Raw genomic sequence first — 57,671 nt, 5'->3', positions numbered from 1 at the left:
CCGTTGGGCACAGGACGTGCCAAACTCCGGCGTGGACAAGAACACCCGCGTCATGCAGCTCATCGAGTCCTACCGCTCCCGCGGCCACCTGCTTGCCGATACCAACCCGCTGGGTTGGGTACAGCCGGGACTGCCTAACCCGGATCACCGCGACCTCGATATCGCGACCCACGGCCTGACCATTTGGGATCTGGACCGCACCTTCAACGTCGGTGGCTTTGGCGGCAAGGAGCAGATGACTCTGCGCGAGGTGCTGTCTCGCCTGCGCGCCGCCTATACCTTGAAGGTCGGCTCCGAGTACACCCACATCTTGGACCGCGATGAGCGCAGCTGGCTGCAGGACCGCCTCGAGGCTGGCATGCCGAAGCCCACCAACGCGGAGCAGAAGTACATCCTGCAGAAGGTTAATGCCGCCGAGGCATTCGAGAACTTCTTGCAGACCAAGTACGTGGGCCAGAAGCGCTTCTCCCTCGAGGGCGCTGAGACCCTCATTCCGTTGCTGGATTCCATCATCGATACTGCCGCTGGCCAGGATTTGGACGAGGTCGTCATCGGTATGCCGCACCGCGGCCGCCTGAACGTTCTCTTCAATATCGTGGGCAAGCCGCTGGCCGATATCTTCGGCGAGTTCGACGGCAACTACAAGGGCGGCCAGCTCGGCGGCTCCGGTGACGTTAAGTACCACTTGGGTTCTGAGGGCCACCACCTCCAGATGTTCGGCGATGGCGAAATCAAGGTCACCCTTGCTGCCAACCCGTCCCACCTCGAGGCCGTGGACCCAGTCATGGAAGGCACCGCGCGCGCTAAGCAGGACATTTTGGACAAGGGCCCAGAGGGCCACACCGTTGTTCCGGTCATGCTCCACGGCGATGCATCCTTCACCGGCCTGGGCATTGTCCAGGAGACCATCAACCTGTCCCAGCTGCGCGGTTATACCAACGGCGGCACCGTCCACATCGTGGTCAATAACCAGGTGGGCTTCACCACTACCCCGGATTCCGGCCGTTCCACCCACTACGCCACCGACTTGGCCAAGGGCTTCGACTGCCCGGTCTTCCACGTCAATGGCGACGACCCAGAAGCAGTTGTCTGGGTGGGCCAGATGGCTGCCGAGTACCGCCGCCAGTTTGGCAAGGATGTCTTCATCGACCTCATGGTCTACCGCCTGCGCGGTCACAACGAGGCCGATGACCCATCCATGACCCAGCCAGAGCTTTACTCTGTCATCGACGAGCACAAGGCAGTGCGCGAGCGCTACACCAACGACCTCATCGGCCGTGGTGACCTCTCCGCCGAAGACGCCGAAGCAGCCGCACGCGACTTCCATGATCAGATGGAGTCCGTCTTTGCTGAGCACAAGGAAGCTGGCAAGGCTCGCCCGAAGGAGCAGACTGGCATCACCTCCTCCCAGGAGCTCACCCGCGGCCTGGATACCTCCATCACCGCCGAGGAACTCGCCGAGCTGGGTGCCGCCTATGGCAACCCACCAGAGGACTTCGAGTACCACAAGCGCGTGGGCAAGGTAGCCAAGGATCGCGAGAAGTCTTCCCGCGAGGGCGGCATCGACTGGGGTTGGGGCGAACTCATCGCCTTCGGTTCCCTGGCCGGCGAGGGCAAGGTCGTCCGCCTGGCTGGTGAAGATTCCCGCCGCGGTACCTTCACCCAGCGCCACGCCGTTACATTCGACCCACGCAACGGCAATGAGTACAACCCGATGCACGCCATCGCCACCTCCAAGGGCAATGGCGGCAAGTTCATGGTCTACAACTCCGCGCTGACCGAGTACGCTGGCATGGGCTTCGAATACGGCTACACCGTGGGCAACCCAGACGCCCTCGTGGCGTGGGAGGCACAGTTCGGTGACTTCGCCAACGGCGCCCAGACCATTATCGATGAGTACATCTCCTCCGGTGAGGCCAAGTGGGGCCAGCTGTCCAGCCTGGTACTCCTGCTGCCGCACGGCTACGAGGGCCAGGGTCCGGACCACTCCTCCGCCCGCATTGAGCGCTACCTCCAGCTGTGCGCTGAGGGCTCGATGACCGTGGCTCAGCCTTCCACCCCGGCTAACCACTTCCACCTGCTGCGCCGCCAGGCACTTGGTGAGATGAAGCGTCCATTGGTCGTCTTCACCCCGAAGTCCATGCTGCGCAACAAGGCGGCCACCTCCGCTGTGGAAGACTTCACCGAGGTCAAGCGCTTCCAGTCCGTTATCAACGATCCGAACTACGTTGACGTTGACGGCAAGAAAGTCGGCGATACCGACAAGGTCAAGACCATCATGCTGGTCTCCGGCAAGCTGTACTGGGATCTGGAGAAGAAGCGCGAGGCCGACGGCCGCGATGACATCGCCATCGTCCGCGTGGAGATGCTCCACCCGATTCCGTTCAACCGCCTGCGCGAGGCATTTGAGGCTTACCCGAATGCCACCCAGATTCGCTTCGTACAGGACGAGCCGGCCAACCAGGGTCCATGGCCGTTCTACAATGAGCACCTGCGCACCCTGATCCCAGATATGCCTGAAATGGTTCGCGTTTCCCGCCGTGCCCAGTCCTCGACTGCTACCGGCAATGCCAAGGTGCACCAGATTGAGCAGAAGAACCTGCTGGAAGAAGCTTTTGACATCTAGAGCTCTTCGAATTGTTTAAACCCCAGTGAGGACTCCTCACTGGGGTTTACTCATGCGGACCAACGTTCCTCAGGAACTACGGACTCGGCTCGCTTCTCAACTAGAACTCTCTTCTGACTCGACTCTCCTTGCCTCTCACGTACTTAGCGCACACTTCACTCCTTTCGCGCTCACGGGGAGTGACCGCTGCGAGAAAGGTGCGTTACCGGTGAGCGCGAAGGGAGGGAGTGAGGGTATTGCTGTGCTATGGCCGACCGCGTTCGCAACAGCACCGTTGATCGGACCTGCTGAATTGTTCGGGAATTGGCATCTACGTCAAGCTCGAAGGCTTTGGGCGCCGTTCAGATAACCACGAGCTGTCGGGCCCGTTGGTTTTACTTGACTTGGTGGTTTCCGAGTTGTCGACGCCTGGAAACTTTCGCCTACCCGCCAAAGAAAAACTATTTGGAGCCTCCGGTGAGATCAGACCCACCGGAAGAATCTGAGTCGCCTTCCTCATCGAGCATTTTCGTGCCGGAGCCGTGCAGCCACGTGCGAACCACTTTTGCCACGTCGCCTTTTTGCTCTGCCTCTTGCGCCAATTCAGAGATGTCTTTTCGCGTGATGAACTTCGTCAATGAAGCTATAGATTGGCGTTCCTCGCGGTCCAAGAGATCATCCTGGTAGAGCGCCACAAAATTCTCGGGGAGCTTTGGCTCCGCGTCCTCACAGCCAGTGGCGCTGGATGGTTCCACCGCGCCTAGGTCGCCTGGAAGTGCAGACATTAAAGCGATGTGAGTACGCGCTAGGTAGTCCTCACCGCCTGGTTGGGAGGAGTGCTGAGCTTTTCTATAGTCCTTGGATATTTCCCGCGCCTCACCGGGATTGAGAACGCTGAGAAAAGCCCCCGTGCACCCGACATAAAAATTACCATTGGGGTTCAAATAGCGACCGGACCTAGACTCTTGGAAAATATCCTCCCTAACAAGGGAGGCCTCACGCCCCTGTCTGATCAGCTCTTGGCGAAAGATCTCCGCCAGCACTACTTGGTCGGTCTCACTAGCATCTACCATGATGCCAACGGGGGCACGCTTAGCATTATCCGCATAAGGATCTCCATCAAACTGGGAGGAGCAGCCGGTAAGCAGCATGGCAGAGAGCACCACGCCAGCAATGGCGTGGGCAGGGCGGGCACAGCTGCGCATGGCGATACTATTCTCCTTCAGATTGGCGGCGATCGAGCGTCTAGATGATTCTACACCGAGGGCGTGTTTACCTCCTGTTGCGGCCCGACTAAGATGGCAAGGGTTATGTCTAGCGTTATTACTGAATCCGCCGTACGCGAGGCACTTTCCCGCGTTGAAGATCCCGAAATCGGGCGTCCCATCACCGAGCTCAACATGGTGAAATCAGTTTCTGTCACCGGAAACGATGTAGCCGTAGAAATTTACCTCACCATCGCTGGCTGCCCCATGAAGTCCACCATCGAGTCCAATACTCGCGCAGCAGTAGAGGATATTGAGGGCGTAGGAAACGTCACCGTGACGATGGAAGCCATGAGTGATGAGCAGCGCCGCGAGCTGAAAAAGAAGCTTCGTGGCGGCCAAGCTGAGCCGGAAATCCCGTTTGCCAAGCCAGAATCCACCACGCGTGTCTTTGCGGTGGCTTCTGGCAAGGGCGGCGTCGGCAAGTCCTCGATGACGGTAAATCTCGCCGCGGCGCTGGTGCACAAGGGGCTTAAAGTCGGCATCGTCGATGCCGATATTTACGGCCACTCTGTTCCTAATTTGCTGGGCTGCACCGATGGCCCGACCGTTCTCGATGATGAGATGCTTTTGCCCCCGATTTCCCACGGCATTAAGCACATCTCCATCGGGCAATTCGTCGAAGGCAACGCCCCTGTGGTCTGGCGCGGACCTATGCTCCACCGTGCATTGCAGCAGTTCTTGGCCGACGTTTTCTGGGGTGACCTAGACGTTCTCCTGCTGGATCTTCCTCCAGGCACGGGCGATATCGCCCTGTCCGTGGCCCAGCTCATCCCTAATGCGGAGCTACTTATCGTAACCACCCCGCAGGCCGCGGCCGCCGAGGTGGCAGAGCGTGCCGGGTCCATCTCCCAGCAGACGCGCCAGCGCGTGGCCGGCGTGATTGAGAATATGGGCGCTATGGTCATGCCGGATGGCTCCACCATGGATGTCTTTGGTACCGGCGGCGGACAGATTGTGGCCGATCGCCTCGGCGTCATTCTTGGCCATGAGGTTCCACTGCTGGCTTCGGTGCCTCTGGATCCCACCCTGCGCAGCGGTGGCGATGCCGGCACTCCGATCGTTATAGATGCCCCCGAGTCCCCCGCCGCCCAACAGATCCAGGCGGTGGCCGATAAACTGGCCATCCGCTCCGATTCCCTAGTGGGCAAAAATCTGAACTTGGGCGTGAACTAGCCCCTAGGTTACATCTTCCCACATGCCGCCGCCGGTGGATTCTTCCCCACCGCGCGGCGGTTTCTTTTCGGTCGCGGGTTGCTCCGTCGATTGCGGTTGCGAAGCTGCGGCGCGCTGGTGCGGCTGTGGCTGTGGCTGCTGCGGCTGTTCGGCATAAACCTGGGAATAGTCGAAGCTTGGGCGCTGTTGCGGTTGTTGCTGCTCCGGCTCCTTGGGAGCGGTATTGCTCTTAATATCTTCTGCCATCTTCTGGGGATTGAAGTCATCCCAGGCGGATTCGTCGCCGTCGAAAAGCGCCTTGGTGATTGCGCCCTTCGGCCCCAGACGCGTCCACTGCGCGGCTTGGGTAAGCGGGCCACGGATATCATCAAATTCCGAGGTAATAGAGCCCATCTCCCCATTGAGCTCCGCCTTGGCATTATTGATGGCCTTCCGCGCCGCATAGATGGCTGCGCGCACGTCCTTAATCACCTCAGGCATGCGTTCTGGGCCGATGACGATGATGCCCAAGAGCACAATGACGAAAATCTCGGGCCAACCAATGGAAGAAAACACGCTTAAATACTAGTCCTTCGCTCTTAGCCGCGCTGATTGTGCTTGATTGCGCGAACCACCATCTCCACCTTGTCTAAGAAGTCCTGCTGGGGCCGGTGCGCCGGCGTTGCTGCATCAGGCCCGGGCGCTACCCCCTCCGTGGCAATGCCTGCGAGCTTCGCGAGCAAGGACTGCGGCGCCTTGACCGTTGCGGACTCCGCGCAGTGGCGCACCCATTCCGAGGCACGACGCTGCTGATGCACATCCGCGCGGCATTCAGCGCAGTGCACCAGGTGAATGCGCACACGGTGCATAAATTTTGGCTCCATCTCGCCGTCCACAAAGGCAACAACCGCCTCTGGGCCCAAATGCCCGATGGTATCGCTACGCCGCGCCTTGGCCTTCGCCCTATCGCGAGCCTTTGCTTGGGCGGCATCAAATCCGCCGTGCACGCTCAGCGTGGACAAGGTTCGGCGTCCTCGCAGCGAGTCCATCGATCCCTCCTCCACTAGTTGCTCGGCCTTCATTGACGCGGAAAGTCCCCGCCGGCAGCGGGGACTATGCAGTTTCTCTAAAGTTTAGCGCGTACGCAGCAGCATGCGCGTTTCCGCATTGGTTTGCGCCTCTTTTTCTAGCGCCGCACGTAGCTGGGAGCGGCCGCGGTGGATGCGTGAGCGCACCGTACCCATCTTGACACCAAGGGTCTCTGCAATCTCGTCATAGCTCATCCCAACGACATCGCACAGGACCACGGCCACGCGGAAATCGGGAGCCAGCCCGTCGAGCGCGGACTGCAAAGCTGGATCCAGGTTAGCCACGGAATAAGCCTGCTCCGGGGTCATATCCGTACCAGGAACGCGTTCATAATCCTCTGGCAGGGCCTCCATGCGGATCTTGGAACGGTGACGAACCATATCCAAAAAGAGGTTAGTGGTAATACGGTGCAACCAGCCTTCAAACGTTCCGGCTTGATACTTGTCCAAGGAGCGGAAGACGCGCATGAAGGTTTCCTGGGTGAGATCCTCGGCGTCATGCTGATTGCCAGACAGGCGATAAGCCAAGCGGTAGACCCCATCGGCGTGCTCGGCCACGAGGTCACCCCAAGCGGGCATGTCGCCCGTGCCAGCATCGAATGCTGCGGTACCGGTCAACTCTGCCTCAGAGGTTGCAGGTTGAAGGGATTCGGCATCGCGCTTCATCTTTGTCATGCATGTCATCTTTCTACACTCAGCACAGAAACTCCAGCCATAGTACTGATAATATCCTGTGAACCCGTCACATTATCCCCACCGACCACAACCTTGCTGGCTAAGCGCGTTTTTGCCACATTGGCGGACACTTTTCCCTATGGTTTATTACGTGACTAATACCGCATACGAAGCACTGCGTTCTTATATCGAGACCAACAGCGAAGCATCCCCGGCCCTAAGTGGCGCACGCGACCACGCCGCAGAGTACGGCTTGCCAGTCCCGGATGAATCCACCGGCCAGCTGCTCACCACCCTGACGGCCGCCTCCACTGGTTCCACCGAGCGTCCTCAAGCTGTGGCCATTACCCCGGCCGCCAATGTAGTGGGTCTCTATGTGCTCGCCGGCATGCCCGATAACGGCATTTTGACCTGCATCGACCCCGAGGCGGAGCACCAGCGCAGCGCCAAGACCGCATTCCGCGAGGCCGGCTACGCGCCATCCCGCGGCCGTTTTTTGCCATCGCGCCCACTCGAAGTCATGGGTCGCCTTGCCAACGATGCTTATCAGGTGATCTACGCCGACGTCGCCGCGCTCGAGTTACCAGCCATCATCAAGGCCGCCTGGCCACTGCTGCACCAGCGCGGCACCCTAGTCTTGGCTAATTCTTTGCTCGATGGCACGCTTGCCGACGCCTCCCGGACCGACCGCGACACCGCCGCCGCCCGCGAAGCAGACGAGTACCTGCGCGAGCTCGAGGGGGCGAGCGTAACCCGCTTGCCGCTGGGTTCCGGGCTCACCCTCGTGACGAAGCTCTAGACCTTTTGGTTTTTGCCGACGACGACCACGCCGCCGTCAGAAACCTTAAAGCGCTCTTCATCACGCTCGCGGTCCACTCCGATAATCGCGCCATCACTAACGACGACGTTCTTATCTAGGATCGCGCGGCGCACCACTGCACCGCGCCCGATACGCACGCCAGGCAGGATCACTGATCCTTCGACCGTAGCTCCGTCGGCCACATGGACATCGGACGCCAGCACTGAATTGCGCACAGTGCCGCCAGAGACGATGCAGCCTGGGGCCACCATCGACGACTGCGCGATGCCGTTTTGCACGAACTTGGCCGGTGGGAAATTGGAATCATCCGTCGAGTGGATCGGCCAATTCTGGTTATAAAGGTTGAAAATCGGGTGCACCGAAATCATGTCCATGTGCGCCTCGTAGAAGGAATCGATGGTGCCGACGTCGCGCCAGTAGCCGTGGTCACGCTCAGTAGCCCCTGGCACTTCATTGGCCATGAAATCGTACACATGCGCCTGTCCCCGCTCCACAAAGTACGGGATAATATCACCGCCCATATCGTGGGCGGAGTCCTCGTTCTTTTCGTCCTCCAAAAGGGCGTCGATAAGCGCCTGCGCTGTAAAGACATAATTGCCCATCGAGGCATAGCTCATATTCGGATCATCCGGAGTAGCCGGCGGGTCCGCGGGCTTTTCCACGAATTGCGTAATCGTGCCCATGCCATCGGCTTGGATGCAGCCAAAGGCCGTCGCTTCCGAGCGCGGTACGCGAATACCTGCCACCGAACAATCCAATCCGGTGGCGATATGCTCTTCTACCATCTGTGCCGGATCCATGCGGTATACGTGGTCTGCACCAAAGACGATGACATAATCCGGATTCTCGTCATAGATGAGGTTCAGCGACTGCACAATTGCATCTGCCGAGCCGTTGTACCAGCGCTTGCCGCGGCGCTGCTGGGCGGGCACCGAGGCAATATACTGCGGGGTCGGCCCCGCCAAGTTCCACGCCTGGGAAATGTGGCGGTCCAGAGAATGGGACTTGTACTGGGTCAGCACCGCAATCTTGAGATAACCGGCATTGACCAGATTGGACAAAACGAAATCAACGAGGCGGTAGGAACCACCGAAGGGTACGGCGGGCTTGGCGCGGTCTTCGGTCAGGGGGAAAAGGCGCTTTCCCTCACCGCCGGCGAGGACAATGGCTAGGACATTCGGCAGGCTTCTCACGTTTTCAAACCTATCCGCAAATCCCACATTCCGCAGCAGAACTTTGCACATTTTTACCCCCATATCGGAATTCTGCACATGACAGCAGAGATACGTATTCTGGGTGGGCATGAGAGCCGGAATCTTTTCCAAAGAATACCCGCCGGAAATATACGGCGGAGCCGGAGTTCACGTAGCTGAGCTCACCCGTTTCATGCGCGATATCATCGATGTCTCCGTGCACTGCATGGGCTCCCCGCGCGAAGAAAAAGACGTCTTTGTCCACGGCGTAGATCCCGCACTCGAGGATGCCAACGGCGCGCTGCAGACCTTGTCCACTGGGCTGCGCATGGCCGATGCCGCCTCCGATATCGACATCGCCCACTCCCACACGTGGTATACGGGCCTTGCTGGCCACCTCTCCGCCCGGCTTTATGATATTCCGCATGTGGTCACCGCCCACTCTCTCGAGCCGCACCGCCCTTGGAAGCGCGAGCAGCTTGGCGGCGGCTATGACATCTCCTCATGGTCCGAAAAGAACGCCATGGAATATGCCGATGCCGTAATCGCCGTCTCTGCCGGTATGAAGGACTCCATCCTCGATGCCTATCCGCGCATCGATGCCTCCAAGGTCCACGTCGTCCTCAACGGCATCGACACCGAGCTATGGCAGCCGCGAGAGGGCGATGTTTTGGACAAGCTGGGCGTCGATAAGCAGCGCCCCATCGCTGCCTTCGTCGGACGCATCACCCGGCAAAAGGGCGTAAAGCACCTGCTGCAGGCGGCGCAGAAATTCGATCCAGACATCCAGCTGGTCTTGTGTGCCGGCGCCCCTGATACGCCCGAAATCGCGGCCGAGACCGAGGCACTGGTCGATGAGTTGCGCGCCCAGCGCGATGGCATTTTCTGGGTCAAGGATATGCTCCCGCGCAACGAGGTCCAGCAGATTTACACCGGTGCCGATGTTTTTGTCTGCCCGTCCATCTACGAACCGCTGGGCATCGTGAACTTGGAAGCAATGGCCTGTGGCACGGCCGTTGTTGCCTCCAACGTGGGCGGCATTCCCGAGGTAGTAGTCGATGGTGAGACCGGCGTGCTAGTGCATTACGACGCCACCGATACCGCAGCCTTCGAGGCCGACCTCGCCGCTGCAGTCAATGACGTCGCCGCCGATAAAAAGCGCGCTGCCGAATTTGGGCGCGCCGGCCGCGAGCGTGCCATTCGTGATTTTTCTTGGGCTACGATTGCCGCCCAGACCGTCGATATTTACCGCAGTCTGATTTAAGGAAGGATAGCCGTGACAACCCACCGCCCCGAACTGCATTTTGTCCCTGAAGACGGCGTCCTCGACGCCCCCGCCGGAATCCTGCGCGATGGCGATACTTGGCATCTGTTCTACCAGTACCGCCCCACCGCGGACTCCCCGGCGCGCTGGGGACACACCTACTCCGAAGAGTCTCCCTTTGACTGGTTGGACTGTGACGATGCCCTCGCCCCCGTCGGCGGCGAGCTCTCCCTGCGCGCAGGTTCCGTAGCCCAAGGCCCAGACGATATCCATCTCTACTTCACCTCCGTGACCGCCGCCGGAATCGCCGTTCACCTCGCCCGCTACGCCAACGTGGACGAAATCTGCGAGGTCTCCGATGACCCACAGGCGCTCGACCCCAATGTCGTTCGTTTTGGCGAAGTCGTGGGCAATACCCGCAACTTCGATCATTTCCGCTCCCCCTCCGTGGTGCCCGACTGGGCCTCAGAGGACCGCGATGACGGCCACGACGGTTGGCTCATGTTGGCTCTCACCGGCCACTCCGACGCCCCGGTTCCCGTCATCCTCGAATCCGCCGACGGCGTGTCTTGGCGCCTGCGCGGCAGCCTCAAGTTCGACGGCGACCCTGGCTTCCTAGAGGGCGAGGTCCCCGCTACCTCGCCCATTCCGCCGGTCGTCTCCCCGCGCCTAGTCCGACTGCGCGATGAGGTTGACGGCAATGTCTACGACGTCCTCTTTGTCACCTTGGAGCGTGGCGGCCGCGACGTCTCCGGCTACCTCGTCGGCCGGCTGGAAGGCACCACCTTTACCGTGGTCTCCGGCTTCCGCCGCGTAGACTTCGGCCACGATTTCTCCCGCCCACGCAGTACCAACACCACCACCGGCACGCTCACCCCCGAGCAGCGCTATGAGCGCGCCGTTATCGTTGGCCTCCTCAACGGCAACGGCCGCGGCGATGACGCCACCAAGCACGCCTCGTGGGAAGCCGAAGGCTGGGCCAATGCCCTTTCCTTACCCCGCCGAGTTACCCTCGAGGGCGGCGTCCTCTACCAAGCCCCCGCCCGGGGCTTGCCCGATGCCGTTAAGCTTTCCGATTACGCCCGCTCATGGACCGGCGTCATGGAGGTGCCTTCCGGTTCCTGCGTCACCGTCACGCTTCTCGACGGCGCCGGTGACCCCGCCGCCACCATCCGCCACTCCGGCGATGACATCAGCCTCGATCGCTCAATGAACAAGGCTTTCAATCATTGCTTTGCCGATTCTGAGCCCGCCACCGCCACGCTTGCCGAGGGCGACTCCGACACCCTCACCATTATCCAAGACGGTTCCACCGTCGAGGTATTCGTCGATGGTGGCCTCATCGCCATGGCCTCCCGCGTCTACTTCGAAGGCGGCTGCTCTGGGCTGCGCGTCGAAACCTCCGGCGATGCCGTTATCGAGCAGGACTGGCAGCGCTCCGGCTCCAAGCTCTAAACATCACCCGACGCCCCGCTCGGTTCTCCACCCCGCCCTTCGCGCTCACCGGCACAGCCGCCCACTGCGGTTGCGCTGCTCCCGGTGAGCGGCAAGGGCGGGGTTGTGTGTTTCCGGACCCGCGGCACCCGCGCCACCCGCGGTACGGGGCGATGTCACGCCGCGCGCCCTTCGCGCTCACGGGGAGGCGATGGGGCGTCGGAAAGCGTGTGCTGGTGAGCGGCAAGGGCGAGGAACCACCCCTCGCGCTCACCGGAACAACGAAAAGAACCGCCCCACGCGCTGCTAGTGAGCGCGAAGGGCGGAGATGAGGCAGAAGGGCCGAGGCTAAACTGCGCGGAGGCGGTCCAGTCGAGCGCGGGCGGTAACCGTGAGCGTCGGGGGCAACGCTGCCATGCGCTCGGCGAGTTCTCCGGCGCTAATGTGACGCGCGGACGGGCTCATCCCAACCTGCGCGGCAACGGAGGCCTTATCGAGCTCAATGGGGAACGAAATATCCACCGGATCGGCCGCCTGCTCGAGGTATCCCTCGGCCTGCTCGTACATGCGCTCCACCTTGCCGTCTTCCACGCCGAGGATGCCCAAAGGCTCCCGCAGCTCGTCCAAGTGGCCGGCATCAGGGGTCAAGACGATGACCTGGCCGCCTGGGACGAGCACGCGCTGGAATTCGGCCGGATTGCGTGGGGCGAAGACGACGGAAATAGCGTCGACGGACTCATCACGAATGGGCAGGCGCTCCCACACATCGGCCACGACGGCACCGACGCGCGGGTGGCACTTAGCCAAGTGCTTCGCGGCGTGCGGGGAAATATCGAGCCCGACGCCGCGGGCCTCAGCGATGGAGTCGAGGGTGTGGGCCAAGTAGTAGCCCGTACCAGCGCCCACCTCAAGCAGAGAGGCGGGCGTAGATTCGGCCAACGATGCGGAATCCAGCGCACCTTGGACTGCCCCAGTCACGGCCTCCACGAAGGGCGCGAAGTGCCCCATGGCCAAATAGGTCTCGCGGGCGTTGACCATGTCCATGTCATCGCCCTTGTGCTTGAGTCCGGCGCCGGCCGCGAGGGTGACGTAGCCCTGCTTGGCCACATCAAAAGAGTGGCCGGATTCCGAGACCAAGCGAGAGAAATCACCGGCACCAGAAAGCGCGGTGCCATCATTGGGATCAGCCAGAATGTCGACGATATGAGAAAGCATGTATCTAGACTAGCTAGAAACCTCGGTCAACAGAGAACCAAGCTCGGCGGCCTCGTCCTTGCTCAGCTCGATGACGATGCGCCCGCCGCCATCGGAGGGGATGCGCATGACAATTTTGCGGGACTCCTCTACTGCTTCCATTTCTCCGCCCGTGGTGCGCGGCTTCATTGCTGCCATAGTGAGTCTCCTTTAGTTAACTTCTTTTCCTTCCAGCTTAGACCTTTTCGGCGCGGAAGATAGTTGCTCTTCTAGTTGTGCGAGGAGATCATCTACTTGGTCCTGGCGGTACCCGCGGGGCACAACCTCGAATTTCACCTGGTCAAGGCGCCCTTCGCGGGCAGCGGCGCGGTTATTTTCGCGCACCTTCTCCGGCTCATCGAGCGGGTGCATAACCTCGCCGCGGCCAAAAATCGACCCCCATACCCAGGTCCCGATGACGGTCAGGGAGAAAAGGACGAGGAGGAGCATAATCCAAGACAGCATGGCTTAAACCTTACCTTTTAGCGGCGGGCGTTGAGCAACGGGCGCAGTAACCCCGGCGCGGGAGAGCAGTGTGCGCGCGACTACCTCGGCCATCGGCGCGAGTTCATGTAGCGGCCGGTTGCGGTGCACCCGAGTTCCCAAGTCCACCTGCGCTATTGTGCCCCGCTTGCCGACGTCCACCAATAGCCCCGCTTCCACCCCGTAGCCTTCTACAAAGGGCAGAGTGAGAGCGGTGGTGCGGCGCAGGGCGTATTCGCCTCCGAGCGGTTGGTCGATATGAGCGAGCTCTGGGAAAAATTGCTTAATGAGCGGTTTGGCTGTCAGCTCGGTGACGCGGCCGCCGCCGGTGGGCTGGCCGTTGAGGCTGCGGCGGTAGCGGGCCTTGACCATTTCCACCGCGGGGTCGGCAAAGGGATCGGCCAGCGCGGTGACCATGCCGGGCGCGGCGGATTCAAGATCCGCATCGACGAAGACGACTATGTCTCCCTTCGCTGCGGCGACCCCACGCCAGAGGGATTCTCCTTTCCCGGGACGCGGCTCCACCGGGAGGATATCGCGCCAATTGTGCACGTCGGCTCCAGCTGCCGCAGCGCGAGACGCGGTGGCGTCTGAGGAGTCGGCGTCGATTACCAGCACCTCAAGCGGATTATCGGCAAGGCAGGCGCGCACGACGTCTGCGACGGTGCCCTCCTCGTTGAGCGCTGGAATGATAACGGAGACGCTCATGCAAGGCCTCGCGTGGTTGCTAGCGGGGCGACCTCGCCTTGGATGGCGGCAGTCATACGGATGACATCAGCGGTTTCTGCCACCTCGTGGACGCGGAAAGCGGCCACTCCGCGGGCAGCGGACCACGCGGTGGCGGCTAGGGTACCCGCAACGCGCTCTCCTACCCCGCGGTCTAGCGTCTCGCCCACAAAATCTTTGTTTGATAGCGCCATGAGCACCGGCCAGCCGGTGGCCACGACCTCGTCTATGCGCCGCAAAAGCTCGAGACCGTGGAAGGTGTTCTTGCCAAAGTCATGGGTCGGATCGATGAAGGTCAGGTCCTCCGGGCAACCGAGAGCGGCAGCGCGCTCGGCCAGCTGGGTGGTTTCCGCGATGACATCGGCCACCACGTCATCAAAATGGACACGGTGCGGCCGGGTGCGCGGGGTGATACCACCGGTGTGAGAGCAGACATAGCCCACGCGGTAGTGTCCGGCGACCTCGATGAGCTCGGGATCCCAACCCGCCCAGGTGTCATTTATGAGCCCGGCACCGGCTGCAATGGCTGCCTCTGCCACCTCGCTGCGCCACGTATCGACGGAAATGAGGACATCCGGGTGGCGCTGATGCACCTTCTCAATGGTCGGCACCACGCGGTCGATTTCCTCCGCCGCGTCCACAGCTTTGCCGGGGCCAGCCTTCACGCCACCAATATCGACGATCGAAGCACCGGCTGCGATCACCTCATCGCAGCGGCGCAGCGCCGGGTCGAGGTCAAAGGTTGCCCCCTTGTCATAGAAAGAATCCGGGGTGCGATTGACAATCGCCATCACACGCGCGAGGCTCAACGCGGCTCCCTGATGCGCTTATCGCTCATAACCTCGTGACGCTTAATGATGTGGGAGACGGCTTCATCGGGGTCGTCGGTAAGCAGGAAAAGCTCCCGGTCGCTTTCGTTGATAAATCCACCCGCTGCTAGCGTCTTGTCCATCCATTCCAAAAGGCCGGTCCAGTACTCGGTGCCCATGAGCACGATGGGGTAATTGGTCACCTTGCCGGTCTGCACCATGCACATGACTTCGAAGAACTCATCCATCGTGCCCATGCCGCCAGGTAGGCAAATGAAGGCCTGCGAGTACTTCAAGAACATCGTCTTGCGGGCGAAGAAGTAGCGGAAATTCAGGCCCAGGTCGACGTACTCGTTGAGGCCCTGCTCATGGGGAAGCTCGATGCCCAAGCCCACGGACAGCCCGCCGGCTTCGTGGGCGCCACGGTTGGCTGCCTCCATGATGCCGGGGCCGCCACCGGTGATGACGGCATAGGAGTGCTCGGCCAGCTTGCGGCCGACCTCGACGCCCAGCTGGTAGCTCGCGTCCTCGGGCGTGGTGCGTGCGGAGCCGAAGACGGTGACGGCCTTCGGCAACTTGGATAACGCATCGAAGCCGGCGACGAATTCGCCTTGGATGCGCAGCACGCGCCACGGATCGGCATGCTGCCACTCGTGGTCTGCACCGGACTCCAAGAGCCGCTGGTCAAAGGTGGAGGCCTGTTCGCCTTCGGTGCGCAGCAGCATCGGGCCGCGCAGAGTGCGCATCTGCTCAGGAGTCATGGTCTATCCCTTCAGGTATTTCAGGAGGGCGGTGGATACTTCACTAATCTGCGCGGTGGGGACCTGCTCGTCCTTTTTATGCGCAAACCCTGGGTCACCGGCGCCGAAGTTCACGGCCGGGGTGCCCATTTCGGAGAAGCGGGCGACGTCGGTCCAGCCAAACTTGGCGCGGACGTTGCCCCCGACGGCGTCGATAAGAGCTTTGGCTGCAGGCTGGCCCAACCCAGGCTGGGCGGCCGGGGCAATGTCGTCGATGTCGATGGTGACATCTTCTTCCTCGCCGATGATGGATTTCATGTACTCCAGCGCCTCCTCGCTCGTGCGGTCCGGGGCGAAGCGGAAGTTCACAAACATCCAAGCCTCATCCGGCAGCGTATTTGTGGCCACGCCGGACTCGAGGTGAACGATATTGAGGCCCTCGCGGTAAGTACAGCCGTCAATGGTGACGTCGCGGGACTCATAGGCGGCGATGCGGGTCATGATGGGCGCGAGCTTATGCGCGGCATTGGAGCCGAGCCAGGCGCGGGCCGAGTGCGCGCGGGTGCCGTGTGCGGTCACGCGCAGGCGGATGGAGCCTTGGCAACCGGCCTCCACCATGGCTCCGGAGGGCTCGCCCAGAAGCGCGAAGTCCCCCTCGAGCCACTCCGGGTGGTCCTTTTGCAGATGGCCCAAGCCATTAAATTCAGTAGCTACTTCTTCACCCTCATAGGCGATGACAGTAAGATCATGTTTCAGCTCCTCCGACTCGTGCAGCTGGGCAAAGGCATTAAGGTAGATGGCCATACCTGACTTCATGTCTACGGTGCCACAGCCCCACATAATCTCCACCCCGTCTTTAGTGGTTTCCATGTGATGCGGTACATTTTCTGCCAACGGAACGGTATCAATGTGTCCGGCGAGCACCACGCGGGAATCTAGCCCACGGTTCGTGCGGGCGCACACGGTATTGCCGTAGCGGGCAACCTCGACGTCCAAACCGCGCAGCGCTTCTTCGACGGCGTCTGCGATGGCCTCCTCATGGTGGGAGGGGCTCGGAATATCCACGAGCGCCTTGGTTAGTTCGATGGGGTCTGCATATAGATCTAAAGTCACAAAGCGCCATGCTAGCGCCCCGCGTAGCTCCCCGCATTGTGTAAAGTTCACTTCACTGTAAATATTTCGTCCTCCCTAAGGTGATAACAATGGCCGAAACCGCTCAATTGAAATCCCGTCATCTCACGATGATGGGCCTTGGCTCTGCCGTGGGCGCCGGCCTCTTCCTCGGAGTAGGCCTCGGCATCCAGATTTCCGGCACCTCCGTGCTCATTTCCTATGCCGTGGCCGGCGCGCTCATTGCGCTAGTGATGTGGATGCTCGGTGAGATGGCCGCCGCCCGCCCCTCTTTGGGGTCATTTTCCACCTACGCCGGTCAGGCCTTCGGACACTGGGCACGCTTTACCATGGGATGGATTTATTGGTTCATGCTAATCATGGTCATGGGCGCCGAAATCACCGGGGCGGCCGCCATCATCTCCAGCTGGTTCGATATCGACCCGTGGATTCCGGCACTTATCGCCGTGGCATTCTTCGCAGTGGTCAATTTCGCGGCCGTGGGCGGATTTGGCGAGTTTGAGTTCTGGTTCGCCATCATCAAGGTCGGCGTCATTGTCGCCTTCCTTGCCATAGGCGTGCTCATGGCGCTGGGCATCCTGCCCGGCATGGATCTCTCCTTGGCCGGGACCAATTTCACCGCTAATTTCCTGCCCAATGGCATGCCCGGCTTCGCCGCCGGATTGCTAGCCGTGGCCTTTGCCTTCGGCGGTATCGAATTGGTTACTATCGCGGCGGCCGAATCCGAGGACCCAGCACATAACGTGGCCACCGCGGTCCGCGCCATTATCGTGCGCATCATGATCTTCTACATCGGCTCCATCGTGGTTATCACCATGGCGCTGCCCTTTAGCTCCATCCAGGACGCCGACGTAGCCGCCGATTCCCCCTTCACCCTCGTGCTTGCGGCCGCCAAGATTCCCTTCGCGTCCGGTTTCATGGAAGCGATTATCGCCTTGGCGCTGCTCTCCGCCTTCAACGCGCAGATCTACGCCACTTCCCGCTTGGTCTTTGACATGGCTAAGGATCACTGCGCCCCAGGATTCTTCCTCAAGCAAAATCGCGCTGGCTCCCCCATCAACGCGGTCATTTTGTCCATGGTCTTCGCCTTCGCTTCGGTAGGCCTGCAGTTTTGGAACCCTCCGGGGCTCCTAGCATTTCTCTTCAATGCAGTGGGCGGGTGTCTGCTGGTCATCTGGTCCTTCATCGTGGCTTCCTTTATCAAGCTGCATCCCCAAATGCGCGACAATGGCGAGTTGACCGATCTGCGTGTGCCCGGCTTTCCCTGGCTGCCGTGGGTCACGGCCGCGGCGCTGGGCGGGCTCACCCTGCTCATGCTCTTTGACCCAGATGCACGCAACCAGGTCATCTCGGTACTCATCCTCGCTGCGATACTCGTCGTCTTGTCCTTCGTACTACCCACCGGCCAGCGCGCAGAGACGCGGAGGTAGTTGCTAAGCTAGCGGGCATGACTTCTGCATCCGCACGTGGCCTGGCAACCATTACCCATGACGGCACCGTCTTGGACGTCTGGTTCCCAGCCGTTTATACCGATAAGACCGTAGAGACCACCGAGACCAAGCGCTTGGAGGAGGTCCCTCAGCAGTTCTCCGCGCTGGCAGGCCCGGACGAGGAGCGCGGCGTGGCCCGCGTTGCTGTCGAGACCTCCATCAAAGATCTGGATGACGCCCCCGTCGATACCTACGATGCTTACCTGCGCCTGCACCTCCTTTCTCACCGCGCGGTCAAGCCGCACGGCCTGAATATGGATGGCATCTTCGGCCACCTCAATAACGTGGTCTGGACTAACTACGGCCCCTGCGCCGTCTCCGATTTCCAGATGGTGCGCGGCCGCCTTGCCTCCCGCGGCCCGGTCGTTGTCTACTCCGTTGATAAATTCCCGCGCATGGTGGACTACGTTGTGCCGTCTGGCGTTCGCATTGGCGACGCGGACCGCGTGCGCTTGGGCGCCCACCTTGCTGAGGGAACCACCGTCATGCATGAGGGCTTTGTGAACTTCAACGCCGGCACCTTGGGCGCCTCCATGGTGGAGGGCCGCATCTCCGCGGGCGTCGTCGTGGGCGATGGCTCCGATATCGGCGGCGGCGCGTCCATCATGGGCACCTTGTCCGGCGGCGGCAAGGAGGTCATCTCCATCGGCGAGCGCTGCCTGCTCGGCGCTAATTCCGGCATCGGCATTTCGCTTGGCGACGACGCCGTAGTCGAAGCCGGCCTCTACGTCACCGCCGGCACCAAGGTGACCGTCTTTGGCAAGGTCGCGGAAGCACTGGGCGTCGACAATGGCGAGGCCGTCAAGGGCTCCCAGCTCTCCGGTGCCTCCGGTATGCTGCTGCGCCGCAACTCCGTCTCCGGTGCGGTTGAGGCTGTGGAATGGAAATCCGAGGCCGTCGCGTTGAACGACGAGCTGCACAAGAATTAATACCCCCGATTCCTATAGCCTTATCGGGCAAAATAAGATGGAGGGGTGACTGATAACTCCTCCACCCTCGGTTCTGGCCTGAAGGTCCGCCACCTAACCATGATGGGGCTTGGCTCCACCATCGGTGCCGGACTATTCCTCGGCACCGGCGTCGGTATCTCCGCCGCCGGTCCTGCCGTGCTCCTCGCCTATATTATCGCCGGCTTCCTGGCCATTTTGGTGATGCAGATGCTGGGCGAGATGGGCACCGTTATCCCCGCCTCCGGCTCTTTTTCCGAATATGCCGAACATGGCATCGGCCGCTGGGCGGGCTTTACCCAGGGCTGGATTTATTGGCTAGCCACCGTCGCCGTACTCGGCGCCGAAATCACCGGCGCGGCCGGATTCATTGGCTCCTGGTTCGACGTCTCGCCGTGGATTCCCGCCGCTATCTGCGTGGTCCTCTTCGGCATCATCAACCTGCTGCGCGTCCGTAGCTTCGGCGAATTCGAGTACTGGTTCGCCCTCATCAAGGTCGTCGTCATCGTGGCCTTCCTCATCATCGGCGTGCTGCTCATCCTGGGCCTCCTGCCTGGCCATTCTTTCATCGGCACCTCCGTCTTCCTCGAGGACGGCTTCATGCCCAATGGCCTCGGCGGCGTCGCGGCCGGCCTTTTGGCCGTAGCCTTCGCCTTCGGCGGCATCGAAGTCGTCGCCATCGCCTCTGCCGAATCCGAGGACCCCGAAAAATCCCTGGTCAACGCCGTGCGCTCCACCATCTTGCGCATCTCCGTGTTCTACTTGGGCTCCGTTCTCGTCATCACGTTCCTTCTGCCTTATTCCATCTTGGGAGGTGCCTCCACGGCCGCAGAATCGCCCTTCACCATGGTCCTCGAGCGCGCCGGCATCCCGGGTGCGGCCGGCATCATGGAGGTTGTCATCGTCCTTGCGTTGCTTTCCGCTTTCAATTCGCAGATCTACGCCTCCTCTCGCATGATGCACTCGCTGGCCTCCCGTGGCGAGGCTCCACGCATCTTCACCACCACCAATAAAGACGGCGTACCCACCACCGCTATTGCCCTGTCCGTCCTACTCTCGGCCGTCATAGTGGTGCTCAACTACGCCGATACAGGTTGGCTTCTTACCTTCATGCTCAATGCCGCCGGTGCCTCCCTGCTCATCGTGTGGGTATTCATCGCCGTCAGCCAGCTGCGCCTGCGCCGTCAGCTCGAAGCACTCCATCCCCTTCCCATCCGCATGTGGGCCTTCCCCTACCTGACTTGGTTCGCCCTCGCGCTCTTTGCGGCCATCGCGGTGCTCATGCTTACCGACGCCACCGCCCGCAGCCAACTCCTCTCCGCCGCCGCTATGTTCGCGGTGCTCGCCGTCGCCGGTGTCATCAACTCCAAGGTTCGCGGCATTGACCCCACCTCCACCCTGCCGTTGACTTAGCCCCTCCCCTCCCCGCTGTCCCTTCTCCCTCTGCCCTTCGCGCTCACCGGCGCGAGAATGGACGTCTCTTTTCGTCTCCCAGTGAGCGCGAGGGGGTGAGGTGCCCAACGCTCCGCCCGCCGCGCTCACGGGGAGCGAATGGGGACGTCGGAAAGCTCTGCCGGTGAGCGCAAAGGTCGTGGGCTTTCCACCGCTCCCCTCGCGCTCACCGTGAACACGGGTCGCTGCCAAAGGGCGGCTGCCGGTGAGCGCGTGGGGCGGTTATCCACAGCGTTCCAGGCCACGCGGCGGAAAATCGAGCCCCGTCCCTGAGTTATCCACAGGTTGCAGCGGGAAGCGTAGCCATCACGCACTGCGGCCGTTTACGTTTATTTCCATGGGGGAATGGACAACCGCGGAACTGCGTGAGCAGGGTTTAAGTAAAGAGGCGATTCGCCGCAAGGTGCGTGAGGGCAAGCTGTACCGCGTGCATCGGGGGATTTATACCGATTCGTGGACGCCCCTGGCGGTGGCGCGGACCTTGGCGCATGGGCTCAGCCGAATCCATTTCACCGGAAAGACTGCACAAGAGATTTATCTCGGCCGGCAGCTAACCTTTCCGTTGGAAGCAGAGGGACCTCGTACATTGAAGGGAAAATGCTTCCGAGTTTCGCACTCGCGTCTCCGGGCCACACACAAGGTCAACGGCCTACCGGTGGTGCAACCGCTATGGGCTGCACGCAGAATTTCGCGCGCATGTAGGCCTTTATTGGAAGACTACTACCAAGGAAAGCACGGCCCCAACCGCCTAGAAGAGGACCGTCGGCGAATGCGGCGCGTCCCGACGCCTCTTAAAGAGGCTATACGACACGCTGCTATAGGCGCGGATAGCTCACCGGAACGCACGCTAAGCAGGCAGCTGCGCGCAGAAGGTATCTTCCCCAAGCACAATGTTCTCATCGCCGGCTACCGCTTTGACCTGAAGATTGGCAAGCTGCTGGTGGAAGTTGACGGCTGGGAATACCACAAGCACAGTGTGGCCTTTCAAGCTGACCGTTCCAAACAAAACGCGGCTGTAGCCCATGGTTATACCGTTTTGCGTTTTACTGCCGACGACATCATCCACCACCTCAACCAGGCCGTTTTGCTCGTCAAGGCCACGTTGGAAGTGCTCAAAGGCGGTAGTCCGCAGCTCCCTACCTCAGCCACTGTGCCCTATTGGCAGTGGCACCTGTGCGTATAACCCTTGCCTTAGTGACAACTTTCCTTTACACTAGGTAATGTAAGAACGACACCCCGTAAAGGAGACCAGATGGCCGAGCACCCCAACATGGTCCGCAAATGGCGCCGCTGGCTCGAATTATCACAAGCTGAACTCGCCAGAAGAGTTGGCGTCTCCCGCCAAACCATCGCCAATATCGAACGCGGCAACTACTCGCCCTCCGTGCACCTCGCGCTGGATATTTGCCACGAACTAGGAAAAACCGTCGAAGAAATTTTTGGAGCTGAACAACATGATTAACGCCATCGCCAATTACTCCCTCAAGGAAATCGATCGCGCGACTCGCGATGAGTTCGAACGCGACACGCTTTATAAGGCCTGCGTAATCGGAATGACCCCAATCTCGTTCCTCGAACTCGTCGTCGCCGCAATTCTCGCCTGGGTCCTTCCTGGCCAAATGTCCATGCTGTGCTTCCTCGCGCTCGTGCCGTCCATCGTGGGCAACTTCATCGGTTCTGCTTGGATGCGCAAGCGCGTGGCCACCCCAATTGTTAGCCGCAATTGGACGGCTATCGCTGTCTACCTCATCCCTCTTATAGTCATGTTCGCCGGCATTGCCTTTAACGCCTACGCGCCTGCCGACGGCCACGACCCCGTCTCCTACCTCATCGGTACCGCAGTCGGCGCCATTGCCGTGCTCGCCCTCACCCCCTTCTTTCGTCGCCGCCAGCACCGTCGCGACCAAGCTCGCCTCGATGCCGAGTTAGAAGACTAGTTTCACTCCGGCACCTCACCCCGCCCTTCGCGCTCACCGCGGACGGCGGGTTTTCTTTGTTTTCGTTCCCCGTGAGCGCGGCGGGAGGTACTGTCTCCTTCGCGCTCACGGGGAGAAAGAAAAATCCCCGCCAACCTGCGCTGGTGAGCGCGGGGGCGGAGAGGAAGAAAATACGGGACCTAGCTAGGCCGGCTCGGTTTCCTCGACAAGTTGCGGCGTCTTCGGCTGCGAGCGGAAGGTCCACAGCTTGTTCAAGATAAAGTTAATCGGCATAGCGACAATGATAGAAATGGCCGATGCCCAGTACACCTTTGTACGCAAACCGGTCGAATCATCCAGAATGTCTGAGGGCAAATGCAGCGGCGAAGTCGGATTCATTAACAGTGTCGCCACAACTTGACTTACGATAAAAGCTCCAATTCCAGCGAGAAGGAATGGGAAGAAACCGCGCAGCCAAGACACCTTCGCCACCGATCGGAAAGTCCACATGCGATTCAGCTGGTAGTTCCAAGTGTTGGCGACCAAAAACGCAATGGTCAAAAACACATGGTACCAACGGATATGGAAAACAGAGCCGAAGAGATTGATGAAGGGATCATCCGCCTCGATGCCGCCAGACCACCAAGTAATCTTTCTGCACAAATAGACCACAAAGAGATTAACCGCGGTACCGGAGCCGCCAACAATGCCGAATTTGAGAAACTGCCCAAAATTGGACACAAAGCGCGCGACGCTGAGGTCTGCCATGGGCCGCCTTTCTAGCCAGTGATTTAATAACTACTCGATTGTAGTTCTTAAGTCCTGCGAACTGAAAAATTGACGCTCGGATTGTGATAGAGGATCTATAAAAGAGATAGCCTCATGGAGTAGGGCGAGCGGGGCGCGAAAATCATAGAGGTCGAGCTTGCGCGGGGCGGGGTACGTGTCGTCCCCGAGAAGCGGGTGCCCCAGATGATTAAGCAGCACGCGCAGTTGGTGGGTATGGCCGGTGCGCGGCCACATGGTCACCTCCCGGCCGGCGGCGCGCACATACGTAGAGGTGGGCGTGCCATCGGAAGCAACGAGCACCTGGCGCGAGCCGCGGGGCTTGTGCATGTGCAGGGTGATTTCCCGATCCACATAAAGCGGCCGCTTGACGACGCCCCGATACCTCTTCACCGCACTCCCCTTGCCAAAGATGCCCTGGTAAGCGGCGCGAGTGGCGGGATTGCGAGAGCAAAGCACAAGGCCGGCCGTCAGGCGGTCTAGGCGATGCAGCGGCACGATATCGTCGTCGCCAAAATCTACGCGCAGGCGGGTTTGCAGCGTTTCGCGTTGTAATCGGCCATTGGTGGTCGTGGGCAGAAAGTGCGGCTTATCGGCCACGATGAGGTCGCGGTCGGCGTAGATGACTGAGTAGTCGAAAGGAATGGGGCGCTCGGCAGGCACAGTGGGGTGATACCAGGCCGGCACGGGACGCGGCAGCTCGGCCCCAGCCGGCAGCAAAGCCCCAGGTGGATAGGGAGAATCGCCGGCGCGAGCGGCGAAGTACTCCCCTTTTTCGGGCACGTGGCCGCGCAGGACCGTCTTGCGCGGGGATATGCCCTCGCGTGCGGGAGGCCTGCCGGAATTAGGCACCGGCGAGGCGGTCTACTGCAACATCGATGCGCTCATCGGTGCCGTTGAGACCAATGCGCACGTGCTTCTCGCCTGCTGGGCCATAGAAGTCACCAGGGGCGGCGAGGATACCTCGCTCGGCAAGCCAGTCGATGGTCTCGCGGCAATTCTCGCCGCGGGTGGCCCAGAGGTACATGCCGGCATCGGAGTGGTCGATGGTAAAGCCGGCGTCGACAAGCGCGTGCATGAGCACCGCGCGACGGGAGGCGTAGCGGTTGCGCTGAAGCGTCTCGGTGTCGTCGTCGTTAAGCGCGGCGACCATGGCGGCCTGGATGGGCCCTGGGACGATGAGGCCGGCGTGCTTGCGCAGCAGCAGCAGCTCGTCGATGAGGTCGTTATCACCCGCGAAGAAGCCGGCGCGGTAGGAAGCCATATTCGCGGTCTTAGACAGCGAATGCATGGCAATCAGCCCGGTGTTATCGCCGTCGGTCACGCGCGGATCGAGGATGGACACCGGCGGATTATCGTCATTCCAGCCCAAGCTCATATAGCACTCATCGGAGGCGATGATGGCGCCGGACTCGCGCGCCCACGCCACGATGCGACGCAGCTCCTCCACCCCGAGCACACGGCCCGTGGGATTGGATGGCGAGTTCAAAAAGACCAAAGAGGCGTCTTGGAATTCGGAATCCGCACGCAGCGGAGTGGCTCCGGCAAGCAGCGCGCCCACCTCATAGGTGGGATAAGCCACCGAGGGGAAGGCGACGGTCTCGCCGCGCATGCCCAAAAGCGTGGGCAGCCAGGCGATGGCCTCCTTGGTACCAACCACCGGCAGTACGCGATCGACCTGCATATTGTAGCGGCGGGTCAGCGCGGCGGCGATGGCCTCGCGCAGCTCCGGGGTGCCGGCGGTCTGCGGGTAGCCGGGGGCCTGCGCGGCTGCGGTCAACGCAAGCTGCACGCCTGGGGATACAGGGTCAACGGGGTTGCCCACCGAGAGGTCAACGATTCCGCCCGGGTGGGTCTGGGCCTTCTTCTTGGCGCCGGCCAGTGAATCCCAGGGGAAGTCTGGAAGCGTCTTTCCTAGCGGTGCGCGAGCCATGTCTTACTCCTGATTCTGTGGCGGAAGCGCGGCAATCATCGGAACGTCAAAGTCCTGCGGGCCGAGGGCAGCTGCGCCACCCGGAGAGCCCAAGTCATCGAAGAAGGCTGCATTAGCGTCGTTATAGTCCAGCCACTCATCGGGAACGTCATCCTCGTAGAAGATGGCCTCGACCGGGCAAGCCGGCTCGCAGGCGCCGCAGTCCACGCACTCATCCGGGTGGATGTAGAGCATGCGCTTGCCCTCGTAGATGCAGTCAACAGGGCATTCCTCAACGCAGCTGCGGTCCATTATGTCAACGCAAGGCTGTGCGATCGTATAAGTCATGGAGATTCCTTGAAACTTCCTGATGTCTCGGATTTGGGATGTTTAACAGTATGTCACTTCTGCTTGAAAAATGGCCAAACGCCCCCGCCTATACCGGCCAAAAGCAGGAGCAGGCTGAGAATATTATTGGCCAAGAGCATGTCTCCTGTCATCGGCACGAGGAGCATGAAGGCAAAAAAGCCCAGGCACCAGACGATGAGCGGGATGGCGCTGACTACCGGCGTCCGGCTCCACAAGCGGGCGGTGCGGGTGAGCACGGAGTTGAACCACCACGCAATCACAATCGTAATGGGAAAGGCTACGCTCGCCCCATTCGATAGCGGGATGCGGGCGGTGAGATAAATGACCTCGAGAAATACCGAAAGCATCGCGCCGATAGCCAACCACACCAGGCCGGTTACCTGCTCGCCGCGGCTAAAATCCGTGCGCATCACAGGCCACCGAGCAAATCATCGGACGGCTCGCCTTGGCCCAGCTGGAAGTATTCGGCAGGCAGCAGCGGCATAACTAGCAGATTGGACAGGCCAAAGGCGCCGGGCACGCGCTGAGGTTCATGGAGCGCGGCCACAGCGGACGCGGGATTGGTGCGGGTGGCGGAGCCATCGGCCAACCAAATTTGGGAGGCGTGAGCGCGCATGGCACGGCGCTTGGCGTCCAGGGCGGCGTCAGACAGAGCGACAGTGACATCAGCCCCCTCGTTGGTGAAATTGTCCAAGTAGTCCTGGCTGGGCTTGGTCCATCCAGCTGGGGCATCGAGGGTTTCCAGGCCGGCGTAGTTAGCGGCGCGGTCAAAAGTGCCGTACCAAATGCGCACGCTTGGCGACGCCGCCTTCATCACCACCTTATGCACCGCAATGTGATCCGGGTGGCCATATCCGCCATCGGGCCCGTAGGTCAAAATGGCGTGGGGGTCAATTGCTTCGAGCTCTTCACCGAGGAAATCGGCAGCCTCATCGATACGATTGACCAGCGCGCGCGAATCTTCGTGGGAGGGTGAGCCCGTCATGCCGGAGTCACGGAAGTGACCGAAGCCGCCGAGCTGGATTCCCTTTACTCCAAGAGCCTCCAGTGCGTTAGCCAATTCGCGAGCGCGAAAGCCGCCGAGCTGATCATGATCGGCCAGGCCCTGGTAGGGCTCACCAATAACCTCGCCGTCCTCGCCCAAGGTGAGCGTAATAACGATGACCTCGGCGCCGCGTGCAGCGAGGCTCGCCAGGGTACCGCCCATAAAAAGGGTTTCATCATCCGGGTGGGCGTGGACTGCCACCACGCGATAGCCGGTTAAATCCTTAGTCTTCATCTATCCTCCAGCGGGGCGCGGTGATAAGACCCCCGTCCCAATCATCAATGCTTTGGCCGGGGCCTACAATACCCTTCCCGAGCGCGTGGATACGCGTCTCATCCATCAACGGCACGTAGAGCGCTTCTTTAGAGTTCACTTCTCGAATGCGGCCGAGCGCCTCCTTCGGGCTCATGGTCCCAGACAAGATTTCCTCGCGAATCTCCTCCGCATTCTCCGGACAGATTCCGGACAAATCGCCTGCCAGTGGTTGTTTATTATCGCAGCTAAAGATATTTGCCGCGGCCAACGAGTTCAAGGAGATATCTTCCCAAGTAACCACGGCATCCACATCGCCTTCGGGCAAAAGCTTGGAGGTTATTGTGGTCAGGCGCTCGGAAACCACCTCGGCATCTATCCCGTGGGCTTCCAGGACATCGTAGAGGGTATTTGCCGCGGCCAAGGCAGTGGGGCTAGTAGGGTCTACCGCAAAGCGAATCGGTTTCTTACTGGCGCGTGCGCGCAACGCAGTAAGATCCGTGTCTTTGCTTATAGGGTTATTTCCGGGCTCCAGATTGGAAGCGCGGCCGGTGGCCAAGCGGGCGACCTGATCCGTATCAATCAGTGAGGCCAATCCGCGGCGCTCTGCCCTTTCTTCCAATGCGCCTTCTGCAGTAGACATGTGCAGGCGCAGTTGGCGTGGGCGGGTAAGTGCTTTTTCAGAAACATGCCCTAAAAGGCCCAACGCCTCCTCTGAGGTTTGGTCCGGAGTAAAGTCCGCGAATCCAATCTGTCCGGAGCGCAGCATATTCAGCGCCTGGGTGCTATCGCGTACCTCACTTAGCTGGATGACATCCACTTGGGCAGGATTAGCGCCCCAGAACCTATCGTTTCGGTTCAACGTAATGACTCCGCGTCCCCGGTCCACGCTATCGACAAGGAAGCGTCCGGCCGATGCCGGAATCTTATCCGCTAATGCGGAGCCGAAATTATCATCTTGCAATAAGTGCGAAGGCAGTAGGTTATGGAAGAGCAGGTGCCAGTCCTTAACCTTCTGGGAAAAATCCACCGTGACTACGCGACCACCATCAGAGGTATTCACGGCCGAGATGGCGTGGTAGCCAGCGGGATCTCGTACACCGGCGGTCGTGGTCATCTGCTTCCACAAGTAGCTAAAGTCCGCGCCAGAGATGGGAGTGCCATCCGACCACTGCGCGGGCGATGCAATCACGTAGCGCACCCGCTGCGCCACTCCCTTGGGGGCATTTACCTCGGCGGCGGATTCCAGGATATCGGCGTCCCTCTGACCGCCGTGGAAGGTTGAGGGCAGCACCAGTTCCGCAATCTGGTCCACCAGCTCGGAGTTATTGGCCACCAGGTGAGGGTTTAAGCCCGCGCGCAAGGGATCTACGCCCACTGAGATAGTAGGACGCTTAGCGGAATCGGCGTCTTGGGGTGGCTCTTCTTGCTGTTTTGCAGTGGTGGTGGCCTGGTCCTCTTGCAGCGCGGAGGCATTATCCTCCACCACCGGTGGAGGACCAGGGTTAGCCGCGCAAGCGCTTAAGAAAGCAAGGCTAGCGGCGCTCAGCACCGCCGCCATTGCCGACGCCGCGCGCCTTGTTGAAGCCGGATTCTTTTTCATCGCGGACTACTTTAGTCCCTCTACCCCGCCGAAACGAAGATATTCGGCGCTAGACTCAGGCTCAGACCGCAACTTTGAGGGAGGCACCAATGCTGATTTGCCAAGAAATGTTCCTGCTATTAACCAAAGACAATGGCAAGAAAGAAGACTGGGTGTCCAATAATGAGGCCGCCCTACGCGCTACCGTCCTCGCGGACCTACTGCTGGGCGGGCACGTCGAACTTGCGGAAAAGAAAAAGGTAGTAACTACCACCCAGCGCCCAAAGAACCCAGTTTTGGCCTGGGCATGGGAGGAGCTACAGCAGCACAAGACCGCCAGTACAAAGGAGCTCTTGGAAGCTTCTTGGTTTACCCCACGGGAGATCATCGCCTTGGATTTCCACGCGAATGGCCAGCTCGACATAGAAAAAGCCAAGTGGTGGCAATGGGGCGGCGACCGCTACATCATGACGGACTTGGAATTAGAGCACCAACTGCGCGAGCGGCTGGTCGCGGTGCTGGAAGCACAACGTCCAGCCGAGGTCAATGACGTCATCATCCTCGATATCCTCCGCGAAGTCTCCGGTGCCTATACTCTGCTCAAAAATGATGCGGAGGGCATGAAGCGACGGGAAATGCGGGCACGCATTCAGGAGATCAAAAAGGAGGTGACATATGACAAAACCGCCTCCTCAGCGGTTAAGGCCGTAGTAGAGGAGGCGGCAGCAGTAGCGGCGGTGGTTGCCACTTCAGCGGCAATCACTACCACCTAAGGTGGTGCTCACTACTTATTCATCTGCTTCGCGCGGGCGGCGGCACGCTTGCGGTCAGTAGCGGAAAGCTCTACCTTGCGCACGCGCAGGACGTCCGGGGCGACCTCGACGCACTCGTCGTTGCCACAGAATTCCAGTGCTTCTTCCAAGGAAAGGGTGTGTGCCTTGGCCAGGGTGACCGTGGCCTCCGCAGTAGCGGAGCGCATATTGGTCAGCTTCTTTTCCTTGGTGATGTTGATGTCAATATCCTCATCACGGTTATTGGCGCCAACGACCATGCCCTCATAAGCCTCGGCGCCCGGCTCGACGAAGAAGTTGCCGCGGTCAGCCAACTGCGTCAGCGCGTACTGGGTGATCTGGCCGGTGCGGTCAGCCACCAGGGAACCGGTCGGGCGGGACTTGATATCGCCGGCCCAGACATCCAGGCCGTCAGAGATGGAGTTAGCGATACCGGCACCGCGGGTCTCGGTCATGAACTGGGTGCGGAAGCCGATGAGGCCACGGGCAGGAACGCGGAAGATCATGCGTACCCAGTCGCCCTCGCGCACATCCATGGCCTGCATCTGGCCCTTGCGGGCGGCCAGCAGCTGGGTGATAGCACCTTGGTGCTCGGACGGGGAGTCAATGGTGAGGATCTCGTATGGCTCGTAGGTCTTGCCGTCGATTTCCTTGGTCACAACCTGCGGCTTGCCAATCGTCAGCTCGAAGCCTTCGCGGCGCATGGACTCAATCAGCACGGACAGCGCCATCTCGCCACGGCCCTGTACCTCCCAAGCGTCGGGGCGCTCGGTGGGCAGCACGCGCAGGGAAACGTTACCGATGAGCTCTTGCTCCAAGCGGGCCTTGACCATACGCGCGGTGAGCTTATCGCCGCCGCCCTGGCCTGCCATCGGGGAGGTGTTCACGCCGATGGTCATGGAGATGGCCGGCTCGTCTACGGTGATGCGCGGCAAAGCCTCAGGGTGCTCCGGATCGGCGATGGTGTCACCAATCATGACGTCAGAAATGCCGGAGATAGCCACGATGTCACCGGCGATGGCTTCCTCGGCCGGCTGACGCTCGAAGCCGACGGTGCGCAGCAGCTCGGCGACCTTCACGGTCTTGGTGTGCTGGTTGCCATCCTCGTCGTAGTGGATCCAGGCCACCTGCTGGCCCTTCTTAATGCGGCCGGCGTAGATACGCAGCAGCGCGATACGGCCTAGGAAGTCGGAGGCGTCCAGGTTGGTCACGTGCGCCTGCAGTGGGGCGTCGACGGTAGCGGAAGGCTCTGGGAGGACGTTATAGATGACGTCGAAAAGCGGCTGCAGATCCTCGCCCGCAGGGACGTTGCCATCGCCTGGGTTCTCGGTGGAGGCAACGCCGGCGCGGCCGGAAGCGTAGAGAACCGGCAGGTCCAGCAGCTCCTCGGCGGCGGCTGCAGCTTCCTCATCCTCCAGGCCGGCGGCGATTTCCAGCAGGAGGTCCTGGGACTCGGAGACAACCTCGTCGATGCGGGCATCCGGGCGGTCAGTCTTGTTCACGCAGATGATAACCGGCAGCTTGGCTTCCAGTGCCTTGGTGAGCACGAAGCGGGTCTGCGGCAGCGGTCCCTCGGAGGCATCGACGAGCAAGACGACGCCATCCACCATGGAAATACCGCGCTCGACCTCGCCACCGAAGTCGGCGTGGCCTGGGGTGTCGATGACGTTAATAATCAGGTCCTGGCCGTCCTTGCCTAGGCCCTTGCGGTGAATGGCCGTGTTCTTGGCCAGAATGGTAATGCCGCGCTCGCGCTCCTGATCATTGGAGTCCATGACGCGGTCCGTGTGTTCACCGTGGTCACCAAAGGCGCCGGACTGCTCCAGCATGCCGTTGACCAGGGTGGTCTTGCCATGGTCAACGTGCGCGACGATGGCAACATTACGGAACTCGGTATTACTCACTAGTGGGGTTCTCCTTCGGAGGATCTACAGCGCTTGCGCGCGCGAATTTGATCTTGAACGAGCTCCCACGATACCCCCTTAAAGGGCCAAGTGCAGCATTGGGGTTGGCTTTACCCGGTAACGCACCGTATAGGGCGAGCGAAGATTCTTATAGATCGCAAACACACTTGACACCTCCCTAGCTATCACTATCGTTACTTTAGGTACTATTGTTACGATTGTGACTAATGGGGTTTGAATGCCCTGACCGAGACCGCACCCAAGGAATTGATAACGTGAGCAACGCCCGCACCACCTGGCGCCTATCCGGCCGCATCGGTTATATTACCGCCGCCACGGCCGCGCTCATCGGCCTCGCCTCCCCACTCGTCGCCCCAGCGCAGGCATCTGCACCAGACCTTTCTATCCTGGTGCAGCAGGCTTCTTCCCATAGCCCCCTCGACGAGCTAGGCCGCCCCAATCAGGAAACCCAGGACCGCATCCGCGCTTTTGCGGCACAACCTTGGATTCCCGAGGATGTTCACAACGCTATTCTCTCGGGCCTCGCGTTCTTCGCCGGCGGCGGCGATGGCAAGGGCGGCGTGGCTATGCCGGAGGGCAATAACCCGAATTTCCGCCAGTTTTATTGGCCCACCGTCTCCGCACATTGCATCGGCGGCACCAGCGATGCCATGGGCTCGGCCATTGCCGTACCTGGCCCCACGGAAATGCCAGCACCTGGTGCACAACCCGGCGAGACCGTCTTCCTCTTTACCGCTCTTGGCACCCCTCCGGCCGCGCGCGAGCAGGGCGGAATGAATGTGCAGTGGTTCAACCTAGATACCCTGCGCAGCGGCATCACCCCGCTGAATAACAATGGCATCAACCAGGATGGCCCCACCACCTTGTCCGGCACCGCCCAGACCGGCAAAGGCACCGTTATCGCGCTTCTATCCGGCGGCGTTAATACCCAAGAGTCCCACTGCAAATTCGCCCCCACTGCCGCTTTCCTTGAGGTGAAGTAGATGGCGGTGGACCTCCATCCGGTCAAGCGCGAGACCTTTAATACCATCGATTACACCAATACCGACCCCAAAGGTTTCCTGCGCGAGGTCGATACCTACACCGAAACCGAGTTTGGTCTGTACATGGCCCGCGGCGCCGATCACCCACGCTTTGGTTACCTAGAATCGTGGCTGCTACCCGGCCTTAACCTGCGTGCCAATATCTTTCACTTCCGTCCGGGCGTAGACGTCCACCAAGATTTTTATATCGACGTTGCCGAAATCCAGCGCGATGGTGCGCTCTGGACCACCCGCGATCTTTATGTGGACCTGGTCGCAACGCGCGACGAGCCCATTTCCGTCCTCGATATTGATGAGCTCTCTGCCGCCACCTCCGCTGGCTTGATTACTGCCGAGGAGGCAGAAAAAGCGATCGACACCACCCTAACCGCAGTGGAAGGCATTACTCGCAGCGGTGACGATGCGATGGCTTGGTTGGCACATCAAGGGATAAACTTGACGTGGTCCGATGACATTACCCTAACCCCAGAAGGATAATCTATGGCCGGTGGCCTATTTGCGCTGCTTGACGACGTCGCTTTGATCGCCCGCTCCGCAGCTTCCAGCGTTGACGATGTGGCCGCACTCGCGGGCAAGACCTCGGTGAAAGCCGCTGGTGTTGTAGTCGATGATGCCGCGGTAACCCCGCAATACGTCGAAGGTATTAAGCCGCAGCGCGAGCTGCCGATGATTTGGCGCATCACCAAGGGCTCGCTTATCAATAAGCTCGTTATCATCTTGCCCATCGCGATGATCCTCTCCTGGATCGCGCCGTGGGCACTCACGCCTATCTTGATGTGCGGCGGTACCTACCTTTGCTTCGAGGGTGCCGAGAAGATCTTGCACCACCTTCTTCCCCACCGAGAAAAAGAAACCGAATCAGTCCAGGAAAAGGGTGCCGACGCCGAAGACAGCTTGGTCAAGTCCGCGATTACCACTGACCTCATCTTGTCGTCTGAAATCATGGTCATTTCCTTGAACGAGGTCATCGACCAGCCGTTCTGGATGCGACTCGGGGCCCTCATTTTCGTCGGCATCTTATTGACCTTGGGTGTCTACGGCGCCGTGGGCCTATTGGTCAAGATGGACGATATTGGCATGGCTTTAAATGAGCGCCACAATGGCAAGTCCACGGTGGGCAACGCGCTTGTCAAAGGCATGCCCATTGTGCTCGATATTATCGGCATCATCGGCACCGCCGCGATGCTATGGGTCGGCGGCCATATCGTGGTCAAGGGCCTGCACGAATTCGGCATGAATCAGCCGCACGAATTCATCGTTTCCGTGACCGAAAAGATTTCTAATGGCGCCCTGGCTTGGCTGGCAGAGACCGGCATGTCTATGGTTTGCGGCCTAGTTCTCGGCACGGTCATCGCCACCATCGTCATGGCAGTCAAAGCTTCCTTTGGCAAGTCCTCGAGCACCTCTTCCACGCCGGCAGAGGCTTAAGCTTCAAGCACAGTAGGCCTGCTACATAAATAGCATCAGCGATACCGCCATTACTGCCATTCCGGCGATCAGGCCATAAACGGCATGATGATGCTCGCCGGTTTCTTCGGCGGTGGGCAAAAGCTCATCCAACGAGATAAAGACCATGATGCCGGCGATGGCGGCGAAGCTGATTCCCATTGTCGCCGGCCCAATAACCGGCATGAGAAGGCCGAAACCAATGAGTGCGCCAATCGGCTCCGCCAGCCCAGACAAGGTGGCCCACCAAAAGGCCTTCGTGCGTGATCCGGTTGCCTCCCGCAGCGGGACGGCCACCGCGATGCCTTCCGGGATATTGTGAATGGCGATTGCCACCGCCACCGGCACCGCGATTTCCTTAGACTCTAGGCCGGATAAGAAGGTGGCGAATCCTTCCGGAAAATTGTGCAGCCCCAGCGCGCAGGCGGTAAATACGCCAGTTTTCATCAGCTTTTTGCGGCGGGCCTCTTCGGCCGTCGTAGCCGGCTCATGGGGATTGATCTCTTCCGGCACGAGCCGGTCAATGATGGCGATAACGGCAATGCCAGCAAAGAAGGCACCGACGGCGGCCCAGGTGCCAGCGGTTTCTCCCCCGAGGGCGTCGGAAAGCTGGGACATGCCTTCGGGGAGAATCTCCATGAAGGAGACGTAGAGCATCACACCGGCCGAAAGACCTAGAGCTGCAGCCATGAAAGCCGAGCCCGGCTGGCGCTTTCCCACCGCCAAGGCTCCGCCAATCGAGGTCGATAGCCCCGAAAGCAGCACCAAGGCGAAGGCGAAAACAAAGGTACTAAGAGTCATAGCTGGCACCCTACCTGATAATAATTATCAGGTATTAACCCTCATCTTTGTCCTCAGGCACAGGAGAGATAAATTCGCCATTCTTGATAGAAGGATCATTATCCACGTACTCGCCTGTCTCGTAGTCATAGCCCACAGCGTGGCCTTCCTCGTCCGTGCGCGCGTACCAATCGGTCACCTCTGCTGCAGTGGAGTTAAAGTGCGCGCCCGTTGCATAGTCCCCCTCCGTCGGTTCAATGGACAAGGCAAAATTATCGCCATAATCGCGCACGCCACGCACAATCGCATTAGAAACCGCCTCATCCTCGTAGAAGTGACGGATAGAGATTGGATCATGGCGCAGCTCGCGCACCAGCGCGATACACATAAGCACAATGATGACCGCAAATGGCAGAGAGGTAATCGTAATAAGATTCTGCAGGCCCTGCAGCGCATTGCGTCCGCCAGCGAGCAAAATGACCACGGCGATGCCGGCCATGCACACCACCCAAAAGACGGTAACAATAGGGTTTGGCTTGGGGTTACCCCGCTGCGTGAGCTGCGAGTTCACAATGGATGCGGAGTCCGCCGTGGTAATGAAGAAGACAACCAGCATGAGAATGACAATGGGTGCCATCCACTCCGCACCTGGGAAATGGTCCAGGACCTTAAAGAAGATATCTTCTGCCGCCGGCATAGAGTCAATAGTGCCGTCCGGGGCGATATCGCCATCGCGGCGCTGCAGCCAAATGGTGGTGCCACCAAGAATGGTAAAGGCAGCAACAATGATGGCCGATGGAATAAGCAGCACGCCAAGCACGAATTGGCGGATGGTACGCCCGCGCGAAATCTTGGCTACGAAAACACCCACAAACGGTGACCACGATACCCACCAAGCCCAGTAGAAGGTGGTCCATGAGGAGAGGAATGCCACCATATCTTCGCCCTCGCCCATATTGGCAGAGAGCATCTGCGGCATTTCATCGAGATACTCAATCACCACTGCCGGCAACATGTTGATCAAGAAAGCGGTGGGACCTACCACGAAGAAGAACAGCGCCAGCGCAAGCGCTAGCACCAGGTTGATATTTGAGAGCCAACGAATGCCCTTAGCCACGCCCGAAACGGCCGAAAAAATCGTGCCGATAGACAGCACCACGATAATGATCAGCGCCGCAGTATTGCCGGTGGTGGACCAGCCGCTAACCAATTCCACGCCGCGGCCGATCTGCAGCGCACCAATGCCCAAGGTCGCGGCGGTACCAAAGAGCGTGGCAATAATGGCCAGGCCGTCGATGATGCGCGCCGGCAGGGAATCCGTAGAACGATTGCCAAAAAGCGGCATCAAAATGGAACTCATCAGGGGAACGCGGCCGCGGCGGAAAGACACATAGGCCACGCACAAGCCCACGATGGCATAGATTGCCCAAGCATTAAATCCCCAGTGCATTGCGGCCTGAGCCATTGCCCCAAGCACGGCTTTATCGCTAGCTGCCTCGTACGCGCCTGGCCGCGGCGAAAGGTAGTAGCTCAGCGGTTCGAAGGGGCCGAAGAAAATAATGCCGATACCAATGCCAGCACCAAAGAGCATCGCAGCCCAGCTCACCGTGGAAAACTCTGGCTTCTCCCCATCGAGCCCCAGTGGAATCTTTCCGTACTTGGAAAAGGCCAAGATGAGGAGCAAAAACATCAGGAACGTAGCCAAGGCAGTAAAAATCCAACCCAAGTTGCGCATTACCCAATCCAGCGCGGCCGAAGAGGCATCAAAGACTTGCTCGGGCGCAACCACACCCCAAATGACGAAGGCCATGACCAGGCCGCCGACCGCCACAAGGATCGGCTTATCCACTCCATATTTAACCTTCTGATCCTCAATGGAAACGCCCGGCACCAGCGCAGGGTGGATATTATGCGGGTACATAATGTCTTTGAGAATGCGCTTTGCGTTACGGGTGCGTTTTTTACTTTCTTCCGAGCTATTTACCCCGCGCACAGGGCGGGATGAAGAAGACGGTGAAGAAGAGATGGTTCTACTCCTATTCTATTTTCAGGCGTCACTTTGAAAGAGCTGTCTACACATTAATAAAAACTCGCTGGATATAAAGCTGGCATCAGCCTTACCCCCATATGCGTAAAATAGGTCCAGCATTGTTTACCGGCCTTAAACCTTGGGAGTGACTTTCTATGGCGCTTTACCCGCTCGCGACTAGTTACTTCGGCGTGGAGCATGTCGCAGTCCTTGAGCACCCCGTGCTGGGCACCGCGTTGAGCATCCCCGGCGTGGCCGAGCACGCAGCGCTTGTCGATGTCTCCCTAGAGCCCGATACCTACACCAACGGCTGGCGCATCCGCTCAGACTTCGGCTTTTTAGGTTTTTTGGATGAGGTAGAAGCCGCGGAATATCCCGCCCTAGAGCGTTTGAAAAACTCGTTTGCCCAGCCACAGACTAGTGCCACAGTGGAAGTAGTAGACGGCAAGGTGGAGGTTGCCGTGTCCCTCGGCATGTGGCCGTGGATGGTTCCTGTCAATGACCAGCCCCAAGGAACCGCGCTGTTAGCCGGTGGACGAGGCGTGCTTATCGACGTCGCCGCCGGCGACCTTTCCTCACCCCAGCTTCAGTGCATGGGTACGCAACAATTCTTCGTTACCCTGGAAGACCTTTCCGGTACGGCTGTGGCTACCTGCGACGATATGGTTCTCGGCCCCTGCGGCGATATCGCCTCGCTGCCTGGTCTGCGTGCCGCATTCGAGGCTGCTAGTGCCTCCGGAGCGGGGCTGTCCGCCCGTGCCTACACGAGCCACGGCATGCTCGCAGTCGATATCCCCGCTGATACGGCCACCACCGAGGAAATCTTCTCCCCCGCCGTCCCACCATTGCGCGTGCCTGCTCCCCAACCTGCAATTCCTGCCGCCGCACCTGCATCCATGCCCACACAGCCCGAAGTCTGGGATCACACAGTATCCGGCGAGACCATCGTCACTGCACTTCCCACGGGCTCGCGTCGTCCGCAAGGACCGCACGCGCAGCCAGCCGCACCCGCTGCGCCTTCCCAGACGGCTTCGCCACAACAAACTGCTCACTCGGCCACGCCGCCTAAAGCCAGCGCCAAGCTTGCAGAATTGGTCTCCTCTGTCCCAGGCGAGCAAAGTTTTAGTTGGCGCGTGCTCCCGGTAGCTGAGGAACCTGGCCGTTTTTCTTCCGAATCCGCGCGCGTGCGGGCTCGGCGCGTAGCACGCGAGACTTCCCACCACCGCGGAGGAAACCACCGCAAATAGCTACTGGCCCCAGCCAAAGTGTCCTTGCTAGCGCAGGGTTCTGCAGCCTCCCTCCCCGCGGCGAGTAATCCGCTGGGCATCTAAATATTCCAGGAGCGGAATGGCTACCCGTCGCGTCGTCCCCAAGGCCCGGCGGGCAGCAGAAAGCGTGAAGGGCTGTTCCAGCTCGGCCAAGTTCCGACGCGCTTCCTCTGGTGCCGAGGGCAAAAGCACGATGCCGGGCTGAAGACGCAACAGGCGCCCAGCGCGCTCAGCGGCAGCAAGCTCCTTGGTACCCAGACCCAGCTCCGCTAAATCATCTGCCTCTGGTGCCGCAAAGGGTGACGCTTTAAGTCTCTTCTCGATAACAGCAATGCCCTGCTCAGCCGCGCCGAGATCCACCCGTTGCCCAGGCAGACGAAGCACTCCCTCACTGCTTTCTGCCTTCGCAGCGGCGATCGCAAGCCCTAGCAATCCTTCGTCGCGCATGCCGAGGGCATCCATGGCCGCCTTGCGAGGCATTCCCGGCGCCAAGGGATGTGCGGCAGCGTGGGCATGCAGAGCATCGTTGAGTGCTTCCTTCCACCGTGTTACCTGGGAAGCGGCTATCCACCACTCGCGGAAGGCGATGATGCCTGCGGGTGGCGCGGCAGTATCGAAGCCATCGCGGGCGAGGTCATCCAAGCGGGCGTAGCCGACGCGCCACAGATAGGATGCAGGATCCCTAAATGACTCCTGCGCGCTGAGTTCTTCTGCGCGACGGCGAGCGGCACCGCGACGGTTAAGCTCCGGCGGGCGGAGATCTACTGCTTCTACCCCGGCGACGACGTGGCGGCCGCCGGGGCTGCGGACGACGAAGCGGTCGAGGAGCTGAAGGGGCAACGGATGAGCCAAGCTAAGGCGCGCGAAATCGGACGAAAGGGGCCGCAAGTGGCCCTCTACCCCGGCGGTTCCGGTATGGACGACGAGGTTATCCGGCAGCCCATCGAGCTCGGCGCCAAAGGTGCGGCGAATATCGAGGTGCTCCACCAGTCGCCATGCGCCCAGGCTCAGCACTACGTCGCCGCGATGAATCTCGGCGGCATCTACTCCCCGCAGGTTGACGGCCGCGCGGGTGACAGGGCCAAGGGATTCCTGTGCACGATTTTCGCTGTGCAGTCCCCGAATCTCCACCGTCTTTTCGCCCTCAGCTGTCACCACCTGCAGGCTATCGCCTACGCGCAAGCTGCCCGCGGCGAGTGTTCCGGTGACCACGGTGCCCGCTCCCTTTACGCTAAACGCACGGTCGATCCACAGGCGCACTGGGGCTGTCGGATCGGGAGCAGGTACTTCAGCAAGCACATCATCCAGCGCCCGCCGCAGCTCTGCAATGCCTTCGCCGGTAGGGGCGGAGACGGGGATAATGGGGGCGTCGGCAAGCGGGGTATCTGCCAGCTCCGCACGGATCTCGGCGGTGCGATCTACGGTGGCGCGGTCGCTGCGGGTAAGTGCGATAATTCCATGCTCTACGCCCAGTGCCCGCAAGGCATCGCGATGATCGGTGGACTGGGCTTGCCACCCCTCATCAGCTGCCACCACGAAAAGGACCACTGGGGCCGGGCCTACGCCGGCAAGCATATTGCCCAAGAATTTTTCATGGCCAGGCACGTCCACGAAAGCCACATCTGCACCAGAGGGCAAGGTGGTCCAGGCAAATCCTAGGTCAATGGTGAGCCCGCGGCGCTTCTCTTCTTCCCACCGGTCCGGGTCCATCTCCGTAAGTGCGCGCACCAAGGTGGACTTGCCATGGTCTACATGGCCGGCGGTAGCAACGACGTACACCTAGCCCACCGCCTTAATCGCGGCAATGACCACGGCGTCTTGGTCTGCGGGAACGCAGCGTATATCCACTAAGCAGTTGCCCTGATGCACCCGGGCTACCACCGGTGGTTCGTGGTGGCGAAGTGCTTCCGCAAAGTGTTCTGGCAGGCTAACTGCATAACCGGGTAGCGGGTATTCGGGCGCCCCGCCACCGCCCACGCGGCCATCGTGGGGCACTACATGCGCACCGACTGCCTCCGCTATCGCTTCCGTGCGCGCGCGATGGGTCTCCCGGTCCAGATGCAATGCATCTTGCACCGCATTCGAAGGCGTGGAAATGGCAGCCTCCAAGGCGTTGAGGCGCAGCTTGTCTATACGCACGGCGCGCGCAAGTGGGTGCTTTTTCACCGCAGCAATCGCCTCCTTGGTACCGAGCAAAATTCCTGCCTGCGGGCCGCCGAGTAGCTTATCGCCGGAGGCAATGACGATATCGGCGCCGGCGCGCAGCTGGGCCTGAATATCTGGTTCCTCTGGCAGCGCGGGATCATGATTTAGTAAACCAGAACCCAGGTCCACAATGAGCCGCGTATGGTGCTGCGCTGCTAGGCGGTGCAGCTCATCCACGCCGACTGCGGAGGTAAAGCCCTCAATGCGGAAGTTAGAAGGGTGCACCTTCAAAATGGCGCCGGTATTTTCCCCCAGCGCGCGCTCATAATCGGCCAGATGCGTGCGATTAGTCGCGCCGACTTCCTTGAGGCGCGTGGCCGTAGACTCGATGAGCTCCGGCAAACGAAAGCCCGCACCGATCTCAATAAGTTCGCCGCGCGAAATGATGACGTCTTTGCCCGGGGCGAGTGCGGCAGTGGCCAAGAGCAAGGCACTGGCGCCGTTATTGACCACGAGGGCATCTTCTGCACCGGGACAGGCCGCAAGCAGCGCAGCCGTGGCGCCAGCTCCGCGGTTTTTCGAGCGCTTGCCGGAATCAAGGTCCATTTCCACATCCGTATATGAGGCGGCGTCATGAAGGGCCTCTACTGCCGCTCCCGGAAGAGGGGCGCGCCCTAAGTTGGTATGGATGATGACGCCGGTGGCGTTGATGACCGGCCGCAGGGAATGCACCCTCTTCTGCCCCAGGCGCTGCGCAATTTCTGTGGGGATATCGTTGATAGGCAGCTCGCCGCGGCGTGCTTGGGCAACTGTGCGCTGAATAAGTGCCCGAATGGTGTGCTCGGCAAGGCGCTGTCGCGCGGCTTCTACTTCTGGCAGCTGGAGCAGCTCATCCATGCGGGGAATATTCCGACGGGGATCGGGGCTGGCTGCAGGGGTGGGCGTGGGCACTGTGGCATTCCTCCTTGCGCGCGAATGGCGGAGACGGACAGGAATCGAACCTGCCAGACCGAGATGCTCGGCCTCACCGGTTTTGAAGACCGGGGCGCCCACCAGGACACGTACGCCTCCGTGTGCTCACCTTACACGCGCGTTCCCCAGTGCCAATACACCTGTCACCCGCTACGCCTACCAAGCCCCTCGAAGGCGAAAACTCAGCGCCCTCTGCCCTATCGCCACACGTCGCCGCAAGCGGGTTTCCGCCCTAGCTTTACAGCCAGATACTCTCTGGAGATGAGTAAAATGGCGCTATGACCGAAGATATTAAACTCACCTCTTTCGCCGCAGGCGGCGGTTGCGCCTGCAAGATTCCCGCTGGCCAGCTTGAGTCTGCCGTCGAGGGCCTGATAGGCAAGGCCGACCCTAATGTACTGGTGGGCCTAGATGATGGCGATGATGCCGCGGCCGTCAAAATCCAGGATGGTCTAGCAGTTATTTCCACCGCGGATTTTTTCACCCCGATGCTCAATGACCCCTACGATTGGGGGCGAGTGGCTGCGGCCAACGCGCTTTCTGATGTCTATGCCATGGGCGGCACCCCCGTTACCGCCATCAACCTCGTAGGCTGGCCCAATGAAAAGCTCGGACTCGACGTGCTGCGCGAGGTCCTGCGCGGCGGCATGGACGTAGCCACCGAAGCCGGCATCTCTGTTACCGGCGGCCATTCCATTACCGCCCCTGAACCGCTCTATGGCATGGCCGCCACCGGTATCGTCGCCCCCGAAAAGCTCATGCGTAACGACGCCGCCGAGCCCGGCCTGCCCATTACCCTCACCAAGCCCATCGGCGTAGGCATCCTCAACAATAAACACAAGGCCACCGGCGAGGTATCCCAAGCCGCAGTCGATTCCATGACCACCTTGAATCGCGAGGCCGCCCGTGCCGCGGTGGAGGCGGGCGTGCGTGCGGCCACCGATGTCACCGGCTTCGGCCTGCTCGGCCACCTTTATAAGATGTGCCGCGCCTCTGGCATCGCCGCGGAGCTCGACTTTTCCGCTGTGCCCACCATCGACGGCGCGAAGGAGGCCTTGGCGGAAGGATTCATCCCCGGTGGCTCCCGCCGCAACCTCGACTGGGTACGCCCGCACCTAGAAACCTCCTTGAGCGAAGAAGAGCTGGTGCTGCTTGCCGACGCCCAAACTTCCGGCGGACTCCTCCTCATCGGCGAGGTCCCCGGCTACCCCGTCATCGGCCACACCACCGAGTGCACGGGCGATGCTTATATCAAGGCCTAAATTTTCTCCTCCCCAGCGCCCCTAGCCGCGCTGGGGGTGATGGGGTGTGCAACCGAGGGGGCATCGCCAAGCGCATGCTCCCCTCCCATTCGGGTCCACCGACCGGCACTTTTATTGCTCCGCAGCCGAGCAACAACGCAGGGAAGATATCGGCGCGGAACTCGCTCCCGCCCTACAGGAGGTGGACTAGTCCGAGCTCACCACATCGTGGTCGAGACCCTGCTCGCGCCGGCGCTTTTCCGCCCGGCGCTTTTGCGGGCCGATGGTAGTCTCCGGATTTTTCACTGCTTCTAGGCCGGCGTTGAGCACACCAAAGCGGGTGCACGCCGATCCTGCCAATAGCGATAGCCCCGCGGCCACCGATACCGCGCGGGACTTTGTGGCCGCAGCCAGCATGCTTCCCACGCCACCGGCCGCAATGAGGCATTCCGAAGCCTTCATCAGCGTGCCCGGCTTTCCCTCGTGCAGAGCCTGGCGCGGCTCCGGCTCCATGCCTTCTTCCAAGACCTTGGTCGCCGCTAGATCGCTGGCCGCGGCGGCCATGCCCGACACGCGGGCAGGACCTGCGTGCTCGACCGGGGTGGTCACCATAGCCATTCCTGATGACGCCGCCGCTGCCGAGGAAACAAAGACATACGGCAGGTGCTTTTTCATGTCATTCCACACCGGATTCGAGGTATTCGACAGCAATACCGCGGTATATCCCGCCAGCGGACCGCCGAGCACTCCCGCGACTGCGCCTGCCGGTCCAGCAGCTTTCTGCAGCGCCGTGCGCACGAACTTAGGCAGGGGCAGCTTATGTCCAGTCGCTGCATCCACTTCCGCTGCGGCCGGCAGCGCGGCCGCGCTCGCGAAGCCCGACAGGATCCACGATCCCAGAGACATCGGCGAGGTCACCTTGAAGACGCGGAACATATTCAGCGCGCGCTCCGGGCGGCCCAAATCCAGAATCAAAAAGACTGATCCCGCGGCCGCCGCGCCAAAGGCAGAAAGGCGGGTGGTACGACGCAGCGGTGCATTGCCCACGGCCTGTGCGCCGGCGGCCAAAAGCCCTGATCCGCCACTGACGCCGCCCAAGAAGAGATACGCACCGATTGGCCATTCCCACGGCGGCGCCTTAACCACTGGCCGGCCGTAGTAGGACGAGAACTCGAAATCCTGCGCCATGCGCTCTTCTTTGGAACCATCCTGCGCGCCCGCGCCTGGGCGCTTGCGCTTCTTTTTAGGCTTGGTGCCATCAAATTTCCGGTAGCGGTTACGACGCTCCGGCTGCGGCGGGCGGTACTCATCAAAGTTGCTCATTTACGTCCCCCAATCAGGAAGGAACCGGCCACGGCCAGCGCCATACCGCCGATAGCCTTCACTGCGGTCTTATACATCTGCGGCAAATCCGCCGTCGGCACGCGTGGATCAGGCGGAAGCCCATAGACCTCTGGCGAATCCAAAAGCAAGAAGATGGATCCGGTTCCACCGACACCATCGTCTTGATTAGCACCATAAAGCCGGGCCTCGGTAATCCCCTGCTCGTGCAGTACCCGCACGCGTTCCTTGGCGGCTGCCACCATCTCCTCATAAGGGCCAAACTGGATGGAATCGGTCGGGCAGGTCTTAGAACACGCTGGCTGCTCGCCCTGCTTCAAGCGGTCATAGCACATAGTGCACTTCTGGGCCACGCCCAAGTTCTTGATCGGCATCGCCTCGCCCGGTGTATGGTCCGGGCCTTGCGGGGCAAGCTGCTTGAGCTTTTTCAACACGTTGACGCCAGCATGGGAATTATCGACGTAATCCACCGTGGCGGTCTTGTCATATTTCAGCGCCACACCGCCATCATCGCGGCGTTCAATGACACCGAACGGGCAACCGGCTACGCATGTCCCGCAGCCATTGCACACGTCATCTTGCACTACCACAGTGCCAAATTCGGTGCGAAACAGTGCGCCGGTAGGACAGACATCAAGGCAACCTGCATGCGTGCAGTGCTTGCAGACATCCGAGGACATCAGCCACCGGAAGGTATCGGTATCTGGCGGAGTGGTATCAACTTCTTGCGGCTGCGCCCCGACCGAAGGCATGCCCAAAGAAATGAGCTTCTTTCCCTCCTCGCGGGCGTGCTCGATACGGTCATTATTTTGTTCCACGAAGGCCACGTGCCGCCAAGTATTAGCGCCCAGCGCACCGGTGTTGTCATAGGAATCACCGGTGACGTCATAGCCTTCTACCGGATTGCGGTTCCACTCCTTGCACGCCACCTCGCAGGCCTTACAACCAATACAAATGGAGGTATCGGTAAAAAAGGCCATGCGGCGGTACTTATCGTAGCCGTGCCGGCTCGCGTTCTCGGTCAGTAGATTTGTCATTTACTTACCTTCTTCGCTTTCCTCGCCCTTCTCGCCGGGCGTGTCCGCATCCACGGGCTGCTGCGGCTCTGGGTTATAAGTGAAGGAATCATCCACAGTGAGCAGATCATTACCGGAATCCAGATTCAGGTGCGCACGCTTCTGGTACTCCTTGAGCATCTCCACACGGGCCTCACCACGAGGACGACGCCCCGGCTGGATATCGCAGGCGCCAATCTTGGAATTCTGAATGAATACGTTCGGCTCCAGCGTGAGGCCCAGCAAATCATTGGCACCATCGCCAGCTACGGCTGTGGAATCGGACTCGCCATAGTGATACGGCAAACCGATTTGGTGGAACTCCTCACCGTTGATCTTCATCATCTGCATGCGGTCAGTGACCAAGACCTGCGCCTCAATCACGCCGCGAGGCGAGACGATGGTGGCCCACTTTCCATTTTCTAGCCCACGCTTTTCTGCCAAGGCTTTATCAACCTCGCAGAATAGGCCCGGCTGCAACTCCGCCAGATACGGCAAGCGGCGCGACATCGCGCCCGAGGTGTACATCTCCGTGAGGCGATACGTGGAAAAGACGAACGGGAAAACCTCAGAGCCCGGCTCGCCCGGCTCGGGGCGCGACAGGTTATCTGGACGCTTAATGGTCAGACGCGTCGGCGACTGCTGCTGCTTGTACAGCACATTGTGTACCGGGGACTCGTGCGGCTCATAGTGGGTGGGCAAAGGGCCGTCGGAAAGCCCGGTCGGCGCAAAGAGCCAACCGCGGCCATCAGCCTGCATGATGAAGGCATCGGTGCCATCGAGGGCGTCCGGCCCCACGGCGTCGACCGGAGCCTTGTAGTCAGGGACCTTATTTACCTGGAAGTCCGGCACGTCATCGCCAACCCACTTGCCCTGGTTAGCATCCCACCACACATACTTCTTGCGCTCCGACCACGGAGTGCCATCCGGCTTCGCCGAAGCGCGGTTGTAGAGCAGGCGGCGGTTTGCCGGCCACACCCAGCCCCACTCCGGAGCAACCTCATTTTGCTCCGAACCAGGAACCTTGCGCGCGGACTGATTAATACCATCCTTAAACACGCCAGTGTAGATCCAGCAGCCACCCGAGGTGCTGCCATCATTTTTCATCTCCACGAAGGCAGGCAAAAGCTCGCCCTTCTTCGGGCCCTCAAGGTAATAGCCGTTGATTTCCTTGAGGACGTCCTCAGAATTCGGCTCGCCTTCCTCGGTTTCCACGTAATCCCAGGTGACCTTCTGCAAAGGCAGATCACGGGGATCAGTGGAATCGCGCAGACGCTCCTTAATCTTCTTGCCCAACTGGTAGAAGAACCACAGGTCACTCTTGGCGTCACCTGGCGGCGGTGCCGCTTGGAAACGCCATTGCAACATTCGCTGGGTTTGGGTGAAGGTACCGGCCTTTTCCACGTGGGTTGCCGCCGGCATCAAGAAAACCTCGGTACCGATATCTTCGGTCTTGAGCTCGCCGTTTTTAATCTCCGGCGAATCCTTCCAGAAAGAGGCAGTCTCAATCTCCTGGAAATCGCGCACAACCAGCCATTTAAGCGCTGCCAAGCCACGGCGCTGCATGCCGCCATTAGACTGCGCCACTGCCGGATTCTGGCCGAAGACAAAATAGCCTTCCACCTGCTCATCCAGCATTGCCATGAGCGTTTCATAGGTCGAATGCGCACCAGAAATACGCGGCATGAGGTCATAACCCCACCCGTTTTCCTTGGTCGCTGCATCGCCCCAGTAGGACTTCATCAGCGAGACCGCATAGTTCTCTCCGATCTGCCAGAAGCCTTTCTGCGACTCATTGCGGATGCCATCTACATACTCAGGCCAGCTTTGCTGGTCGACGCTTGGCATCGGCAAATACCCCGGCAGGGAGTGGAACAGGGTCGGAATATCAGTAGAACCCTGAATAGACGCGTGTCCACGCAACGCCATAATGCCCGAGCCTGGTCGGCCCACATTACCGGTCAGCAGCTGCAAAATTGCCGCGGTACGAATGAACTGCGCACCCAGAGTGTGCTGAGTAAAGCCCAAAGCATAAGCAAAGCACGTGGTGCGATCCGGCGTGGAATTCTGTGCAATCGACTCCGCAAGGTAGTAGAAGTCCTCTTGCGCAATACCGCAGGTCTCCTCCACTATCTCAGGCGTATAGCGTGCGTAATGGCGCTTGAGAATCTGGAAAACCGAATTGGGATGCTCCAGCGATTCATCGCGTTCCACATTCCACGACGCACCCTCGGGCTTCTGCACGTACTGCCACGAATCCGTGACGTATTTTCCGGTCTCTGGGTCATAGCCAGAGAACAAACCATCTCGATCCTCGGTGTCTTGGTAGTCCTCCGAGATAATCATCGGCGCATTGGTATACGCCACCACATAGTCATGGAAGTACAGCTCATTTTCCAGCAGATAATTAATCACTGCACCCAATAGCACGACATCCGTGCCACCGCGAATACCAATGTGGCGATTCGCAAACGCGGACGTACGCGTATAGCGCGGATCCACGTGAATGATGCGTGCCCCACGCTTTTTGGCCTCTACTACCCACTGGAATCCCACTGGGTGGCACTCGGCCATATTAGAACCCTCAATGACGATGCAGTCCGCATTCGCCATATCCTGCAGCGGTTGGGTTGCGCCGCCGCGTCCAAACGAAGTTCCTAGACTAGGAACGGTGGCGGAGTGTCATATGCGCGCCTGGTTCTCGAGCTGTATCGCACCGGCTGCGGTAAACAGCTTCTTAATGAGGTAATTTTCCTCATTATCCAAGGTCGCACCGCCCAAACCGGCGATGCCCATCGTGCGATTGAGGGTGCGGCCCTCATCGTCGACATCCTGCCAACCGTTGCGACGCGCCTCCAAGAAACGATCCGCAATCATCTCCATCGCGGTATCTTCATCAAGGTCCTGCCACTGCGAAGAATAAGGCGCGCGATATTTAATCTTGGTCAGGCGCGTAGCGGAGTTAATGAGCTGCTCCGACGCAGATCCCTTCGGGCACAATCGCCCACGAGAAATGGGCGAATCCGGATCACCCTCTACCTGGATGACACGGTCATCTTTGACATACACGCGCTGCGAGCAACCGACCGCGCAGTACGGGCACACTGACTGCACCACGCGGTCCGCTTCCACGGTGCGTCCATGTTTATCCTTGCTCTTTTGAGACTGCGTATTGACGTCCCTGCCAAAGGGATCGCCGCTGCGCAGCTGGCGCACAACCGGCCAGTTGAGAGGGCTAAAGCGAGACATATCCATAAATCTATATTTCGCTGGTTCAAAAAGCCACAAAGGCTACCCTAACTAGCCTGCACCGCCCAGAGTGCCCGCTTTATCCCCTCGACTACCTCAGCTAGCGCCATCATGGGCTTATCCGCTTTGTTCTGCTCCTCAATATAGGGAACATGTACAAATCCCGCGCGCACCTCCGTCCCTGCGAAGTGATGCAGGAGACCATACAGGAGCTGATTGCACACGAAAGTCCCCGCCGTATTCGACACCCGCGCCGGACAATCATCCATCGCCGCGACCATTTCCTTTACCGGTAGCGTGGAAAAATACGCCGCTGGGCCACCCTCCACGACCGGTACATCCACTGGCTGATAACCCGCGTTATCAGGAATCTCGGCATCCATCACATTAATGGCGACCCGCTCCGGGGTGATATGTTTCCGGCCGCCTGCCTGTCCCAAGCACACAATTGCATCGACTGATGATTCCCCTGCGAGTGCAATTACTCGGCGCAGGGATTCCCCAAACTTGGTCGGAATCACCGTCTTGACAAGCTCCGCTCCCCCAACCTCCTCAGGTAATAGCTCCAGCGCTTGTTCTGTAGGGTTAATGCTTTCTCCGCCGAAGGCGTCAAATGCAGTCACGAGGATTTTCATGCCGCCAGTATTCCAGAAATCGCAGCCCCTCCTCGCTCTGCACCTCGCGCTCCGCCCTTCCCCCCCCCTCCGCCCTTCGCGCTCACCAGCAGCGTAAAGGTGATGCTTCCACCCCGCTCTGGTGAGCGCCGAGGGCGCCCACCGCAATTCCTCCTCCCCCTCGCGCTCAGTGGGAAAAGAACCCCAAGTATTAGGAAGCCACCCGGTGAGCGCGAAGGATGAGGTCGCAGCCACAGGAGAATCCCCACGTCTTGTGCCTAAAGACGTCGAAGGAATAAACTGAGCGAAGTTGAAGTTGAACAGGACAGTATCTGAAAACTAGTCCGATCTGTCCATTTTTATTTTCAAAGGAACCTTTATGTCTCAACAGGAATCTTCGCGCTCTAGGCTCCCAGGCTGGGCCACAGGATTCGGCGCGCAAGTTATTGCCGGCCTTATCATCGGCCTCATCTTGGGTTTCATCGCCTCCGGCATGGATACCGACCCAGACAATCCCGGTTGGTTGACCACCCTGCTCACGGGAGTCGGTAGCGCCTACGTCCAGCTGCTCAAGGTGATGATCCCGCCGCTGATCTTCGCCGCTGTTGTTACCTCTGTCGCCAATTTGCGCAAGGCGGCTAACGCGGCTTCCCTGGCGATTTCCACACTGGTGTGGTTCGCCATTACCGCACTCTTCTCTGTCTTGATGGGCATTTTCGTTGCCGTCATTATGAAGCCGGGCGTCGGCACGAGCGTCGATGCCGCCACTGCGCAGGATCCTTCCCACGTCGGCTCGTGGACCGCGTTCTTTGAGCAGCTTCTGCCACAGAACTTCGTAGGACTTTCTGCCTCGTTTTCCGACGGCGAAGTATCCCTCAGCTTCGGCGCGTTACAACTGCTTGTCATTTCCCTGGCCATTGGTATCGCCGCAGTCAAGACCGGAAAGTCCGCCGAGCCGTTCCTGCGCTTTACCGAGTCCTTCCTCAAGGTCATCCAGGTCATCTTGTGGTGGATCATCCGCCTTGCACCGATTGGCACCGCCGCCCTTATCGGTAAGGCAGTAGCAACCTACGGCTGGGACGCCTTGGGCTCGCTGGGCAAGTTTGTGCTGGCCATGTACGTGGGCCTTGGTCTGGTTTTTGTCGTGGTCTACCCCGCCGTACTGAAGTTCAACAAGATTCCAGTCATGGGCTTTTATAAGCGCGTTTGGCCGGTCACCTCGCTGGGCTTTGTTACCCGTTCTTCCATGGGTGTCATGCCAGCTACCGAGCGCTTTAGCGAAAAGGCCATGGGTGTTCCCTCTGAATACGCTTCCTTTGCCGTTCCGCTAGGAGCAACCACCAAGATGGACGGCTGCGCATCCGTTTACCCGGCCATTGCAGCCATCTTTGTTGCCCAGTTCTACGACATTAACCTCGACTTCACCCAATACCTGCTCATCATCTTTGTTTCCGTCATTGGTTCCGCTGCTACCGCAGGCACCACGGGCGCAACGGTTATGCTCACGCTGACGCTATCTACACTTGGCCTTCCGCTGGCTGGTGTCGGTCTCCTGCTGGCCATTGAGCCGATTATTGACATGGGACGCACTGCACTCAACGTCACCGGACAGGTACTGTGCGCCACCGTCGTTGCTAAACGTGCCGGCATCCAAGACAGGGCAACCTGGGACGCAGCAGAAAGCGGCGTCAAAGACATTATGGATTCTGACTCGGCCGCAGCCATCGGTGCCAAGGCTTAAATAAGCCCTCAAACATAATAAACGCCCGCAAGGAAAACCTTGCGGGCGTTTAGCTATGCGCTTTTACTTCTTGAGGCCATCAACACCATCGGTGTCGATCTGCTCCTTGCGCAGCTCCTCGGTGTGAGTCTCGGTGTCGCGAACGGTGTCCTTCTTCAGGTTGATCTTCTCAACCGGAACGGTTTCCTTGTTCACGTTAACCTGCTCCTCGTGCAGGGTGACGGAAGCTTCCTCAGTGTCACCGGAGATGGTGCCGTTGTAGTTCTTGGCATCTTCAGCGCTGATCGGAGTGCGCTCAACGCTGACCTCTTCGCGCTCAACCGGAACCTCAACGGTCTCGGTGTCGGTTACAACGTACTTGCGCAGGCGAGCCTCGCCGGTAGCCACACGCTCCTTATTGACGTTCATCTGCTCCTCAGAACGGATGAGCTCGCCGTCATTGTTGGTGTGCGCAGCTGCGGTGTTCTTGGAAGCAGCGTCATCGGCAGCGCCAGCCTTACGCTCAGCAGCAGCCGCATCAGTGGTGTGGGTAGCTTCCTTCTTCTCGTTAGCGTGTGCACCAGCAACGCCTGCACCAGCGCCAGCAACGCCGGCGCCTGCGGCCAAGTTGTGGTCCTTGTCAGCGCCAGCCTGAACGTCGCGCTTGGAGTCCAGGTTGGAGTCCTTGTAATCGGTAACGTCCTGTGCATTATCCAGGCCGTAGTGCTTGAAGATATCGGACTGTGCCTCTGGGGTCAGCGGCTTATCGGAATCGAAGTCTGGGGCGTCCTTGATGCGGTCCTTGGAGAAGCCCAGCTTCAGGTCATCGCCGGAGAAGTCGTGACCGCGCAGCGGAACGAGGCTGGAGTTCATACCGAACAGGCCGTGGTTAACCTCAACGAAGGTAGGCTGGCCGGACTGGTCATCAACGAATACCTCGTTAACGTTGCCCAGCTTCTCGCCGTCCTTGTCGTATGCGGTTGCGTTAAACAGATCCTTAATGTTCTTACCCATTGTCAGTAAATCCTTTCTGCTATTGGTATAGCTCTCTTCAGCCAATCAAAAGGACATATTCTTGCCCCCACATGTGGAATGCGGGGGTGAGAATCGCTATTTGCTTGGTGTGACAACCACCATACGGAGAATTCAAAATTTTTCGACCGCCAGCAAGAAATTTTTGCCGTTTTATTCACCCAGAGAAGACTTCATGCAGCTCAGAGCAGTCAATAACATTTTCATAACGTTAAGAATTCTGCACCATAAATGGCCCGAATCTAAAAAATAGATGTCGTTTCACGACCCCGCAGCGCCGTAGTCAACACCCTCCACTTTCTCCAAATCATTCGAGACTTACCCCACCCCCAAAAGGCGGTGCCACTAAACCCACAGAGTCCTTTCAGAAGGGTGTATGCTTTCTGCGGAAAAGCACAGGTTATGTACAGGCCCCATTCACTCGAACGGGTCTACACACATGTCGGTCTAAAAAATCAGCCACAGTGACCGCCCGAAAACTTAGAAAATTAAGGCCTAGCGAAATAGGTACGGGCGGCGGTTTTCCACGCCCGCCGGCTCCACGTGAATGAACGCACTGCAGCCTGGATACAGCTCATCTAGGGCGATTTCCACGACGTCAGCAACCTCGTGGGAATGCATAACGCTCCACTCTCCTGGCACCTCCATGGTCAGGTAGACCAAGCGCTGACGGCCGGAAGCGACAGTACGCCGGTCCGTGAAGGTAACCGATTGCTCCTTTTCCAACCGGGCCAGCAGCTGGCGAATCTGCTGGCGCTCATCCGCGGGAAGTGCTTCAGAAAGCAAACTGCTCACGGAATCGCGCAGGAGGGTGTAACCAGTCCACAAGATATTGATACCCACAGCGAGGGCTACTACAGGGTCTAGCCACATCCAGCTGGTTAGGTAAACGGCGGCGATACCGACAAGGACGCCCACGGAAGTCCAGACGTCGGTAAGCAGGTGATGCCCATCCGCATCCAAGGTGGCAGAACGGTAACGTTTGCCGGCGCGGATGAGCGCGATACCCACCACCAGGTTAAGCACGGACGAAAGCGTCGATAATGCCAATCCCCAGCCTGCCTCCGCAATCGGCTGCGGAATAAAGAAGCGCTGGATGGCCGTATAGATGATCATGCCGGCCGCAATGAAAATCATCGCGCCCTCCACCAAGGCGGAGACGTACTCCGCTTTGCCATGGCCAAACTGGTGGTTATCATCGGCCGGCTTGGCAGCAATCCGGAGGGCATAAAAACCGGCGACGGCCGCCACGAGGTTCACTACGGATTCGAGAGCATCAGATAGGAAGCCCACCGAGCCGGTAAGCCACGCCGCCAAAGCCTTGAGAACGATGGTGGCTAAGGCGGCAGCGATGGAAAGCTGCATAAAGCGCTCAAGAATGCGCTGTTCAGAGGCAATTGAAGACATAGTCTTTCCCTTCGGTGCGGTTGCTGACCGAAGGTCTCGTTCGCGCCCGCGTAAATTGCGAACGCTGGCTGGCCGGGCTAAACGCCAGTATGTCGACCAGGCATCTCGGATCATCCGAGGGAACTACTCCCCTTCAGGAAACTAAAACCTTATAGGGGTAGGAACTCTGGCGCAAGATCAAAAAAGCCACGGGTGATACCCGTGGCGTGCAAGCGAGGAGCTTTAGTGCTGTCCCTCTGCAAACTCCTCAACCAGCTTGGCATTAAAGGCTGGCAGGTCATCGGGAGTACGGGAGGACACCAAGCCCTGATCGCAGTGGACTTCCTCATCTACCCACGTAGCACCCGCATTGCGCAGGTCGGTCTGCAAGGAGGGGAAGGACGTCAAGGTACGGCCCTTTAGAGCCTCAGCATCGGCCAAGATCCATGCACCGTGGCAGATAGCACCAAGCGGGAGATCCTTGCTCATGTGGTTGCGCACGATTTCTACTGCGGCCTTGTCCAAGCGCAGCAGGTCGGCATTGTCGGTACCGCCGGGCAAGATGATGCCATCGAAAGACTCGCCGGTGGAGTCAGCGGTAGCGGCGTCAACGGAAATCTCCGTTCCCTTCTTGCCGGTAATAGTGCCGGCCTTAGGGGCGATGACGCGCACGGTAGCACCAGCGTTCTTCACAGCCTCCAAGGGGGAAGCCAGCTCAGAGTCTTCGAAACCATCGGTAGCGATGATTGCAATGGTCTTGTTGTCTAGTTCAGCCATAATGTGACCTCCTATTGTTTGGGTACCTCGCCCACAATAACGCGGAAGATTCTCAATCGCTACAATTTCTCCGCCTGCGCGGGCAGTGCCTTCTCCGTTAGGAGGCCCATGACTTAGAAGACGCGGAATTAACCGCCGATCTTAAAGTCGCACACGTCGCCGTCTTGCATGATGTAGTCCTTGCCTTCTTGGCGGACCTTACCGTGCGCGCGAGCTTCGGCCATAGAGCCGGCGGCTACTAGGTCATCGTAGGAAACGATTTCGGCCTTGATGAACTTCTTTTCAAAGTCAGTGTGGATAACGCCGGCGGCTTGCGGGGCGGCAGAGCCCTGCTTGATGGTCCACGCGCGGGCTTCCTTCTCACCGGCGGTGAGATAAGTCTGCAGCCCCAGCGTGGCAAAACCCGCCTTGGCCAAAGTAGCCAACCCCGGCTCATCTTGGCCCACGGACTCAAGCAATTCGCGCGCTTCGTCTTCTTCCAGCTCAAGCAGCTCAGTTTCTGTCTGGGCGTCAAGGAACACGGATTCGGCCGGGGCGACGAGCTGGCGAAGCTCTTCCTTCTTTGCGTCGTCGGTAAGCACGGCCTCGTCCGAGTTAAAGACATAGAGGAAAGGCTTTGCCGTCATCAGGTGCAGATCGCGCACGAGCGAGAGGTCAATCTCGCCCTCCTTAGCTGCTGCGAAGAGGGTGCGGTCATCTTCTAGAATCTCCTGCGCCTTCTTGGTGGCTTCCACCTCAGCAGCCAGGTCCTTATTCTTGCGCGCATCTTTTTCAAGGCGCGGCAGAGCCTTTTCAATGGTTTGGAGGTCCGCGAGGATGAGCTCGGTATTAATAACGGAGATGTCATTGCGCGGGTCAACTTTGCCATCGACGTGGATGACATTGTCATCGGAAAAAGCGCGCACGACCTGGCAGATAGCATCTGCCTCACGGATATTGGCTAGGAAGGCGTTGCCCATGCCTTCACCCTGCGAAGCGCCAGAGACGATACCGGCAATATCCACGAAGGACACAGTGGCGGGCAGGATACGCTCCGAGTTAAACATTTCCGCCAGGTGGGTCAGGCGGGAGTCCGGCAGCTCCACCAGGCCCACGTTGGGCTCGATGGTGGCAAACGGGTAGTTCGCCGCCAGGATCTCGGAACGGGTCAGGGCATTAAACAATGTGGACTTGCCCACGTTGGGCAGGCCGACGATTCCTAGTGTAAGACTCACGGGGCCAATCCTAACTCACCCACCTTCTTTTAAGGCAAGATGGTGGGGTGAGTTCTGATAACCAACCGCTGCCCGAGGCTCCCAAGACGGGCCTGGGCGATAAGTTTGATGAAAGCTTCGATACCAGCAAGCTGGAGGATGTATCGCCACATCCGCCGGGCGATCAGGTAGATCGCTCTGTCATTGCCGGCGAGGTAGTTAAGTCTGCGTCCCTATGGGCGGTCCGCCTGCTCATCATCTGCGTTTTCCTCTACGCCCTCTACCGCTTGCTCGGCAATTTCTGGCAGGGCATCTTGCCAGTGCTTTTGGCCCTCATCATCTGCACCGTCCTAGCCCCAGTGGCTAAGAAGTTGCGCAGCATTGGCCTCCCCGCCGCGTTGGCGGCTGCCGTAACCATTTTGGTTTCTTTCACGGCAGTGGGTGGACTCATTTCCTTCGTTGCCCCGGACTTCATGCGCCAATCCCGCTCTTTGTACTTGCAGACGGTCTCCGGCATCCAAAGCCTGCAGCTCTGGGCACAGGGCCCACCCCTTAACCTCGATAGCGAGGATATGAGCAGCTACATCGATGAAGCGGCTTCCTGGCTGCAGCAGCGCGCTGGCGCCATCGCGGGTTCCGTCTTTACCGGTATCGGCACCGCTACCTCCATCTTGGTCACCCTCTTCATTGTGTTGGTGCTGACCTTCTTCTTCCTCAAGGACGGCGCCAAGTTCCTCCCCTGGCTGCGCGATGCCACCGGTAAACGCGCCGGCTGGCACCTTACTGAGCTACTCACCCGCGCATGGACCACGCTTGGAGGCTTTATTCGTGCGCAGGCAGTTGTCTCGCTTGTCGACGCCGTCTTTATCGGCATCGGCCTCGCCCTCATCGGCGTCCCCCTGGCCATGGCTTTGGCAATCATCACCTTCATCGCCGGCTTTATCCCCTTCGTCGGTGCAATTGTGGCCGGTGCCCTTTCCGTCACCATCGCACTGGTGTCCCTTGGTATTACCAAGGCCTTGCTCGTTCTTGGACTGGTCTTGCTGGTCCAACAGCTGGAGGGAAATGTCCTTTCCCCTTGGCTGCAGTCCAAGGCCATGGACCTGCACCCCGTCATCGTCTTGGTTTCTGTGACCGTAGGCTCTGCGCTATTTGGCCTGGTGGGAGGTTTCCTCGCGGTTCCGGCAGCCGCGATGTTCGCGGTGGCCTATCGCTACAGCCAAGATATGATGAAGCTCCAGTCGGGCGAAAAGACCGCCGCGGAGCTGGACTTTTCCACCGTAGCTGGCTACCTCATCGGCCGTTATACGGAGGAACAAGGGCGCTATAAGCGCGAGGCGTGGCTTAAAATGCCGGACTACGCAGCCCCAGAAGGCGCAGTGGCGGACGTAGCCGCGGACGGCAACTCCAATTCCCTCGACGCTGCCCTCAACGTGGAATCCACCCCGAAAGAGCATGAGAAGCCCGGCGTGCGCTCCAACCTGCGCCGTGCCCGCGATGCCTTCGAGGGCCTTTTGAACGGAGATTCGAAAAAATAGTGGGCTGTGTCGGCTGTACGTGCCATGCTGGGTTCCATGACTTCCACATTGCCCGTGCTGCTACTTTTTATCGGCCTCACCCTCGGCGCGGTAATGGGTTGGTTGGCCCATTCCTACTCCGCTGCTCGTTCGGCGCCAAGTGCCGAACACCGCGCGCTGCAAGAATCGCAGCGTCGCCAAGCTGAGCTCCAGCCGCTGGAAAAGGCCATGGACCGCTTGGGGTTTCAGCTCCAAGAAATTGAGGAAGACCGCACCGCGCTGCTCGCTTCCCTTTCTAGCCAGGTCCAGGCGGTAACCCGTACCTCCTCTCGTCTGACTGAACGCACTGACAAACTTGTTAGTGCCTTGCGCTCGCCCAATACCCGCGGTCGTTGGGGCGAGGTGCAATTGGAGCGGGTGGTTGAAATAGGCGGCATGACCAAACATGTGGACTTTGACTGCCAGGTTTCTGCTCCGCTGGGTGGTCGCATCGTTCGCCCAGACATGGTTATCAAGTTGGCTGGTGGCCGCCATATCATTGTCGATGCCAAGGTGCCTTTTACTTCTTACCTCGACGCGCTGGAGACCGATGACCCAGAAGAACACGCCGGCTTCTTGCGCCGCCACGCACACTTGATGCGTGGCCACGTCCAAGCACTATCGCACAAAGACTATATTGAAGCGTTTCAACCTACACCCGAATTCGTCATCCTGTTTATCCCTGCAGATCCTTTCCTCGATGCTGCATTGTCAGTGGACCCAGAACTCATCGAGTATGCCTTTGAACGCAATGTAGTAATTGCCACCCCCAGCTCTCTTTTTGCCCTCCTGCGCACGGTGGCTATGGGGTGGCACCAAGAAGACATCTCAGCCAAGGCAAAGGAGGTTCAGCGCCTAGGGCGCGAACTGTACACGCGCCTGAATACACTTTCTGATCACTATGGCAGGGTGGGCCACAACTTGGAAAAGGCAGTCGAAGCCTACAATGCCACACTGTCCTCGCTAGATTCCCGGGTCGGCGTCACCGCCCGCAAATTGCACGAGATGGATATCCCAGGCCGCACAGACCGCACGCCACGGGAGCCCATAGCCATCGATACGTGGCCGCGCGGGCATTCGCCACTATAAATCCGGCGACTTAGTGCGTGGAAATAGCATGGGCAGGCACGAACCGGTAGGATCTTCCGACGTGTCACAAGCCAAGCAAAGAAAGTCTTCCGCCGCCCAAAGCTCTGGACTCCCCAGCATCACGCTGGGCACGGGCCTTGGGCTGCTCGCGGCAATTTTGCTCACCGGCGCGTTGATTTCCATCCTGATGGGTACCATCGGGTGGGCTTACCTCGCCTTCCTCGTCATCGGCTCGCTGCTGGTGGCGCTCATCGTAGAAGAACGCGGCCTCTTCCTCACGGTGGCTTCCATCCCCATCTTGTATGCCATCACGGTGGTACTGGCCGGATTCTTTATTACCAAGGCCAACTTGCCAGAGGGAGCATCACCGTTTTCCAAGACGGCTACCGTAACCGCAGCTTTCCCCCTTGTCCAAAGCTTTCTCTGGCTCCTCATCGCTTTAGTAGGCGCAGGAATCATCGGCTGGTTGCGATGGGTCCGCTACCGTAAGACGGCACGTCGCACCGCTAAAATGGAAACTTCCTCCCGCCGTTCCGATGCTGAGCAAGACCGCCGCAATCGCGCTGAGCGTTTATCGGTCGCTGACTTGATTGGGCGGCGGGGCGGGGGGGGTGGGTTTTGTTGGTCCGTTTGCCGGCGGGAGGGCC

Annotated in this window: 53 protein-coding genes and 1 tRNA gene (1 of these 54 running past the window's edge); 21 read left to right on the top strand and 33 right to left on the bottom strand. The window is 59.8% G+C overall.

Annotated features, from left to right (window positions below; genetic code table 11):
* Positions 1–2,626, top strand: partial view of a multifunctional oxoglutarate decarboxylase/oxoglutarate dehydrogenase thiamine pyrophosphate-binding subunit/dihydrolipoyllysine-residue succinyltransferase subunit gene (locus tag WMQ00_RS08355; protein WP_445293063.1) — the 3' portion only. Its footprint begins 1,094 nt before the window's first position; 2,626 of the gene's 3,720 nt are visible here — the last part of the coding sequence; its start codon lies beyond the left edge, outside the window; the stop codon is at positions 2,624–2,626.
* Between the two features lie 440 nt (positions 2,627–3,066).
* On the opposite strand, the gene WMQ00_RS08350 is transcribed toward WMQ00_RS08355, so the two are convergent.
* Entirely contained in the window at positions 3,067–3,810 is a 744-nt protein-coding gene (locus WMQ00_RS08350) for a hypothetical protein (RefSeq protein WP_259824389.1), read from the bottom strand.
* Between the two features lie 105 nt (positions 3,811–3,915).
* Here WMQ00_RS08350 and WMQ00_RS08345 point away from each other — a divergent pair, with 105 nt between their 5' ends.
* The gene (locus tag WMQ00_RS08345; RefSeq protein ID WP_023021827.1) at positions 3,916–5,046 is read left to right on the top strand and encodes an Mrp/NBP35 family ATP-binding protein; all 1,131 of its coding nucleotides are present in this window, start codon (positions 3,916–3,918) and stop codon (positions 5,044–5,046) included.
* Between the two features lie 3 nt (positions 5,047–5,049).
* Here the strand turns inward: WMQ00_RS08345 and WMQ00_RS08340 are convergent, their stop codons facing one another.
* The 3 genes from WMQ00_RS08340 to sigE form a co-directional block, all read right to left on the bottom strand.
* Positions 5,050–5,601 (bottom strand): twin-arginine translocase TatA/TatE family subunit, encoded by a 552-nt coding sequence (locus WMQ00_RS08340; RefSeq protein WP_200287762.1) that lies wholly within the window; start codon positions 5,599–5,601, stop codon positions 5,050–5,052.
* 23 nt (positions 5,602–5,624) lie between these two features.
* Positions 5,625–6,074 carry an anti-sigma factor family protein gene (locus tag WMQ00_RS08335; protein WP_023021829.1) on the bottom strand — a complete coding sequence of 150 codons (450 nt, stop codon included), beginning with the start codon at positions 6,072–6,074 and terminating at the stop codon, positions 5,625–5,627.
* Between the two features lie 84 nt (positions 6,075–6,158).
* Positions 6,159–6,788: an RNA polymerase sigma factor SigE gene (sigE, locus tag WMQ00_RS08330; RefSeq protein WP_034656442.1), complete on the bottom strand. Its 630-nt coding sequence runs from the start codon at positions 6,786–6,788 to the stop codon at positions 6,159–6,161.
* A gap of 151 nt (positions 6,789–6,939) precedes the next feature.
* Here sigE and WMQ00_RS08325 point away from each other — a divergent pair, with 151 nt between their 5' ends.
* Positions 6,940–7,587, top strand: a complete 648-nt coding sequence (locus tag WMQ00_RS08325) for an O-methyltransferase (RefSeq protein ID WP_200287764.1) — start codon at positions 6,940–6,942, stop codon at positions 7,585–7,587.
* Here the strand turns inward: WMQ00_RS08325 and glgC are convergent.
* A complete protein-coding gene (gene glgC / locus WMQ00_RS08320) occupies positions 7,584–8,801 on the bottom strand; it encodes a glucose-1-phosphate adenylyltransferase (protein WP_086588169.1) in 1,218 nt (405 codons plus the stop codon). The two genes, WMQ00_RS08325 and glgC, sit on opposite strands and share 4 nt — an antisense overlap.
* A gap of 109 nt (positions 8,802–8,910) precedes the next feature.
* Between glgC and glgA the strand changes: the two genes are divergently transcribed.
* Together glgA and WMQ00_RS08310 are read left to right on the top strand one after the other, a co-directional pair.
* On the top strand, positions 8,911–10,065 hold the full coding sequence (glgA, locus tag WMQ00_RS08315) for a glycogen synthase (RefSeq protein ID WP_340440875.1): 1,155 nt from the start codon (positions 8,911–8,913) through the stop codon (positions 10,063–10,065).
* Positions 10,066–10,077: 12 nt separating this feature from the next.
* A complete protein-coding gene (locus WMQ00_RS08310; protein ID WP_200287768.1) occupies positions 10,078–11,520 on the top strand; it encodes a GH32 C-terminal domain-containing protein in 1,443 nt (480 codons plus the stop codon).
* A 327-nt stretch (positions 11,521–11,847) separates the two neighbouring features.
* Here the strand turns inward: WMQ00_RS08310 and WMQ00_RS08305 are convergent, their stop codons facing one another.
* Genes WMQ00_RS08305 through dapE form a run of 7 tightly spaced genes read right to left on the bottom strand, consistent with a single transcriptional unit; the run spans position 11,848 to position 16,603 of the window.
* Entirely contained in the window at positions 11,848–12,714 is an 867-nt protein-coding gene (locus tag WMQ00_RS08305; RefSeq protein WP_340440874.1) for a methyltransferase domain-containing protein, read from the bottom strand.
* A 9-nt stretch (positions 12,715–12,723) separates the two neighbouring features.
* Positions 12,724–12,891: a DUF3117 domain-containing protein gene (locus WMQ00_RS08300; protein WP_005323535.1), complete on the bottom strand. Its 168-nt coding sequence runs from the start codon at positions 12,889–12,891 to the stop codon at positions 12,724–12,726.
* Between the two features lie 12 nt (positions 12,892–12,903).
* The gene (locus tag WMQ00_RS08295; RefSeq protein WP_023021836.1) at positions 12,904–13,197 is read right to left on the bottom strand and encodes a DivIVA domain-containing protein; all 294 of its coding nucleotides are present in this window, start codon (positions 13,195–13,197) and stop codon (positions 12,904–12,906) included.
* A gap of 3 nt (positions 13,198–13,200) precedes the next feature.
* Positions 13,201–13,923 carry a glucosyl-3-phosphoglycerate synthase gene (locus tag WMQ00_RS08290; RefSeq protein WP_200287772.1) on the bottom strand — a complete coding sequence of 241 codons (723 nt, stop codon included), beginning with the start codon at positions 13,921–13,923 and terminating at the stop codon, positions 13,201–13,203.
* Positions 13,920–14,732 (bottom strand): dihydropteroate synthase, encoded by an 813-nt coding sequence (gene folP, locus WMQ00_RS08285; RefSeq protein WP_034656441.1) that lies wholly within the window; start codon positions 14,730–14,732, stop codon positions 13,920–13,922. Before folP ends, WMQ00_RS08290 begins: the two co-directional genes overlap by 4 nt.
* Positions 14,733–14,746: 14 nt before the next feature.
* Positions 14,747–15,511 carry an LOG family protein gene (locus WMQ00_RS08280; RefSeq protein ID WP_023021839.1) on the bottom strand — a complete coding sequence of 255 codons (765 nt, stop codon included), beginning with the start codon at positions 15,509–15,511 and terminating at the stop codon, positions 14,747–14,749.
* 3 nt (positions 15,512–15,514) lie between these two features.
* Positions 15,515–16,603 carry a succinyl-diaminopimelate desuccinylase gene (dapE, locus tag WMQ00_RS08275; RefSeq protein ID WP_086588085.1) on the bottom strand — a complete coding sequence of 363 codons (1,089 nt, stop codon included), beginning with the start codon at positions 16,601–16,603 and terminating at the stop codon, positions 15,515–15,517.
* An 89-nt stretch (positions 16,604–16,692) separates the two neighbouring features.
* On the opposite strand from dapE, the gene WMQ00_RS08270 reads away from it, so the two are divergent.
* From WMQ00_RS08270 to WMQ00_RS08245, 6 genes are all read left to right on the top strand, one after another.
* A complete protein-coding gene (locus WMQ00_RS08270; RefSeq protein WP_340440873.1) occupies positions 16,693–18,051 on the top strand; it encodes an amino acid permease in 1,359 nt (452 codons plus the stop codon).
* 17 nt (positions 18,052–18,068) lie between these two features.
* Positions 18,069–19,040, top strand: coding sequence for a 2,3,4,5-tetrahydropyridine-2,6-dicarboxylate N-succinyltransferase (dapD, locus tag WMQ00_RS08265; RefSeq protein WP_239206831.1), 972 nt, complete (start codon positions 18,069–18,071; stop codon positions 19,038–19,040).
* Between the two features lie 99 nt (positions 19,041–19,139).
* The gene (locus WMQ00_RS08260) at positions 19,140–20,471 is read left to right on the top strand and encodes an amino acid permease (RefSeq protein WP_340440891.1); all 1,332 of its coding nucleotides are present in this window, start codon (positions 19,140–19,142) and stop codon (positions 20,469–20,471) included.
* A 376-nt stretch (positions 20,472–20,847) separates the two neighbouring features.
* A complete protein-coding gene (locus tag WMQ00_RS08255; RefSeq protein ID WP_259824392.1) occupies positions 20,848–21,693 on the top strand; it encodes a type IV toxin-antitoxin system AbiEi family antitoxin domain-containing protein in 846 nt (281 codons plus the stop codon).
* Positions 21,694–21,762: 69 nt separating this feature from the next.
* A complete protein-coding gene (locus WMQ00_RS08250) occupies positions 21,763–21,972 on the top strand; it encodes a helix-turn-helix transcriptional regulator (RefSeq protein ID WP_023021845.1) in 210 nt (69 codons plus the stop codon).
* Complete coding sequence (locus WMQ00_RS08245; protein WP_023021846.1) at positions 21,965–22,447, top strand: hypothetical protein; 483 nt, start codon at positions 21,965–21,967, stop codon at positions 22,445–22,447. The genes WMQ00_RS08250 and WMQ00_RS08245 overlap by 8 nt, the downstream gene beginning before the upstream one ends.
* A 183-nt stretch (positions 22,448–22,630) precedes the next feature.
* Here WMQ00_RS08245 and WMQ00_RS08240 read toward each other — a convergent pair whose 3' ends face one another.
* Genes WMQ00_RS08240 through WMQ00_RS08210 form a run of 7 tightly spaced genes read right to left on the bottom strand, consistent with a single transcriptional unit; the run spans position 22,631 to position 28,393 of the window.
* Entirely contained in the window at positions 22,631–23,194 is a 564-nt protein-coding gene (locus WMQ00_RS08240; protein ID WP_005323549.1) for a GtrA family protein, read from the bottom strand.
* Positions 23,195–23,224: 30 nt separating this feature from the next.
* Positions 23,225–24,064 carry a pseudouridine synthase gene (locus tag WMQ00_RS08235; RefSeq protein ID WP_284799327.1) on the bottom strand — a complete coding sequence of 280 codons (840 nt, stop codon included), beginning with the start codon at positions 24,062–24,064 and terminating at the stop codon, positions 23,225–23,227.
* Positions 24,057–25,145, bottom strand: a complete 1,089-nt coding sequence (dapC, locus tag WMQ00_RS08230) for a succinyldiaminopimelate transaminase (RefSeq protein ID WP_340440872.1) — start codon at positions 25,143–25,145, stop codon at positions 24,057–24,059. The genes WMQ00_RS08235 and dapC overlap by 8 nt, the downstream gene beginning before the upstream one ends.
* A 3-nt stretch (positions 25,146–25,148) precedes the next feature.
* Positions 25,149–25,472, bottom strand: coding sequence for a ferredoxin (gene fdxA / locus WMQ00_RS08225; RefSeq protein ID WP_005323553.1), 324 nt, complete (start codon positions 25,470–25,472; stop codon positions 25,149–25,151).
* Between the two features lie 53 nt (positions 25,473–25,525).
* Positions 25,526–25,903 carry a hypothetical protein gene (locus WMQ00_RS08220; RefSeq protein WP_340440890.1) on the bottom strand — a complete coding sequence of 126 codons (378 nt, stop codon included), beginning with the start codon at positions 25,901–25,903 and terminating at the stop codon, positions 25,526–25,528.
* Positions 25,903–26,772, bottom strand: a complete 870-nt coding sequence (locus WMQ00_RS08215) for a PIG-L family deacetylase (protein WP_340440871.1) — start codon at positions 26,770–26,772, stop codon at positions 25,903–25,905. The genes WMQ00_RS08220 and WMQ00_RS08215 overlap by 1 nt, the downstream gene beginning before the upstream one ends.
* Complete coding sequence (locus WMQ00_RS08210; RefSeq protein ID WP_340440870.1) at positions 26,762–28,393, bottom strand: ABC transporter family substrate-binding protein; 1,632 nt, start codon at positions 28,391–28,393, stop codon at positions 26,762–26,764. Before WMQ00_RS08210 ends, WMQ00_RS08215 begins: the two co-directional genes overlap by 11 nt.
* Before the next feature lie 89 nt (positions 28,394–28,482).
* Here WMQ00_RS08210 and WMQ00_RS08205 point away from each other — a divergent pair, with 89 nt between their 5' ends.
* Positions 28,483–29,145, top strand: a complete 663-nt coding sequence (locus WMQ00_RS08205) for a GOLPH3/VPS74 family protein (protein ID WP_259824397.1) — start codon at positions 28,483–28,485, stop codon at positions 29,143–29,145.
* Positions 29,146–29,156: 11 nt separating this feature from the next.
* Here the strand turns inward: WMQ00_RS08205 and typA are convergent, their stop codons facing one another.
* Positions 29,157–31,067, bottom strand: a complete 1,911-nt coding sequence (typA, locus tag WMQ00_RS08200; protein WP_086588097.1) for a translational GTPase TypA — start codon at positions 31,065–31,067, stop codon at positions 29,157–29,159.
* 227 nt (positions 31,068–31,294) lie between these two features.
* Here typA and WMQ00_RS08195 point away from each other — a divergent pair, with 227 nt between their 5' ends.
* From WMQ00_RS08195 to WMQ00_RS08185, 3 genes are read left to right on the top strand one after another with little or no spacing between them, the layout of a single operon-like run.
* Positions 31,295–32,071 (top strand): Rv1157c family protein, encoded by a 777-nt coding sequence (locus WMQ00_RS08195; RefSeq protein ID WP_259824398.1) that lies wholly within the window; start codon positions 31,295–31,297, stop codon positions 32,069–32,071.
* The gene (locus tag WMQ00_RS08190) at positions 32,072–32,608 is read left to right on the top strand and encodes a DUF402 domain-containing protein (RefSeq protein WP_284835702.1); all 537 of its coding nucleotides are present in this window, start codon (positions 32,072–32,074) and stop codon (positions 32,606–32,608) included.
* 3 nt (positions 32,609–32,611) lie between these two features.
* Entirely contained in the window at positions 32,612–33,559 is a 948-nt protein-coding gene (locus WMQ00_RS08185) for a DUF808 domain-containing protein (RefSeq protein ID WP_340440869.1), read from the top strand.
* Between the two features lie 21 nt (positions 33,560–33,580).
* Here WMQ00_RS08185 and zupT read toward each other — a convergent pair whose 3' ends face one another.
* Both zupT and WMQ00_RS08175 read right to left on the bottom strand, forming a co-directional pair.
* Positions 33,581–34,378, bottom strand: a complete 798-nt coding sequence (gene zupT / locus WMQ00_RS08180) for a zinc transporter ZupT (RefSeq protein ID WP_248099014.1) — start codon at positions 34,376–34,378, stop codon at positions 33,581–33,583.
* A gap of 34 nt (positions 34,379–34,412) precedes the next feature.
* Complete coding sequence (locus WMQ00_RS08175) at positions 34,413–36,350, bottom strand: BCCT family transporter (protein ID WP_200287796.1); 1,938 nt, start codon at positions 36,348–36,350, stop codon at positions 34,413–34,415.
* Positions 36,351–36,541: 191 nt separating this feature from the next.
* Between WMQ00_RS08175 and WMQ00_RS08170 the strand changes: the two genes are divergently transcribed.
* Positions 36,542–37,633, top strand: a complete 1,092-nt coding sequence (locus WMQ00_RS08170) for a hypothetical protein (protein WP_340440868.1) — start codon at positions 36,542–36,544, stop codon at positions 37,631–37,633.
* 27 nt (positions 37,634–37,660) lie between these two features.
* Here the strand turns inward: WMQ00_RS08170 and selB are convergent, their stop codons facing one another.
* From selB to WMQ00_RS08155, 3 genes are all read right to left on the bottom strand, one after another.
* A complete protein-coding gene (gene selB / locus WMQ00_RS08165) occupies positions 37,661–39,433 on the bottom strand; it encodes a selenocysteine-specific translation elongation factor (RefSeq protein ID WP_340440867.1) in 1,773 nt (590 codons plus the stop codon).
* Positions 39,434–40,750 (bottom strand): L-seryl-tRNA(Sec) selenium transferase, encoded by a 1,317-nt coding sequence (gene selA / locus WMQ00_RS08160; protein ID WP_340440866.1) that lies wholly within the window; start codon positions 40,748–40,750, stop codon positions 39,434–39,436.
* 25 nt (positions 40,751–40,775) lie between these two features.
* Positions 40,776–40,870: transfer RNA gene (locus WMQ00_RS08155), tRNA-Sec, on the bottom strand.
* Between the two features lie 179 nt (positions 40,871–41,049).
* Here WMQ00_RS08155 and selD point away from each other — a divergent pair.
* Complete coding sequence (gene selD, locus WMQ00_RS08150; protein ID WP_340440865.1) at positions 41,050–42,033, top strand: selenide, water dikinase SelD; 984 nt, start codon at positions 41,050–41,052, stop codon at positions 42,031–42,033.
* A 186-nt stretch (positions 42,034–42,219) separates the two neighbouring features.
* Here selD and nrfD read toward each other — a convergent pair whose 3' ends face one another.
* Genes nrfD through pcp form a run of 4 tightly spaced genes read right to left on the bottom strand, consistent with a single transcriptional unit; the run spans position 42,220 to position 48,292 of the window.
* Positions 42,220–43,335, bottom strand: a complete 1,116-nt coding sequence (gene nrfD, locus WMQ00_RS08145) for an NrfD/PsrC family molybdoenzyme membrane anchor subunit (protein WP_259824407.1) — start codon at positions 43,333–43,335, stop codon at positions 42,220–42,222.
* On the bottom strand, positions 43,332–44,390 hold the full coding sequence (locus tag WMQ00_RS08140) for a 4Fe-4S dicluster domain-containing protein (protein WP_023021864.1): 1,059 nt from the start codon (positions 44,388–44,390) through the stop codon (positions 43,332–43,334). The genes nrfD and WMQ00_RS08140 overlap by 4 nt, the downstream gene beginning before the upstream one ends.
* Entirely contained in the window at positions 44,391–47,657 is a 3,267-nt protein-coding gene (gene fdnG, locus WMQ00_RS08135) for a formate dehydrogenase-N subunit alpha (RefSeq protein WP_259824408.1), read from the bottom strand. It abuts the gene before it with no gap.
* A 47-nt stretch (positions 47,658–47,704) separates the two neighbouring features.
* Positions 47,705–48,292 (bottom strand): pyroglutamyl-peptidase I, encoded by a 588-nt coding sequence (gene pcp, locus WMQ00_RS08130; protein ID WP_340440864.1) that lies wholly within the window; start codon positions 48,290–48,292, stop codon positions 47,705–47,707.
* Positions 48,293–48,650: 358 nt separating this feature from the next.
* Between pcp and WMQ00_RS08125 the strand changes: the two genes are divergently transcribed.
* Positions 48,651–50,012 (top strand): dicarboxylate/amino acid:cation symporter, encoded by a 1,362-nt coding sequence (locus WMQ00_RS08125; protein WP_340440863.1) that lies wholly within the window; start codon positions 48,651–48,653, stop codon positions 50,010–50,012.
* Positions 50,013–50,075: 63 nt separating this feature from the next.
* Here WMQ00_RS08125 and WMQ00_RS08120 read toward each other — a convergent pair whose 3' ends face one another.
* From WMQ00_RS08120 to ychF, 4 genes are all read right to left on the bottom strand, one after another.
* On the bottom strand, positions 50,076–51,005 hold the full coding sequence (locus tag WMQ00_RS08120) for a PRC and DUF2382 domain-containing protein (RefSeq protein WP_301732720.1): 930 nt from the start codon (positions 51,003–51,005) through the stop codon (positions 50,076–50,078).
* Between the two features lie 513 nt (positions 51,006–51,518).
* Entirely contained in the window at positions 51,519–52,430 is a 912-nt protein-coding gene (locus WMQ00_RS08115) for a cation diffusion facilitator family transporter (protein WP_316331034.1), read from the bottom strand.
* A 222-nt stretch (positions 52,431–52,652) separates the two neighbouring features.
* Positions 52,653–53,186, bottom strand: coding sequence for a type 1 glutamine amidotransferase domain-containing protein (locus tag WMQ00_RS08110; RefSeq protein ID WP_340440862.1), 534 nt, complete (start codon positions 53,184–53,186; stop codon positions 52,653–52,655).
* Positions 53,187–53,314: 128 nt separating this feature from the next.
* Positions 53,315–54,400 carry a redox-regulated ATPase YchF gene (gene ychF, locus WMQ00_RS08105; protein WP_023021872.1) on the bottom strand — a complete coding sequence of 362 codons (1,086 nt, stop codon included), beginning with the start codon at positions 54,398–54,400 and terminating at the stop codon, positions 53,315–53,317.
* Between the two features lie 47 nt (positions 54,401–54,447).
* Here ychF and WMQ00_RS08100 point away from each other — a divergent pair, with 47 nt between their 5' ends.
* The 3 genes from WMQ00_RS08100 to WMQ00_RS08090 form a co-directional block, all read left to right on the top strand.
* Positions 54,448–55,917: an AI-2E family transporter gene (locus tag WMQ00_RS08100; protein ID WP_023021873.1), complete on the top strand. Its 1,470-nt coding sequence runs from the start codon at positions 54,448–54,450 to the stop codon at positions 55,915–55,917.
* Positions 55,918–55,953: 36 nt separating this feature from the next.
* A complete protein-coding gene (locus WMQ00_RS08095) occupies positions 55,954–57,024 on the top strand; it encodes a DNA recombination protein RmuC (RefSeq protein ID WP_248099033.1) in 1,071 nt (356 codons plus the stop codon).
* A 61-nt stretch (positions 57,025–57,085) separates the two neighbouring features.
* Positions 57,086–57,671, top strand: a 586-nt coding sequence (locus tag WMQ00_RS08090) for a DUF6542 domain-containing protein (RefSeq protein WP_340440861.1), incomplete at its 3' end; no start/stop codon positions are given.

Origin of the sequence: Corynebacterium sp. KPL2825, assembly GCF_037908445.1 — a bacterium.
GTDB classification, from domain to species: Bacteria; Actinomycetota; Actinomycetes; order Mycobacteriales; family Mycobacteriaceae; genus Corynebacterium; species Corynebacterium kefirresidentii.
This window is presented reverse-complemented; position numbering and strand designations above follow the sequence as displayed.

Bases quoted from the DNA above. Each gene is read 5' to 3' on its own strand.
- WMQ00_RS08095 (WP_248099033.1), top strand. From the start codon at position 55,954: ATGACTTCCACATTGCCCGTGCTGCTACTTTTTATCGGCCTCACCCTC.
- WMQ00_RS08170 (WP_340440868.1), top strand. From the start codon at position 36,542: ATGGCGCTTTACCCGCTCGCGACTAGTTACTTCGGCGTGGAGCATGTC.
- WMQ00_RS08345 (WP_023021827.1), top strand. From the start codon at position 3,916: ATGTCTAGCGTTATTACTGAATCCGCCGTACGCGAGGCACTTTCCCGC.
- WMQ00_RS08335 (WP_023021829.1), bottom strand. From the start codon at position 6,074: ATGGACTCGCTGCGAGGACGCCGAACCTTGTCCACGCTGAGCGTGCAC.
- WMQ00_RS08245 (WP_023021846.1), top strand. From the start codon at position 21,965: ATGATTAACGCCATCGCCAATTACTCCCTCAAGGAAATCGATCGCGCG.
- WMQ00_RS08185 (WP_340440869.1), top strand. From the start codon at position 32,612: ATGGCCGGTGGCCTATTTGCGCTGCTTGACGACGTCGCTTTGATCGCC.
- glgA (WP_340440875.1), top strand. From the start codon at position 8,911: ATGAGAGCCGGAATCTTTTCCAAAGAATACCCGCCGGAAATATACGGC.
- WMQ00_RS08125 (WP_340440863.1), top strand. From the start codon at position 48,651: ATGTCTCAACAGGAATCTTCGCGCTCTAGGCTCCCAGGCTGGGCCACA.
- WMQ00_RS08240 (WP_005323549.1), bottom strand. From the start codon at position 23,194: ATGGCAGACCTCAGCGTCGCGCGCTTTGTGTCCAATTTTGGGCAGTTT.
- dapD (WP_239206831.1), top strand. From the start codon at position 18,069: ATGACTTCTGCATCCGCACGTGGCCTGGCAACCATTACCCATGACGGC.
- WMQ00_RS08255 (WP_259824392.1), top strand. From the start codon at position 20,848: ATGGGGGAATGGACAACCGCGGAACTGCGTGAGCAGGGTTTAAGTAAA.
- dapC (WP_340440872.1), bottom strand. From the start codon at position 25,145: ATGGCTCGCGCACCGCTAGGAAAGACGCTTCCAGACTTCCCCTGGGAT.
- WMQ00_RS08260 (WP_340440891.1), top strand. From the start codon at position 19,140: ATGATGGGGCTTGGCTCCACCATCGGTGCCGGACTATTCCTCGGCACC.
- WMQ00_RS08300 (WP_005323535.1), bottom strand. From the start codon at position 12,891: ATGGCAGCAATGAAGCCGCGCACCACGGGCGGAGAAATGGAAGCAGTA.
- WMQ00_RS08140 (WP_023021864.1), bottom strand. From the start codon at position 44,390: ATGACAAATCTACTGACCGAGAACGCGAGCCGGCACGGCTACGATAAG.
- WMQ00_RS08195 (WP_259824398.1), top strand. From the start codon at position 31,295: ATGGGGTTTGAATGCCCTGACCGAGACCGCACCCAAGGAATTGATAAC.
- WMQ00_RS08205 (WP_259824397.1), top strand. From the start codon at position 28,483: ATGCTGATTTGCCAAGAAATGTTCCTGCTATTAACCAAAGACAATGGC.
- sigE (WP_034656442.1), bottom strand. From the start codon at position 6,788: ATGACAAAGATGAAGCGCGATGCCGAATCCCTTCAACCTGCAACCTCT.
- WMQ00_RS08295 (WP_023021836.1), bottom strand. From the start codon at position 13,197: ATGCTGTCTTGGATTATGCTCCTCCTCGTCCTTTTCTCCCTGACCGTC.
- zupT (WP_248099014.1), bottom strand. From the start codon at position 34,378: ATGACTCTTAGTACCTTTGTTTTCGCCTTCGCCTTGGTGCTGCTTTCG.
- WMQ00_RS08190 (WP_284835702.1), top strand. From the start codon at position 32,072: ATGGCGGTGGACCTCCATCCGGTCAAGCGCGAGACCTTTAATACCATC.
- WMQ00_RS08220 (WP_340440890.1), bottom strand. From the start codon at position 25,903: ATGCGCACGGATTTTAGCCGCGGCGAGCAGGTAACCGGCCTGGTGTGG.
- WMQ00_RS08110 (WP_340440862.1), bottom strand. From the start codon at position 53,186: ATGGCTGAACTAGACAACAAGACCATTGCAATCATCGCTACCGATGGT.
- nrfD (WP_259824407.1), bottom strand. From the start codon at position 43,335: ATGAGCAACTTTGATGAGTACCGCCCGCCGCAGCCGGAGCGTCGTAAC.
- WMQ00_RS08120 (WP_301732720.1), bottom strand. From the start codon at position 51,005: ATGGGTAAGAACATTAAGGATCTGTTTAACGCAACCGCATACGACAAG.
- WMQ00_RS08115 (WP_316331034.1), bottom strand. From the start codon at position 52,430: ATGTCTTCAATTGCCTCTGAACAGCGCATTCTTGAGCGCTTTATGCAG.
- WMQ00_RS08350 (WP_259824389.1), bottom strand. From the start codon at position 3,810: ATGCGCAGCTGTGCCCGCCCTGCCCACGCCATTGCTGGCGTGGTGCTC.
- selD (WP_340440865.1), top strand. From the start codon at position 41,050: ATGACCGAAGATATTAAACTCACCTCTTTCGCCGCAGGCGGCGGTTGC.
- WMQ00_RS08250 (WP_023021845.1), top strand. From the start codon at position 21,763: ATGGCCGAGCACCCCAACATGGTCCGCAAATGGCGCCGCTGGCTCGAA.
- WMQ00_RS08305 (WP_340440874.1), bottom strand. From the start codon at position 12,714: ATGCTTTCTCATATCGTCGACATTCTGGCTGATCCCAATGATGGCACC.
- folP (WP_034656441.1), bottom strand. From the start codon at position 14,732: ATGGCGATTGTCAATCGCACCCCGGATTCTTTCTATGACAAGGGGGCA.
- pcp (WP_340440864.1), bottom strand. From the start codon at position 48,292: ATGAAAATCCTCGTGACTGCATTTGACGCCTTCGGCGGAGAAAGCATT.
- WMQ00_RS08280 (WP_023021839.1), bottom strand. From the start codon at position 15,511: ATGACTCCTGAGCAGATGCGCACTCTGCGCGGCCCGATGCTGCTGCGC.
- fdxA (WP_005323553.1), bottom strand. From the start codon at position 25,472: ATGACTTATACGATCGCACAGCCTTGCGTTGACATAATGGACCGCAGC.
- WMQ00_RS08210 (WP_340440870.1), bottom strand. From the start codon at position 28,393: ATGAAAAAGAATCCGGCTTCAACAAGGCGCGCGGCGTCGGCAATGGCG.
- WMQ00_RS08290 (WP_200287772.1), bottom strand. From the start codon at position 13,923: ATGAGCGTCTCCGTTATCATTCCAGCGCTCAACGAGGAGGGCACCGTC.
- WMQ00_RS08270 (WP_340440873.1), top strand. From the start codon at position 16,693: ATGGCCGAAACCGCTCAATTGAAATCCCGTCATCTCACGATGATGGGC.
- WMQ00_RS08215 (WP_340440871.1), bottom strand. From the start codon at position 26,772: ATGAAGACTAAGGATTTAACCGGCTATCGCGTGGTGGCAGTCCACGCC.